Raw genomic sequence first — 56370 nt, 5'->3', positions numbered from 1 at the left:
ATGCGCCCACCGTCTACGCGGCATTCCAAGACCCCGCGATCCGGCAGTGGCATGTTCGGACGGCCGAGTCCATCGAGCAGGTTCGCCAATGGATTCACCAATGGCGCTCGGCTTGGTCCAGCGGCAACGGTCAATGGGCCGTCACCAGCAACGGAGAGGTCGCCGGACGCATCGGATTGCGGCAGTCGGACCTCACCGAGGGCGTCACCGAACTCGCCTACTGGACCCTGCCCGCCCGGCGCGGGCACCACATCGCGCCTCGCGCCGCAAACATGCTGACCCGTTGGGCTTTTCACGACGTCGGATTCGACCGGATCGAGCTCACCCACTCGGTCCACAATCTGCCATCGTGCCGGGTCGCAGCCAAATGCGGATTCCCCTTCGAGGGCACGCTGCGTGGCGCCGGCCGCCACAGTGACGGCCGCCACGACATGCACCTGCACGCCCGACTCCGCACCGACTGATACCCGGCCTGATCAGCGAGAACACGGGCGGGACAAGCTGATGTGCCTAGTCAGGATTGGGCGGCATCGTGAGGCAGAACGGATGTCCCGCCGGGTCGAGCAGAACGCGCCAGCGATCCGGTGCGGGCTGGAACTGTGCCTTTACCGCACCGCAGCCGATCGCCGCAGCCTCGGAGACATCGAGATCAGTCACGAACAGATCCAGGTGCATCTGCTTGGGCACCCGATTGCCGGGCCACTCCGGCGGTATGTGGTCCGCCACTCGTTCGATCGTCAGCGTCACCCCCGATCCGCGCAGCACCACCAAATCGTCGGACTCGTAACGGATTTCGAAATCCAGCAACGCCCGGTAGAACTGGGCGAGGTGTCGGGCGTCCCGGCTGTCGAGGGCGATCGCACCGAACCTGGCTATCGCGGTCATGGCTCTCCCTACCTGTGACCCCAGCCTGACGCGGGAGTCGACGTCCTGCCATCGATACCATCGTTTGCCGTTCATAGCTCTACGGTGCGGACGTTCGAAGAGAGGCGTCAGTCGCCGGGAGCGTCGGTCTCAGCTACTCAGTCGAGACAGAACTCGTTGCCCTCGACGTCCTGCATCACCAGACACGATTCATTGACGCCATCGGCACGCAGTAGTCGCAGGCGTACCGCGCCGAGCGGGATCAGCCGTGCGCATTCGGCTTCGAGTGCGGCGACGCGCTCCTCACCCACGAGCCCGGTGCCGACCCGCACGTCGATGTGAAGTCTGTTCTTCACGACCTTCCCCTCGGGCACGCGCTGGAAATACAGGCGCGGGCCCACACCTGAGGGATCGACGCATGCCGAGCCCCTGTGCTCGTATCCCAGCACCTCGGACCAGAAACGAGCAACACGCTCAGGCTCCGCGCAGTCGAAGGTGACCTGGATCTGTTTTACCGACACCATCGATCCACCATAGAGAGCAAGTCTCGAGTCGTCTCCACTTCGGATCGCCACGCACACAACACGGTTTGGGCTGACAACGCCGAGAAGTCGGGCCTGGCGGCCGGCGTGCGGCAATGTGCGTGAGACTCGGATACACCATTCGGAGGGCAACCAGCACAGAGTGCCTCCAGGACAGCCACCATGACAACTCACGTTGTCAGCCAGGGCGGACTGAACCTACCTCGCCGAAGCCGCGCCGAAGTGACAACTTTAGTTGTCAACGGCCGGGGCGGTCGGCCACCGTTTGCGGGCCGCCTGTCGACTGATCCCGACCAGCCGGCCCACATCACCGTAGGACGCGCCTGCGGCAAGCGCGATCCTGGCGCATTCGTCGACCCGTTCAGCAGCGGCCCGGCGCGCGGCATCCGCTTCGGCCAGCGCCGCCAATGCCGTGCACGGCTCTTTCGGCTCCGGCGGCACACCGTCCATCACCAATGGGCGCAGGCACGGTCCGACCAACTCGACCAACCGCTCCGCCGGTGCATCGGACACCCCGGGAATGTGCACCATGTAGCGCGCGACCAGCACGCCGAGCACCAGCGTGCCGATCAGCGCGGACCGCCGTTCAGCATCTGGGCCGACCAGCACGCGCGTCCACGGACTCGTCTCCGGATTCACGATCGCGCAGCGCACGGCGTGGGCCGCCTCCGGATGGGTGAGCATCGACCTCAGTACCGGCATCGTTCGGTCGTCCTTGCGGTCCACATCCGCCAAGGCGTGCCGAAGCAGGCGTTCACCGAGTTCCTCCGGCGGGCCTTCCAACGCGTCGTCGAGGGTGATCGGAATGCCCGAGACCGCATCGAACAGCGCGTTCTTGGCGCCGAAATGCTGCATCACCAGCGCCGGATCGACGTCGGCGCGCTGCGCGACGGCCCGAATCGTGGTCTCGAGGTAACCACGCTCGGCGAAGAGCTCGCGCGCGGCGTCCAGGATCACCTGCCGGGTCTGACTGCGCCGCTCGGCCCGGCTGACGGGTGCGGACGCCGCGTCGAGTTCCTGCCCTGTCATCGCAACCTCGCTCAACATCTGTAGACGAAATAGGCGGCCGTGCCTATGCTGATCTCAGCCTACAAGCGTAGAGCAGACGCGCAGTGCCGCGCAGCAGCTCGACCTCTCCCCCGAGTTCTTCGAACGGATGTCGATGACCAGCCGAGATACCCAGCCCGCCACCCGAGCTCACGACGAGACCACGCAGACCGCGGGCAGGCGCAACCGCCGCCTGTCGTTCGTGTTGGGCATTATCGTGACCTGCCAGCTCATGGTCGCGGTGGACAGCAATGTCGTCAATATCGCCCTGCCCGAAATCCGGTCCGGACTCGACATGTCCGGACCGGCACTCGCCTGGGTGTTCAGTGCTTACTCACTGGCCTACGGTGGCCTGCTGCTTCTGGGTGGCCGGGCCGGCGACCTTCTCGGCAGGCGCCGGATGTTCATCTGGGGACTCGGCCTTGTCGTCGCCGCCTCGATTCTCGGCGGCGTCGCACCCGACGAGAGCTTGCTGATCGCCGCGCGTGCGCTGCAAGGCGTCGGCTTCGCCTTCGCGAGCCCCGCCGCCCTGTCGATGATCGCCGCCACGTTCGCCGATGGGCCCGAGCGCACGCGTGCGCTCGGGGTGTTCTCCATGGTCACCGGATTCGGTATCACGCTAGGCCTGATCCTCGGCGGCATCCTCACCACCCTGAGTTGGCGTCTGGTGTTCTTCGTCAATGTGCCGATCGGCGTGCTCACCATCGTTCTCGCGCTGCGCTACCTGACCGAAACCGAGCGCCACACAGGCACATTCGATCTCCTCGGGGCGATCTTGTCCACGCTCGGCATGGTCGGCGTCGTCTACGGGCTGACTCGCGGGTCCGAGGGCTGGGCCGAGCCCGCCACCGTGATACCGACCGTTGTCGGCATCGTGCTCATCGCGGCGTTCGTCTGCGTCGAACGGCGCGCCGATCACCCGATCATGCCGTTGCGCCTGCTCGGCGATCCGGTTCGGGCCGGCGCCTACCTCACATTCGTCCTGCTGATGGCCGCCATGGCGGGCACCTACATCCTGCTCTCGCTCTACATTCAGGAAGCACTCGGTTTCAGCCCGCTGATCGCCGGAATCGCCTTCCTCCCCCTGGCTTCGGTCCAGTTCGCCATGGCGAAGTCGGCGCCGAGACTGATCGCCCGATTCGGCCGCAAACAGGTATTGCTCACCGGGGTGGTCCTGATGATGCTGGAAGCGATCTGGCTGACCACCACCCATGCGTCGACCAACTACTTCACCGGCGTTCTCGGCCCCTTCATCCTGCTCGGCGCCGGTCTGAGCCTGGCCTTCGTCACGTTGAACATGACCGTGCTCGGCGGACTCGAGCCTCGCGACATGGGCGCCGCGTCCGGACTACTCCAAGCGACCCAGCAGCTCGGACTTTCATTGGGCGTGGCCATTCTGACCACCATCTATCAGTCGTCCCGCGCCGAGCGGGCCCAGGAGAACACCGGAACCAAGGACATCCTCGCGCACGGCATGGCCAGCGCGGTGATCGCAGCCGTGATCTTCACGGCAGCGGCCCTGCTGATCAGCCTGTTCATCGTCAAGGTACCCAAGCCGGCGGGTGCGGTCTGACGTCGGTTCGGCCCCTGCTGGCATGGTTCGACAGCGACCGGACGAACTGCTTGCTCCCCGCGCCTGACCCGCGACCGCAATTGTTGCGAGTGAATGCCGATTGCCGCATCTCGTCGAGCCGCATCTTGTTAAGAGGAATCCGCTCCGGTAAACTCTGAGCAACCCACGGAATGCGGATACTGCACTCCCGCAGACAATTTCGCTGGGCATGCGATCCTCGATGATGCACCGCGACACCGAGCAGAACAGTCGCGCACCAATAGCCCCCTCACCGCGATGATAGCCACCACGCGTGGTCCACGGACAGACGATTCGAAAAGTAGAAGTTTCCGACAGGACCTGCTTCCATTCAACGGCGTCGGGTGGGCGGTCCTCAGTATCACCGAGGAGTCGATCATGACCGGCAACCCGTCACCGGTATACAACGTCCCAGAGGAAGAGCCCTTCCAGCGGGAGGCGGTCGCCGAGGGGATATCCATCGCCGCCGCGTTCATGCTTGTCATTTTGGCGGCGGTCTCCATTCTGCAGGGCATCTCCGCGATCGCGGACGACAAGTTGTATGTCGCCGGAATCGAATACGTCTACGAGTTCGACACCACGACGTGGGGCTGGATTCATGTCGTGCTGGGCGCCCTCGCTTTGATCTGTGGCGTCGGCCTCGCGATCGGATCGACGTGGGGCCGGTACGGCGCGATGGGAATCGCCGCACTGGTCATCGTCGCGAACTTCATGTCCCTGCCGTACTACCCGGCATGGTCCATCGTGATCATCGCGCTGAGCGTCGTGATCATCTGGGCTGTCTCCACCTGGCGACCCGAACGCTGAGTCCTCGTCGGATCTCTCCCCGATAGCTCGTCTACCGGTGGGCGCGACGCCGACCAGGAGGAACGATGGCGTCCCTGTCGATCGACCGACGCGATCGGTCACACCGCAACGATCTGCGCGCGTTCACCGTCGGCGTCGAGGAAGAGTTCGTGCTGATCGACCCCGCCACCGGGCGCCCTTGCCTGACCAACACCACCGTCGCGGCAGCCGGAACCGACAGCGCATTGCAGCTGGAACTCTCGCAGTGCCAGATCGAAACCTGCACCCCCGTCTGCGCGAGCATCGAGGCGGTGCACCGCGAGGTTCGACGAGCCAGAGTCACCATCGTTGACGCCGCGGCTCGCTCGGGCTCGCTTCCGCTGGCGGTGGGGGTACCGATCTGGGGGCCGCCCGCAGGTTCCATCACCGACACGCCGAGATACCAGCGCATAGCCGAACACTTCAAGGCACTGGCCGACCAGGTGACCTGCGGTTGCCATGTCCATGTCTGTGTCCCCGAGCGCGACCTCGCGGTGCAGGTCAGCAATCACCTGCGTCGTTGGCTGCCCGCACTGTTGGCGTTGACAGCGAATTCCCCGATCGCCGAGGGCATCGATACGGGGCACGCCAGTTGGCGCCACACGGTGTGGGCGCGGTGGCCCAGTTCGGGCCCACCACCATATTTCCGCTCGGCAGCGCACTACGACGACATCGTCGCGGGACTCGCCGAAGACGGACAGATTCTCGACCCGGCGATGGTCTATTGGGATGTGCGATTGTCGGCTCACCTGCCGACGATCGAGATCCGGATCAGCGACGTGCCCGCGACCGTCGTCGAAACGACACTGTTGGCGAGTCTGGTGCGGGCCCTGGTCATCACCTCGGTCGCCGCCATCGGCCGTGGGCACCTCGCCGATCCGATCACCCGGACGCACCTGCGCTCAGCATGCCGCTACGCCGCCCGCAACGGGATCTCCAGCACTCGATTCCCCACGACCATCGCGGGTCGGCGGGATAGCCGCCACGCCCTGGCCCAATTGCTCTGCCATGTCCGTTCCGCCCTGGAGGAATCCGGTGACTACGAATTCACCCGCGACGCGCTGGCGGCAGTGCTCACCAGCGGTAACGGCGCCGTCCGGCAACGCAGTGCGCTACGGGAAGGCGGCCCGGCGAACGTCTTCGCTGTGCTCGCACGACTGACCGTCGAAGGGTGCGAAATCGGCAATTCCCAGCGGAGCAGATGACAACGACCAGCGAGTTATGAGCGAGCAGGCGGGTGGATGATGCGCGACGACAATGAAGCTGTACAGATCGATCAGGTGATCGAACGCTTGATCGCCCGTTTTCCGGCAGAGCCACCGGCGGGGATAGAGCTCCTGGTTCGCCGTATTCACGAGCGCTTCGCCGATGCCCGTGTCCGCGATTTCGTTCCGCTGCTCGTCGAGAAGGCCGCTGCGCAAACTGTCGGCGCCTACCCGATCGAGGTCACCGGCGAGGACCCGCACAGCGCCGAGGCGATGGCTACGATCTAGCGAGGTTTCACGGATCTCGATCCGCCGACTCAGACCGGTGAAACGGGCTCGAACCCCAGGAGTTCATCCGCCCCGGCCCGCACGATTCCGGCACACGATTCGGGAACTTCGCTCCACGCGCCGGGAAGGTCGCGCAACGGTTCGGAAACCACGAAACGGGTGTGGTCGCCGAGGCGGTGCAGCACTTCCACCTCGGGGTACAGCGCGCGCAGCTGAGCGATCCTCGTCGAGAAGAACAGCGATCTCGACTGACGTTCACTGGAGTAGCGGAAAACCCACAGCGACTGTCCATCGGTCGTCGCTACCGTCATCTGGACCGGATTCTCCACCTGGTGCGCGCGGCCTACGTCTTCGACGAATCCGACCGCCCGGGCGACCGCGCCGAGTGGATCTTCGGTGAGACCGAAGGTCAACGCCAGATAGAACAGGGTTTCCGAATCCGTCGATCCTTCGAGGTCGGGAAACAATGCCGGATCGATCGCGGTGACCAGGTCGCGCCGGACCTCGCGAAAGCCACGCAGTGCTCCGTTGTGCATCCACAGCCACCGACCGTGCCGAAACGGATGGCAGTTACTGCGCTGTACCGGCGTCCCGGTCGATGCGCGGATATGCGCGAACAACAACGGCGTGCGGATCTGACCGGAGACCTCACGCAGATTTCGGTCGTTCCACGCCGGTTCGATGCTCTTGAACACCGCGGGTTCTGCACCCTCCCCATACCAGCCGATGCCGAAACCGTCACCATTGGTCGTCGTGGCTCCGAGTCGGGAATGCAAACTCTGGTCGATCAACGAGTGCCGCGGCGTGAACAACAATTCTTCCGCGAGAATCGGCTCCCCGGCGTACGCCATCCATCTGCACATATATCTATTCAAGCAGACTGGATCGCCGATGTTAAGGAGTCGACCATGCCAGCAGTTTCGATTTCACCGCAATGAATTTCGTTTCCGCCGGTGCCCCGATTGTGGCGGCCAGCGATACCTGAGCTATCGCTGACGTTCGAGGCTGGAGCTCGAAACAAGCGCGGCGGTGACGACACTCTTCTCTGCGGATCGGCGACTTCCGATCGCCGAACAGCGATTGGGCTCCGTCGCCGGGGGTAGGCGCACCCTATGGACCACGCCGTCAACGCGGACGGCTGACTGAGCATCATCGCCCGCGGCTGCCTGCCGGCGCCCCGAGCGACGACCACCACCGTGACAGGAGACCAGCGCCGATGATCGATATGCACCGTGTCGCCGAACTGCCGAACACCGTTGTCCGCACCACCTTTCAGACCGGGGCCCGGTTGCGGCATGCACGGGTGTTCCACCCGCGCGGCGTCCGCCTCGCGGGCCGATTCCGTGCCACCAGCGCCTACGAGCCCTGGTTCGGACCCGGCGACCGAGCGGTCATCGCCCGGCAGTCGAAAGGCATCGGCAGCCCCGGCGGCGTGCCCGACGTACTCGGGCTGGCTTTCCGGGTACTCGATCGCGACGAACGTCCCTGGGACTTCGCGCTGGCGACCACCGGGCGCAGTGCGATGGGCCGGTTCGTCATCACCCCCGCTCGTACCTGGGCATCGGCCCGTTTCGGCACGCTGCTGCCCTACCGATTCGCCGACGCCCCACCGGTCTGGCTTTTCGCCGAACCGCTCGACACCGACGACCTGCCGAATACCGCGTCCCTGCGTGCCCTCGACGATCACCTCGACGACCGGGTGATCCGGTTCTCGATCACCGCCGATGGCATCGGCCGCCCACCCGAAACCGTCGGCGAACTCGACCTACGGCGAGCCGAGCCGGGCGAATACCGCACCGACTTCTTCGATCCGATCCTCAACCATCCTGCCGACGTCACATTGATGCCTCGAGTGGTGAACTGGCTGCGCGAAAACGCCTACACCGGAAGCCGCCGCGGCCGCACCGACGACGGCGCCCAGCCCGCGATCTGATCGGCGAGTTGGTCAGAGCCCCGGTCACGTCAGCTCGGACGTGAATAGAAGTGGATTGTGGCGAACCGAGAGTCCCGAACGATCGTCACCTGGGGGTAGTCGGCTCTGATGTCGCCATAGGGCGAGCTGGCGAACAATTCGATCGCGTTCGCACAATCGAAGTTCCAGTCTGTGCGTTCGGTCGTCGGCTCGAATCCCAGCCGCTTGGTCAGCTCGGCGCAGGTAATCTTCTGCAGCGGTTGGGTATACGTCGAATCGGTGTACATCGCCCGGTAGTCAGGGAAGTGTTCCGCTGGTGCGACATAGCTGCCTGCGTAGCCGCACATACCCGCCAACGGCGGGCACCCGAATCGCCGCATGCTGACCAACTCGAACGAATCGGGTATCCAGACACTCCGCCGTTCCATGACCCGTCGCGCCTCTTCGGCGGACAGATCCTTGTCCAGTTTCGGCATGACAACGGAGGCGGCACACCCCCACAAGAGCGCTCCACACGTCACGAGCGTGAGGACGGACCAGAACCACCGCACATTCGGGCTTTTCGACACGACCTTCTCGCTTGTCAGTGGGCACGTAGCCGGTTCGAGGCGGAAAGTACTCGAAGGTGCCCTGGGCGCCGATCGCGACCAGCATACGTCGCTGCGGGGTCGGGTCGGCCGCTCGCAATGGCCTTGCCGGGGTGCGGTGGAGCGCGTTCGTCGATCCGTCCTCTACTCGGTCGCAAACCGGGGTCCGCCGGGTGAGCGGTCCGCGACCGACAGCCAAGGAGCCGACCACCCCGCGGGTCGCGATCCAAGCGCATGTTAGAACTGGACATATGCCGCATACGAGTCCCGTTGCCGCCTGGAAGACCCTCCGCGAGGGAAACGATCGCTTCGTCGAAGGACGACTGCAGCATCCCAACCAAGGCGCAGCGAACCGAACCGAACTCACCACCGGGCAGCATCCGTCCGCGATCCTGTTCGGGTGCGGCGACTCCCGAGTCGCCGCCGAGATCATCTTCGACCGCGGCCTCGGCGACATGTTCGTCGTGCGCACAGCCGGCCACGTCGTCGACGGCTCCGTGCTCGGATCGATCGAATACGGTGTCGCGGTCCTGGATGTGCCATTGATCGTCGTCCTGGGGCACGACAGCTGTGGTGCGGTCCGCGCCACGATCGACGCCCTCGATTCCGGCGCCGTGCCCGGCGGATTCATTCGAAGCGTCGTCGAACGGGTCACCCCGTCGATCCTGCTGGGCCGCCGCGAAGGACTGAGCTCCGTCGACGAACTCGAAGCACGGCACGTGGAGGAGACCGGCCTGTTGCTGACGCAACGGTCGAGCACGATCGCCGAGAAGATCCAGGCCGGAAAACTCGCCATCGCGTGTGTCACCTACAACCTGTCCGAGGGCAGGGTCCAACTGAACCGGGTGATCGGCAACATCGGCGAACTCGAGTAACCGCAGCGGTCCGCATCGGATCCGGTACGGCGGCAACGTCTCTCAGTCCAGATCAGCCGCCGCTCGCGACCGAGTCAGCCGATGAAGCGGGCCGAAGGCGATGCCCACGATCACGCTCGCGGTCCGAAGAACTCGGCTCGGGCGGCCGCGATACGTGCCTGAGCCTGGGCGGCGCCTTGGAAACTGACCACGGCCGATCCGCCGCCGGCGAGCCCCAAAGCGATGAGGCCACCGATCACCGAGAGAAGATTCGGCTCGGGGAGGATCCCCGTGCCGCTGGTGGGTCGGACCTCGTGGGCGGGCACCGCCGCACCGCCGCCGGGTGTGGGCACGGCGGGTGGATCCCCTGCTCCGGCGGGGGCGGGTGACCGGGGTGACTCTCCGGCGCCATTGGGAGCTGATCCGGTCGGCGGTGCGGCGCCGCCACCGCCCGGCGAGTCGCTGCCCGGTGCACCACCGGGTTCGGCGGTGTCGGGCTGGGCACTCTCGGACTCGGGGGTTGCACGGGGCGCCGGGGCTTCGGGAGCTGATTTCGGGACAAGCGCCTGCGGGTCGGGTGCATTGCCGGGGTTCGGGTTGCTGCCCTGGTTTCCGCCACCGTTTCCCTGATTGCCGTTACCGCTGCCGGGATTCTGATTCCCGTTGTTGCCCTGGTTACCGCCACCATTTCCCTGGTTACCGTTACCGCTGCCGGGATTCTGATTCCCGTTGTTGCCCTGGTTACCGCCACCATTTCCCTGGTTACCGTTACCGCTGCCCGGGTCCGAATTCCCATTGTTGCCGCCATTGCCGTGGTCTCCCGGACCCGCGACCAACCGAACAGCGTCGCCGTCGGCGAACCCATCACCGCCGGAAACCTCGGAGGAGCCCAGTCCCTCGGCGACGCTGATCTTGTCCCTGGAGACGACAGTCGGCTGAGCAGCCGCAAGCCCGCCGTAGCCGAGGAGCCCCAGAGCGCCCACGGCCCCTGCCACCACGGCTGTACGCCTCATCCGACCGACTGTCACGCGCCGCCGTCCTGTCCTCGATAGCCCTGCTCCCACCATTGCGGTCGCATCCGGCTCCCCCCGCGTTACGCATCACCGCGCCCGAGCACCGGCAACCTGCGGATCACACAGTTCGAGGTACCGCGCGAGTCGGGGAGCTTGTGGCCGCGGTGGACGGTTCTGTCGGCCGCGATGGCTCGATTCCCGGCGATCCGTCGATTCGTGGGATTCCGCGGGCCGGTGCCAGGCGTACGATCAGCGAACAACATGAGGCGGGGGCTTCCAGCGTGAGGTGATGTCGCATGTTCGATACCGATGTTCTGATCGTCGGCGCAGGTCCGGTGGGCTCGGCCGCCGCCGTCGAGGTGGTTCGGCGTGGCGTCCGGTGCCGGATCATCGACGCGCAATCCGATCCGCCGCAGTACGCGAAAGCGGTCGGCGTCCAGCCCCGCACGCTGGAACTGTTCGAGGCGATGGGCATCCTGCGCGAGGTCCTCGACGCCGCGATCCTGTTGCGGGGCCAGATCGTGTACATCAACGGCGCCGAGGCCGACCGCATGGATCTGGCGCTGCCCTCCGAGATTCCGTTCGGGTTCCTCGGACTCCCCCAGTACGAGACCGAGCGGATCCTGCGACAGCACCTGGAATCGCTGGGCACGCGAGTTGAGCGCGGAGTCCGGCTCGTCGGGTTCACCCAGGACGAGGACGGCGTCGCCGCCGTGCTCGCCGGACCCGAGGGCGAGCGCACGGTGCGGGCACGGTATCTGGTCGGCTGCGACGGTGCGCACAGCACCGTCCGCAAGACGCTGGGCCTGACGTTCGAGGGCGCGGCCTTCGCCGAGCAGTACATGCTCGGCGATGTCGAGCTGGATTGGGCACAACCGCACGGCTACACCGTGCGGTCGATGCACCAGACCAACGGTGTCACCGACGACGTGCTGGTGTGTGTCCCGCTGCCCGGCCACCACCGATACCGGGTGTCGATGCGGGTTCCCCCGGAACTGGCCTCCGACAACTCCGTCGGCGGCGACAGGGTCGAACACGGACTCGGCACCGGGCCCGGACCTGCGCTGGCCGATATTCAGGCGGTGCTCGACCGGCTCGCGCCCTCACCGACGACTGCCTCGCACTTGCGCTGGTCCTCGATGTTCCGGATCAGCCATCGCATCGTCGACTCCTACAGCCGGGGAAGAGTTTTCGTCGCGGGAGATGCCGCCCACATCCACCCGCCCACGGGCGCCCAGGGCATGAACACCGGCATCCAAGACGCCCATAACCTCGCCTGGAAGCTCGCGCTGGCTGTCGCAGAGCTAGCCGCGCCGACGCTGCTGGCCAGCTATGACGCCGAACGCAGACCGATCGGCGAGGAGGTGGTCGGTCGCACCGTCCGCGACGCCCGCGACGGGATCGGTGCCGGCGAATCGGACCCCGAACGCGTGCTGCTCCGCGAGGCACAACTCCTGATCGACTATCGCGACAGCCCTATCGTCACCGAATCCCCCAGCGGCGCACCGTTTCCCCTCGCGGGCAGCCGCGCTCCGGACGCGATCGGGCTGACCCGAGACGGCGTGACGTCGCCGTTCCGGCTCTTCACCCTGCTCACCGGCCCCGACCACACACTGCTCTGGTACGTCGGCGACACCTGCGACACAGCCACTCTCACCGAAATCGAACGCCATGTCGACCTGCTTCGCAAACTGGCCGACGGCCACCTCGACACCTATCTTGTCGCGAGCCCCAGCGCCGCCGTCGACCCGACGATCCTCCCGGTCATCCGTGACAGCGACGGCGACTTCGCGCGGCAGTATCACTGCACCGCCGGCGCGGCCTACGTTGTCCGCCCCGACGGCTACCTCGGCTGTGCCGCCACCCCTGCCGCCGCGGACGACCTCATTCGACATTTCGAGTCGACCTTCGCCCCGGCCCCCGAAAGTGTTCTGGGCACCGCCTGATTCACCAGCCCAGCAACAACATTCCCTCCCATCAGCAAGGACACACGACTCTTACAGGGGTCCAGACGAGGGCAAACCCCATGGTCCAGTCGATTACAACGCGAGAAGGGACGGTTCTCGAATGCGCGACGCATCAGCGTCTTCGGGAGCTATGCGGGCGAATCGGCCTGTGCCACTGAGGTTATCCAGAGCCCGATCATGTCGGCGGTCTGATCGATCACCGCATCGCGGTCCATGCCCTCTTCGTCCATCTTGACCGAGCGCAGCGCGGTGGAGAAGCCCGCGTTGAGCACGATATAGGCCATGGTGTCGACGTCGAGGCCGTGGGTCGGACCGAGCGACTGGATCAGGTAGAGCTTGATGAGCATTCGCAACCGCGGTTCGAATTCGGGGATCCCGCTGCCGTAGAACTGAAGGTCGGCCACCAAGGCGCGCACGAGGGGGCCGTTGGCTACGAGGATTTCGACGCCGACACGGATGATCTCGGCAACCGTGTCGCGCCGAGGTTTGTCGGCGACCGACTTGGTGAGCAGCCGAGCGTATTGTTCCTCGGCCTGCACGAACAGGCTGTCGGTGAGTTCCTTGACGATCTCTTCCCGGTCGGTGAAATACCGGTACAGAGTGCCGATGCTCATGCCGGCTTCGGCGGCGATCCGGTTCGTCGAGGTGTTGCCGATACCTCGATCACCGAACAGCTGAGCGGCCACCTCGAGAATCCGCGCTTTGGTCTCCTTCGCGCGATCCTGCTGAGGGCGTTTGCGCTGTTGATCGGCGTGGGTTGGCATCAGGTAGACCTCGAGAGCAGGCGGAACAAGAGAGAGCGAGAACGCACACCGTCATGATCACGAAAACACCGGAATCGGTCAATTGCCACCCGAAGTCCGAGTGCCGCACTCCTGTTTGCGCTTTCGGGCCTCGGGTAGGCCGCCACTGTACGAGTTGCAGCGCCTCGAAGGCGTGCAGCTGCGAACGAATCCAGTCTGTGGCGGCGACGCAGGCAGGCTGGGGAATGGAGTACTCGTGAGCACAGTAGCCGCAACTGTCGATGTAGACGTCCCGATCCGTACCGCCTACAACCAGTGGACGCAGTTCGAGACCTTTCCGCAGTTCATGGAAGGAGTCGAGCAGGTCAGTCAAGTCGGCGACCGGCACACTCACTGGCGCATCCATGTCGGACCGTCGACACGGGAATTCGACGCCACCATCACCGAACAGCACCCGGACGAACGAGTCGCGTGGAGGTCCGACGATGGGCCCAACCACGCCGGGGTGGTGACATTCCACCGTCTCGACGACACCCATACCCGGATCACCGCGCAAATGGATGTCGACCCGGAGGGTTTCGTCGAAACCGCCGCCGACAAGCTGGGCGTGCTCGAACACCGAGTGAACGGCGACATGAAACGCTTCAAGCAGTTCATCGAGACCGAGGGCCGCGCAACCGGAGCTTGGCGTGGCGATATCCCGCGCCCCGATGCCGGGATCTGAACCGTGACGTTTCGGGTGAGGCACTACAGGCCGCCGTGTTGGGCTGTAGTGCACTCCTCGGGGGTTCGACCGGTAGCCGTGAATATTGTCCGGCGGCCGACTTCTACGGTGTGATCGGCGACCGCTCGCAGTAGCGGCCCAGCAAGGTCACGTCGACATCCACCGCCTGAGTGCCGGGCGGCAAAGAAGGTCGAGTCCTCGGTTCCCGAGCCCGAGGTCAGGTGAGGGCTACCGCGATGCGCCACGGCGGCCGGCGACCAACAGGGATCAGAGCTGTTCGGTGCTCCGCAACGCTTCGGCTACCGCTTCGAGCCGCCACTGCGCCCGGCTGGATAATCCGGCGGCGCACGTACACAGCCTGCGCAGATCCAGGTCTTGGAGTTGGGCGACAAGCTGGTTGTCGTGCGTCACCATCGCCGCAAGGGTTTCGATATCACCATTTTCAGGAGTTCTGTCGAGTTGCTGAGCTGGACCAGAAATCGGCATAAGCGGTCTCCTCGTGTCCCGCACGGCAAGGCCACCGGCGCGGCGAAAGTTCTTCTGTTGGGGTGCAGACGGAATTCCCTTCTCCGACAACATCAAACAGCCAGAAATCGACCCGATATCGCAAACTTCGGGCTATTTCGGGGTGTCGTCATACCCCGTTGGGCACCGCCACCGCGGACTCGTCGCGCGAGCAGCGTCCGCCACCGCACCGGCGACGAACGCCACAGTCGCAACGACAGCGGCGACGCCGGGCCGGGCGGCGGAAATACGTGCCGGGTGCGAAGCGCCGAAGCAGTCAGCACGAAGACACGACGGCCAGCAAATACTTGACTGATTCCAGAAAACGCGGAAAACTGCGGATGTGCCCACGGACGCGGAGTTCCAGCAGATGCTGCGGGGAGTTTCTGTGCGGGTGACAGCGCCGCGCGTGGCGGTGCTGAGCGCCGTGCACGCACACCCGCACTCCGACACGGATTCGATCATCCGTGCCGTTCGGTCCCGTTTGTCGGCGGTCTCGCATCAGGCCGTCTACGACACCTTGCGCACGCTCACCACCGCCGGGCTGCTCCGATGCATCCAACCTCGCGGCCTGCTGGCCCGCTACGAGGCACGAGTAGGTGACAATCACCACCACCTGATCTGCCGAACGTGTGGCGCGATCGCCGACGTCGACTGCGCGGTCGGCGAAGCACCCTGCCTGACTGCCTCCGACGACCTCGGCTTCGTGATCGACGAGGCCGAGGTCATCTACTGGGGCCTGTGCCCCGAATGCGCGGACTCCGCGCTCAGCGAACGCAACTCCGCTCCCAGCCTGTAAGACCCGTCCAGGAAGGAATATCGTGACCTCCGATAGCCGCCCACCCGCTCCTGACGCCGAAACTCTCAGCAACAGCGAGAGCGAGAACCCGGCGATCCCCTCGCCCACCGCGGACACCGACCGTCGCCCCCACTCCAACAAGGACTGGTGGCCCGAACAGATCGACGTCTCGGTCCTGCACGCCCACTCGTCCAAGTCCAACCCACTGGGCGAGGACTTCGACTACGCCACGGCATTCGCCGAGCTCGACGTCGACGCCCTCAAAGCCGATATCGCCGCGGTACTGACCGACTCGCAGGACTGGTGGCCCGCCGACTACGGCAACTACGGTGGCCTGTTCATCCGGATGAGCTGGCACGCGGCCGGCACCTACCGCATCGCCGACGGACGCGGTGGCGGCGGTCAGGGCGCCCAGCGCTTCGCCCCGCTCAACAGCTGGCCCGACAACGCCAACCTCGACAAAGCTCGTCGGCTGCTGTGGCCGGTCAAGCAGAAGTACGGCGACAGCATCTCCTGGGCCGACCTGCTCGTGTTCACCGGCAACGTCGCCCTCGAGTCCATGGGTTTCCAGACGTTCGGCTTCGGCTTCGGCCGACCCGATATCTGGGAGCCCGAGGAAGTGTTCTGGGGCCCGGAGGACACCTGGCTCGGCGACGAACGCTACAGCGGCGACCGTAAACTGTCGGGCCCGCTGGGCGCGGTCCAGATGGGCCTGATCTATGTGAACCCGGAAGGGCCCAACGGCAGGCCTGATCCGGTGGCCGCGGCACGTGACATCCGCGAGACCTTCGCTCGCATGGCGATGAACGATGAGGAGACCGCCGCCCTGATCGTCGGTGGTCACAGCTTCGGCAAGACCCACGGTGCGGGCGATGCGAGTCTGGTCGGCGCCGAGCCCGAGGCCGCGCCGCTCGAGCAGCAGGGTCTGGGCTGGAAGAGCACGCACGGCACGGGCAAGGGCAAGGACGCCATCACCAGCGGCCTGGAGGTCGTGTGGACGGCCACCCCGACCCAGTGGAGCAACGGCTTCTTGCAGAACCTCTACGGGTTCGACTGGGAACTCACCAAGAGCCCGGCCGGTGCCTGGCAGTGGAAGCCTAAAGACGGTGCGGGCGAAGGCCTTATCCCTGATCCGTTCGGTGGGCCCGCGCGCACCCCGACAATGCTGACCACCGACCTGTCCCTGCGCGAAGACCCGATCTACGAGGCGATCACCCGACGCTGGCTCGAGCACCCCGAGGAGCTGGCCGAGGCGTTTGCAAAGGCCTGGTACAAACTCCTGCACCGCGATATGGGTCCGCTCAGCCGCTATCTCGGCCCGTGGGTGCCCGAGGCGCAGCTGTGGCAGGATCCGGTTCCCGCTGTCGACCACGCACTGATCGACGACCAGGACATCGCCGCGCTGAAGAACACGGTGCTCGCGTCCGGTCTGTCGGTCGCGCAACTGGTCAAGACGGCGTGGGCCTCGGCCGCGAGTTTCCGCAGCACCGACAAGCGCGGCGGCGCGAACGGCGCCCGGATCCGGCTCGAACCACAGCGCGACTGGGACGTCAACGAACCCGCCGAGCTGGCGAAGGTGTTGCCGGTTCTCGAGCAGATCCAGCGAGATTTCAACGCCGCTGCTCCCGATGGCAAGGCGGTGTCACTGGCCGACCTGATCATCCTGGGCGGTTCGGCGGCGATCGAGAAGGCAGCCGGCGATGCCGGTCATCAGATCACCGTGCCGTTCTCGCCCGGGCGCACCGACGCCACGCAGGAGAACACCGATGTCGACACCTTCGATGTGCTCGAGCCGCGGGCAGACGGGTTCCGCAACTACGTGCGTCCCGGCGAGAAGGCGCCGCTCGAGCGTCTGCTCCTGGACCGCGCCTACATGCTCGACGTGACAGCGCCGCAGCTGACGGTGCTGATCGGCGGCCTGCGTGCGCTCGGCGCCAACTACGGTGGCAGCGCACACGGTGTCTTCACCGACCGGCCGGGCGTGCTGTCGAACGACTTCTTCGTGAATCTGCTCGACCAGAGCACGGAGTGGAAGGCCTCGGAGTCGGCGGAGAACGTCTATGACGGTGTCGACCGGCGGACCGGCGAGAAGCGATGGACGGCCACCGCCAACGATCTCGTCTTCGGCTCGCACTCGGTGCTTCGCGCGGTGGCCGAGGTGTATGCGCAGAACACAGCGGGAGCGAAGTTCGTGAACGACTTCGTCGACGCCTGGGTCAAGGTGGTCGACAACGATCGGTTCGATCTGCGCTGACCTCTCGACCGCCGATGATTGCACGTCGGCGCCCACGATCGAGCCGACCGGGTGTCCCGGTCGGCTCGATTCGTTTCGAGCGCTTACTTGCCGAACTTCTGCTGCCCCTCGGCCGCGCGGGTCGTCGGTGAAGCGGCTCCGGAGAACGCACTTCGGCGAAAGGCCTTGTGCAGTCAGGAGTTACCGCCCGGCCGCCAAATCTGCCGCAGATTCCCTGGTCGGGGCACGTTATTAAATGTTTCTTGAGAGAGTGCACCGGCTGCGGCGACCACGTCTGCCGCCTGATAGCTTGACGGATACGAATATCGGATTCTGCAAAGACCCTCGCGGCGCCGGTGCGGGACCGTGCGCAGGATCGGAACCCTGCTTGTCCGCTGGGTCGACCCGTTCATGCGGATGTGCGCTTGATCAGGAGCTTGCTTTGTCCGGTGCCAGAAATCTGAATTCCGCAATTCCACAGCAGTGTCTACTCGGGGCAGGCCTGTCCGGTGAGCGCAGGTGAGCGCACCGGATTCGTGGTACCCGGTGCCGGCTCAGCACGGTCCGTTTCTTTCGCCGCAGGAATTGCTCGCCGCGATCAACGGGGGCGCCGATTGTGATCAGCCGCTCGCGCGCTGGGCTCGCACCCTCGGGTCGTTGTATCGGGACTGGCTGGCCGAACCGTCCGCCGTATGGGTCGGTCGTCAGATCGCGGAAGTCGCGCACACCATCGATGTGTGGATCACCGCGCAGCTTCCGCGGCCACGCCCCGGCGCTCCGCGAGGAATCGACACGGTGGGCGGGGTGATCGGCCGGGTCGCGGAAGCCGCCACCTATGCCCACTGGGCGCTCCACAACGCCGAGGACGCCCAGCGACATCGAGCCTGGCACCATCTGGCCGAGATGCGGGAGGGCTACGAGGACCTGGTGCGGTTGGTCCTGGACGGTTCGGTCAACCTGCCGAAGTCGTGGCCCACCATCAGCTGGCCGGCCGCGGCGACATAGAAATCTGCTGGGTCTCCCCGTTTCGAAGCGACACACCGGGGTATCGCCCGCTTGTAAACCAGAGACCGCCACCGGGGACAGGATGACCGAACTCCTGACCGGTCGGCGGGCGGTTGCCGGGACCAGCGCGTCCCGTTCGGACGCTGCCCCAGACGACGGCCCCGGCAACCGCCAACCACGGCCGGCGAGGCAGGATCCGAGGCCACCGTGTCGATGGGTGCTCACAGCAGCACCGGACCCCGCGACGACAAGAGCTGGTGCCTAGATCGCGGTTGGAGCACCCGTCGCGACTACGGTCGCCACCTCTGACGCGAATGCACCTCCGGCCGGCGACAACGGCCAATCCGTGGCGAGACGAAACCTTGCGCCGATCATCGACACCGCGTTCAGCACCGCGTCGACACCGTCCCACCCTCTCGCGATCGCGCAGGTTTCGCCGTCGACCCGAAACAGACACAGCATGCCGTCCCCGCCGCCGGCCTGTACAGGCCGGCAGATGGCAATCGTGTGCCGGTCGCCTGCGTGGATGATCGTCTGCGTCGCCACAACATCGGCGTCATCCACCGCCTCGGGTCGATCACCAGCGGGTGGTACCGGAAAGCCGAGGTTCGCCGGGACGACAAACCGCGCCGACGCGCCGCGATTCGCCTGCGCGAGCAAGTCGCCGATCTCGAGCAGAGCCCGGTAGAGCGCCGCCAGCGAATCGGGGCCTTCGGTGGTGCGCCGCGTGTCCGCCAGCCGATAGGCGCACTCCACCTTCCCGCCAACCGGTCGCGGCCGACTCACCTCGATGACCACGATCTGGCCGCCTTCGGTGACGCGCCGGGACAAGATCGGTACTTCGACGGACTTTCTCACAACGCCTCCCACTCATGGCATCCACGCGGGCTGCCGCGGATTTTCCTGGTGCAGTAGTACTGAGGCGGATATGACTCAGTCGCGCAGAGATCGGTGCTCGAACCGACGCCAGATCCGGGTGGTCTGCAGCCACCTGCGAAGTCCCCACGAACCCAACAGAGCCGAAAGGAACATGTGCAGGCAAAAGGCGATGACGACGAGCTCTGCCCCATAGTCGCGGGTCCACTCCCCCATTGCCGAGGACGCGATGCATCCCGCCGCCACGAGCACGAACGACACAATGACGGCCAGCGGCGCCAACGGCGCCAACTCGTCGCCGCGTTCCTCGGAGATGCCGCGCGGACCGTCGCCGTGTTCCTGTAGCGCGAACCGATTATCGAAGTGAGCTCTGATGTAGACCATGAATCCTCCCACCCGGCTACCCCAGCCGGACCATTTCTCTTACGCGCCCGTTCATTCCCCCTATAACGACGAGGAGCTCAGCCGAGATTTGCGGTCGCCGCAATCGGTGCCGCGATCTCGGTGACCCATACAGTGCCAGATGGTGGAAGTCGATGGAAGCAGAAACAGAAATTCCCTCACCTCCCGAAGGGCCGTTATTTGCCGGTGACAATTGGCAGGTTTCCCTGATACGAGGTCACACGCGGCAAGCAGGCACTTCACGCATCGGACAGGCAAGAATTTCACCGGCGTAGTTTATGCAATCGTGACGAATGTGGGCACGACATGACTTCGAGTAACCTGTCGCACCATTTGCTTCCCGCTGGAATCCCTGGCCCGAATCACACTCGGCACTTCCAGCATGAATTCTCATTCACTTGCGTTGCCACTTGCAGACCGGCGCACCTCGAACACAATCCACCGACCCGAGGTAGTGATAGCAGCCAGGCATCGACATCTGCGCTGACCCCGAGAGAACAGCACCGAACAAATGCGCGCGCGGACAGTCAGTTGCGCCCGGTCGGGGTTTCGACCTCGTCGACATCCTTGTCGAAACGTAGACCTCGCCAACTCGGATGCCGCAACCGGCCGTCGTCGGTCCATTCCGTGAACGCCACTTCCCCGACAAGTTTCGGCTGCACCCACGACACCCCGTCCGGGGTACGGTCGATGCCCGATACCGGCGGATCAGCACGGTGCAGCGGTGCGAGCTGTTCGGAGAGATCGGCGAGCATCGCGGCCGTGAACCCCGTGCCCACACTGCCGGCGTATTCCAGGCTGCCGCGATCATCGGGTACGGCGACCAGCAAGGATCCGATCTGCCCGGCACGGCGACCGGTGCCCTTCTTCCAACCGATCAGCACGACTTCTTGGTGGGTGACATTCTTGACCTTGGTCCAGGCGGGGCTGCGCTGCCCGGGCAGGTACCAGCTGTTACGACGCTTGCAGATGATGCCTTCCAGTCCGAGTTCCTGCGAGATCGCCAGGGCGTCTGCGGCGGGACCGGGGAGCAAGTGCGGGACGCGCCAATGCGGGCGGGTCAACCCGAGATGTTCGAGGAGCTCGCGTCGCTGGGCATAGGGCAATTCGATCAGCGGCCGGTCGCCGATGTGGAGAAGGTCGAAGATCATGTAGGTCGCCGGAGTCGATTGCGCGAGGGCGCGGATAGCGGCTGGGTTGCGCTGGTGCATTCGCGGCGCCAATGCCTGAAACGAGGATCGACCCGCGTGCTCGATCACGATCTCGCCGTCGACCACGAACCCGGGCTCGGCCGGAGCGAGCCCGGACAGCTCGGGCCAGGCGACGGTGATGTCGTTGCCATTGCGCGACTCGAGCCGCAGTTCGTCATCGATATAGGCAATGGCCCGGATTCCGTCGTACTTCACTTCGTATGCCCAGCGGTCACCGTCGGCAGGCAGATGACCCGCCGTGGCCAGCATCGCGGCATAGTGCGGCAATCGGGTCATACAGGCCTCACCATCACCTGATCGATCCCCTGGACACCGTCAGCAAACATTCAGCATAGCCCTGGTGCGTTACGCGCCGATGTCGCGACGACCAACTCGGCCACCGTGCGGCCGTCCCCGGATCCACTGCGCCCCAAGCAGGGCACCGCGCACCGTCTGTCAGCTCAATCGTTCAGTCAGCTCGACGGTGACTTCGTCGCCATCGGTCTTTCCGATGCGGCGGCGGATCTCGGCGGCGACGGGAAGCTTGTGGGTGCCGTCGCCGAGTGCCATGAACGACGATGTGAACGCGACACCGTCCACCGTTCCCTTCACCTTGACCAGGCCCCGGGTGCCGAAGATCCGCGCGGAGTCGGGCAGTTGCACGCATGTCCATGTGTCACCCGCCCTTACTTTTCCGAGGACAGCGGTGAACGTGATGTCGATCGGTCCCGGTGCGGTGTTCATGAGAGCTCCTGTCAGGGTTCGGGATTCAGACGAACATGCCGAGCACGACACCGCTGACGACCAACTTGAGGACCCAGTCGGTCATATGCACCAGAGCGGTCGGTATCGGCACGTTCTCGTGGACGATGGCGCCGGCGAGGATGGTCACCGGTAGTACCGCCACGATCGCACCTACCGCCGCCCCGGCGGCGATGCCATGCCGATCGCCGGCGACGAGCAGCGCCGCCAGCACCCCCGCGGCCAGCAGCCCACGCAGCACCACGAACAGCATCTGGACCGGCATGCTGATTCCGGGACGCGGGGTACTCGTCCTCGACACCAGCGCGGCGATCGGCGGTGTCGCGTACAGCACCGCGCTGATGACGAACGAGACGACCGCGGCAACGACGACACCTGTAACTATCATGGCCAGCTCCTTGAGTACGATCCAGTACTTAATCTAGGAGGATGAATAAGTACTGTCAAGTACTAATATGGGGAGCATGACCTCTTCTGCTCGACGCCGTGGCCGACCACCCGGGAAGTCCGGCGCCGAACTACTCACCGTCGCCCGCGAGGTGTTTCTCGAGCGCGGGTTCGCGGGATCGACGATGGACGAGATCGCCGCACGCGCCGGGATCTCCAAGACATCGCTGTATCGCGAACATCCGTCGAAAGAGGGCTTGTTCGCCGCGGTCGTGGAGCACTGGACCGCCGCCGGGCGTGATGCGATGCGACCCGCCCTCACCGAACTCGAGGCCGCCGAGGATGTCCGCGAGGGCTTACTCGTCTGGGCACGAACGCTGCTGGCCGGCGTCCTCTCGCCGACCGTGGTGGAAATGCGCAGGCTGGTCACCGCCGAGGCGGCCCGCCTGCCCGAGGTCGGGGCGACATATCTGCACCAGAGCTGGGTCCGCAATATCGGCGCTCTCGCCACCACGCTGCAGGCACTCGTCGCACGCGACGTGCTCGCGATCCCCGACCCCCGGGCCGCAGCCGAACAGCTCACCTGGCTGGTCGTGGGCGCACCGCTGAACGCCCGAATGCTCGATGCCACAGCAATATCGGCGAACCCCCCCGGCGCAGCGATAGATCTCTTCCTGGCCGCTTACCGACCTGCCCTGACCGCATCCGAGCTCGGCGGTCCGTGATGCGGCCACGCCCTCAGGCGAGCGCCTCGTCCGCGAGCGCTCGCGCCGCCTCGTCGGGCGCGTAGCTCGCCAGCGCGAGGACAAGGCTTCGGATCCCGGTCCGCGCGGATGGCGGCAAGTGCGCGTGGCGTGCGACATCGAGCTCGTTGGCGATCGTCAGCACCGCGAAATCATGCAGTTCAGCACCCCCGACCAGCGTGGAAGTGCCGGTGAAGCGGTCGATCACCGACAGCGGCTCTCGCCCGAGGCCGCGGTATGTCCGTTCGCGGTCGCACCCGCCGTAGAGATAGACCAGGCCCTCGGCGTCGTGCCCGATCACGGTCGCCAGCCGCGGCCGATCGGTTGTCGGCAGGAGCTCGACAGCGAATCCGTCCGTGCCATAGGACGCGTGGCAGATCGCGGCCAGACGGGTTCGCGGCGTGGCGTTCCATTCGACCACGAGGGCGTGGACCCGGCGCAGGTGAGCGTGCAGAGTTCCGCCGGGATGTTCGATCTCTTCGGCGCCGAGAACCCGCTGCAGGTCGAATGCGCTCTGAACAGCGTGGGCGGTAGCGAGCCAGGTGCCTGCGTGCTCCGAGACGATGCGTGCGAGCTCTTCGGGAGCCTCCCGGGCGACGAGATGTCCGGCTTCCGGCACACCGGTAACCGTTACACGACGATCGGCGAGGAACCGATCCACTTCGGCGTCGGTGAGCGGCGACCGTCCGCCGCGCACGAGCAGCATCGGCACTTCCGAACCGACAGCCGTCGCATGCAGCGCAGGCCCCGCCGCGAGGCTGTCTTCCACCAGTTCGGTGCGTTGATCGCGAAGCCCGCTGTCACTGAGCCAGGCGCGTACCCGATCCGGATCGGAATTCGGCACCACATCGACAAGGATCAGACCGGCCACACGACCGGCAATATCCGGTTCGCCGAGCGCGGCGATGGCAGCGAGCCCGCCGACGGAAGCGCCCACCACCACGAGCGGGGCCGGCTCACGCCGCACCATGTCGGCCACGTCGTCGGCAACCGCCCGAAGGACGGTCGCCTCCCCCGTACTGTCGCCGTGTCCACGCAAATCGAAGGCCACCGCCCGGAATCCGGCCGCAGCGATCTGCGACGCGACCGGTGCCCACACGCCGCGATCCTCGCCTCCCGCATGGAGCAACAGCACCGTCGGGCCCGCGCCGGTCACGGTGCCCCGCAGGGTGACATCACCCAGGGCGATGCTCATGTCGGTCATGAGTGAACCGATCGCCGGCAATCGAGGCCACCGCCGTCCGCGAGCACACCGTTCGGTCGCGGATTGTCCTTGCGCGCAGCAGGTTCGGTCGCATTCATGATGCTCCTCGGCGAACTTCGGGAATGACGCTGTGTGGTTTCGTCGCAGACTTCGGAATTCGGGTCGACACCCGCCCCGCGTCCTGCGTCCCGAACGGGGACGTGTCGATAACGCGGGGCGGGTTGCCGCCCTAAGTCCACGACCATCATCAGCGACAAACCACCAGCGGGTCAATCCTCGGTTTCCCTTGGCCGACCCCGAGATTCAGCCCACCGGCAGTCAGATCTCAGCCCGCGACGACCTCGCTGCGGTCACCGCTCCACAGAGTGTGGAACTTGCCGTCGGCGTCGATGCGCTCGTAGGTATGTGCGCCGAAGAAGTCACGCTGGCCCTGGGTCAGCGCGGCGGGCAGGCGCTCTGCGCGCAGTGCGTCGTAGTACGACAGCGAGGACGCGAACGCCGGGACCGGGATTCCGAGCAGGGTGGCGGTAGATACCACGCGCCGCCAGCTGTCGATCGCGGTCTCGATGGCCTCGCGGAAGTACGGCGCGAGGATCAAGCTCGGCAGGGCGGGGTCCTGCTCATACGCTTCCTTGATCCGGTTCAGGAACCGAGCCCGGATGATGCAGCCGCCGCGCCAGATCGTCGCCAGATCGCCGGGGTGCAGATCCCAGCTGTACTCGGCGCTGCCCGCGGCGATCTGGTCGAAGCCCTGTGCGTAGGCGACGACCTTGGACGCGTACAGCGCCTGCCGGATGTCCTCGGTGAACTGCTCGACATCGGTGGGCTTGTCGGCGAGTGTGCCAGAGGCGAGACCCACCGCGGCTTTGCGCTGGGCACGCGAACCCGACAGCGCCCTGGCGAAGACCGCCTCCGCGATGCCGGTCACCGGCACACCGAGATCGAGCGCGGACTTGACCGTCCAGCGGCCGGTGCCCTTCTGCTCGGCGGCGTCGACGATGACGTCGACCAGCGGCTTGCCGGTCTTCGCGTCGACCTGCGCGAGCACCTGCGCGGTGATCTCGACCAGATAGCTCTCCAGGTCCCCGGAGTTCCACTGTGTGAACACGTCCGCGATCTGCCCGGCGTCGAAACCGAGCGCGTCACGGAACAGGTGGTACGCCTCACCGATCAGCTGCATATCGGCGTATTCGATGCCGTTGTGCACCATCTTGACGAAGTGTCCGGAACCGTCGGGGCCGATGTGGGTGCAGCACGGCGTGCCGTCGACCTGCGCCGCGATCGACTCGAGCAGCGGGCCGAGCGATTCGTAGGATTCCTTGGGCCCGCCCGGCATGATCGCGGGACCGTTGAGCGCGCCTTCCTCACCACCCGAGATGCCTGCCCCGACGAAATTGAGGCCACGTTCGGCCATGGCGGCCTCGCGGCGAATCGTGTCGGTGTAGAGGGCGTTGCCACCGTCGATGATGATGTCGCCCGGCTCCATCACGGCAGCCAGCTCCTCGATGACGGTGTCGGTCGCCTCGCCCGCCTTGACCATGATCAGCACCCGTCGCGGCTTCTCCAGCGCCGCGACGAACTCCTCCACGGTCTCGGTGCGGACGAAATCGCCGTCACCGCCGTGCTCGGCGAGCAGTGCGTCGGTCTTGGCCACGGAACGGTTGTGCAGCGCGACGGTGTAGCCGTGCTTGGCGAAGTTGCGGGCGATGTTGCTGCCCATCACTGCCAGGCCGGTGACACCGATGTGTGCACGCGCGGTAGAGGTCGACATTGATCAGCTCTCTTCGTTCGGCGATTCGATGGGTGCAGAAGACGAACTCCTTGGCAGGCAAGTTACTGGGTGCCGGTTCGCCGCCGAACACCTACCACCGTGACCGGGGCTACACGGCGAACCGGGCCCGGCCCGCGTGTCGGCGGTCGCTGCTAGTGTCGGTCGAGTTCTGACACGGGGTGTCTCGCGACCGCGAGGCTGAGAACAGACCCGCTGAACCTGTTCAGGTAATGCTGACGAAGGGATGTCACGGTGTTGCACGCCCACACCACAGATACCGGCCTGTTCACCGATCACCTCTGGGACCGCACCAAGGTCCTGCGGAGCGCGATCGATGAACTGGAATTCCTGCGGCACCTCGGCGAGGGCACCTTGCCGCTCGAGGTGTTCCGGACCTACATCGAGCAGGATTCGCTGTATCTGACCGGGTATTCGAAGGCGCTGGCGATTCTCGCCGCCAAGTCACCGGACCCGCAGACCGCGGCCTTCTGGGCCACCTCGTCCGCGAACGCCGCGGCTGTCGAGTCGGCCATGCACGACCAGATGCTCAGCGGCGGAGCGCTGCCCCCGCGGCAGGGCGAGCCGGAGCATTCCCAGACCTGCCTGGCCTACGTCTCCTACCTGATCGCCGCCGCGGCGACCGAGTCCTACGCGGTCGCGGCGGCGGCCGCGCTGCCCTGCTTCTGGATCTACGCCGACGTGGGACGAGGCCTGGCCGAGAGTGCCGCGAAGGTGATCGCCGCCGACGCCGCCCACCCGTATGCCCAGTGGGTCACCACCTACGGCGCGGAAGAGTTCCAGCAGGCCGCGGCCACGGCGCGATCGCTGGTCGACGCCGCCGCCGAGTCGGCGAGCGAGCGTGAGCGGGCGGCGATGGAGAAGGCATTCATCCTCGCCGTGCGCTACGAGCTGATGTTCTGGGACACCGCCCTGCACCCGCAGCCCTGGCCTGCCGGATGAGCGGGCGGCTGCGCCGCGCACTCGCGGTCATGGCAACCACCGTCGCGACCCTGTCGATGGTCACCGCCTGCGGTTCGGGCGGCGGCTCCGACCAGACCATCCGCTTCGCGCTGGACTGGACGCCCAACACCAACCACTCCGGACTGTATGTCGCCTTGCAGCGCGGCTACTTCGCCGACGCCGGTCTGGATGTGCAGGTGCTGCCCTACAACAACACCTCGGTCGACACGGTGGTCGATGCGGGGAACGCGGAATTCGGGATCAGTACCCACAATTCGTCGACGTTCGCCCGCGCCTCGGGTGCGCGCATCCAGTCGGTGCTCGCACCCCTGCAGCACTGGGCGACCGGGATCGGCGTGCGCGCCGATCGTGCCGACCTCGCAAGCCCGAAGAATCTGGACGGCAAGACCTACGCCGGTTTCGGTGACCCGGGTGAGAAGGAGTCACTCGCACAGGTCATCCGCAACGACGGCGGCACCGGCGAATTCACCTCCGTCATGCTGGGATCGTCGGCGTACGAGGCCGTCTACTCCGGGAAAGCGGACTTCACCGTCTCGTATCTGGCGTGGGAGGGCATCGAGGCCGAACACCACGGCACCCCGATGAAGTACTTCCGCTACACCGATTTCGGATTCCCCGACTCCTACGCCATCGTGATCGACGCCAACGAAGGCTGGCTCGCCGAGAACCCCGACCGCGCGAAGAAGTTCGTCCAGGCCCTGCAACGCGGCTACCAGTTCGCCGCGGACAACCCGGACGCGGCCGCCCAGGACCTCATCGACGCCAACCCGGGCGCGTTCAACGACGAGAAGCTGGTCTTCGACAGTCAGCGCATGCTGGCCGACCAGTTCATGAAGGACCCGAACGGGCGAGTCGGCACTCAGACCGTGGAGCAGTGGTCGGCGAATTCGCGATTCCTGTACCGCAGTGGCCTGCTCAACGGGCCCGACGGTAAACCACTGACCACCGAGCCCGACTGGTCGACATATTTCACCGATGACTACCTTGCCAACCCGTGACGGGTCCGTAGACGCGCAAGTCCTGTCCGGCGACCGTCCCGGTCGCTGGGCCGGGATCCGGTGGGCGGTGCCTTCGATCGTCACGGTGGCGGTCCTCGTGGCCGTGTGGCAGATCTATGTCATCACCAGCGGTGTGCGTCCGCAGGTGCTGCCCTCGCCGGTGCGGGTGGTCGAGCAGGGCTGGGCGCATCGCGACGAGATCGCCACTCACGCGGCCGCCACCTTGCAGGTGACGCTGATCGGTTTCGCGGTCTCGCTGAGCGCGGCATGGGTACTGGCGGTGATCGTCGACTTCTCACCCTGGCTGCGACGCGCGTTGGTGCCGTTGTTCGTGGCGTCGCAGACCGTGCCGATCGTCGCGATCGCACCGTTGATGATCATCTGGTTCGGGTTCGGCCTCCTGCCGAAGATCCTGGTGGTCGCGCTGGTCACCTTCTTCCCGATGGCCATCGGCCTGATCGAAGGGTTCGCCGCGGCCGACCGTGACGCGGGCGCGCTGCTGCGCAGTATGGGCGCCTCCCGCGTGCAGGAGTTCCTGTATGTGCGGCTGCCCTCCGCGCTGCCGCGGTTCTTCACCTCGTTGCGGATCGCGATCACCTACGCGGTCGTCGGTGCGGTGTTCGCCGAATATGTCGGCGCCAGTGTCGGTCTCGGCATCTATATGAGCCTGCAGAAGAATTCGTTCCGCACCGATCTGGTGCTGGCGGCGGTCTTGGTGACCGCGCTGCTGAGTATCGCGCTCTACCTGACGACGTTCGCGGTCGAGCGCCTCGTCGCGCCGTGGGCGCGCGCGGAGAACAGGAGCCGGCGTGACTGACACCGAAGGCGACCGGATCGTCGTCGACCGACTCACCAAGTCGTTCCCCCAGCCCGGTCGTGGCAGCCCTGGCCTCGAGGTGTTGGGCGGGGTGTCGTTCGCGGTCCGATCGGGCGAGTTCGTCACGGTCATCGGCCCCAGCGGCTGCGGCAAGAGCACGGTGTTCAACATGCTGGCCGGACTCGAATCCCCCGACTCCGGCAGCGTCGGCTTCCACACGGCCGACGGCGAAGACACCGCGTCGCACTGCGCCTACATGCCGCAGAAGGACCTGCTGTTCCCGTGGCGAACCGTCCTCGACAACACCATTCTCGGTTTGCGTGTGCAGGGTGTCCCGAAAACAGAGGCCAGGCGCCGCGCGCGCGAACTGTTTCCGATATTCGGCCTGTCCGGTTTCGAGGACGCCCGCCCGTCTCAGCTGTCGGGCGGGATGCGACAGCGGGCGGCACTGCTGCGCACCGTCGTCCAGGAGCGCGAGTTGCTGTTGCTCGACGAGCCTTTCGGCGCGCTCGACTCCCTGACTCGCACCGAGATGCAGTCGTGGTTGCAGGAGGTCTGGCAGCGCTACCGGTGGATGGTCCTGATGATCACCCACGATGTCCGTGAGGCGGTCTACCTGTCGGACCGTGTGATCGTGCTGTCGGCGCGGCCGGCCACCGTGCGCCGCGAACTGCGCATCGACCTGCCGCGCCCGCGCGGGTTGTCCATGATCACCGCCCCCGAATTCGTCGCGCTGGAGGAAGAACTGCTCGCGATCCTGCACGAGGAGTCGCGTCGCTCACTCGAGCAGTCGCTGAGTCGAGCGACGAAACGCCCAGACGACGACCACTAGCGCCAGCGCCAGCAGCGGTGTTCCCATGACGATCTTGGCGGTGGCCAGCCACCCGGCTGCGTCGATGTCGTAGAGCCAGCCCTGGACGAAGTAGCGTGCCGCGAACACCGCGGCGAGGGCGAGGGTGGCGATATCGTGCCCGCGCAGGGACGGGCGGTCCTGCCGCCAGGCGAACTCGTTGCCGTGCAGCATGTTCCACAGCACGCCGGTCAGTGGTCGGCGTGCCAGCAGCGAGACGAGTGCGACAACGGCGCCGGCCAGACTGGCCCAGATGCCGACCAGGAAGAATCCGCCCGCCGAGCCGGTCCACGCGGCGACGCCACCGGCGACTATGACTCCGATGAGCCCGCCGCTCGCCTGGACGACCGGCTCACCGCGAACGATCCGAAATCCCATGATCGCCACCGCGACGGCGACGGCGGACCCGATGGCAATAGGTAGTGCCACCAGCGCATTCGCCACGACGAACGCAATGACCGGTATCGCCGTGTAGATCATTCCCGTGGTGCCGCCGAGTTGGTCGACCAGCCGCTGTGCAGGGTCGGCCGTCGGTACACGCGAGGCGGCGGACTCGTCGACGTCGCGGTGGGATTCGGGCTGAATCATCGTGCTCTCCAAGCGGTTGCGCGAAAAGGTGTTGTGCGAGGAACAGCTCCAACGTTCGTCGCCGCGAAGGTCGGAAACCAGTGCGCGCCAACACCTTTTCCGATGACACCCTCATGGATGCGACATGACATCTGTCACGACAACCGGCTCGGGATGACCTGCGGTGCTCAGCGCATGGGTTCCATCAGACTCAGCAACCCGAGATCTTCGGCGAGCGCGCCGTCCTGGCCGAGCGCCGCGAAGTCGGCCTCCACCTCCGACAGGGCGAGCTTGCCCGCGCGCACCGCGCGGTAGCGCACATACGACCAGAGGAAGACGTCGAGGTTGTCGAAGCGGGTCCCGCCCTCGAGAACCTCTTCCTCGTGAAACCACACCGCGACCTGACCGGTGGTGAGCACGACGTAGAGGTTGCCGCCGCCGTCGGCCCCGAGGGAGAACACGTCCTCGTCGGTCAGTTCGGTCGTGTAGTCCGCATCGAGAATTTCGCAGCCGTTGCCGGCGAAGTCGAAAGCGTAGGACCAGTCGAAGATGTCGAGGAACTGCGGCAGCCGACCGGAACGGACCCGGCGGTCGAAGGCCGCGAGTGCGGCGGCGCCGACCGCGGGCATTCGTTCGAGAAACGGTTCCACCGAACGAGTTCCGGCGGAGACGACGACAGGTTCGCCGTCACCGAACCAGCGGGCGAGATCGGCGTCGAGGCCACGATCGGTATAGCCGACGAGGTCGGCGAGGGTGAGCGTCACGCCGAAATTGTAGAAACGACCACCGACATGCGCGCGTCTTCCTTCGATCAGGAGAACTCAGCGCCGCTGCGGTCCGAACAAGCGGACCTTGACCACCGCTCAGCCGACTTCTCATGGGCACGAACCATCGATTCGCGACTAGCGGCTGGTCGATCGCATGTCGCGGTCGGGATGTCGGATCACTCAGTGTATTTTCGGGACTCGAGCAAGTGGCCCGCCGACTCGTTGTCGACGTCGTGCTGCTCTATCCGAGTGCGATCCGGTTCGGTCTCACCGGGCCGGTGAGGAACACGATGGACGCCCGCGATGCCGCCAGGTTCATCCGGGTGAGGCACCCGCGTCTCACGGTGCCGGTGAACTACGAAGCCTGGACCCGTTCGATCGAAAGTAAGGGTGAACTGATCATGTCCTCGTCGACCAACGTTGCGAATCCGCGCCGGCGCCGGATGCTGAGCGTCGTGGCAGCGGCGATTGTCGCGCTCGGCCCCTTCGTCCCCGCACTCGCGACCGCCGACCCGGGCGAACCCACCGTAGTTCTGGTGCACGGCGCCTTCGCTGACGCCACCAGCTGGGATGGCGTCGCCGCCGAGCTACGCGGACGCGGCTATCGTGTTGTCGCAGTGGACAACCCGCTGCGCGGGCCGCGCAACGACGCGCAGGCGCTGCAGGGCGTGCTCGACTCCATCGACGGCCCGGTTGTGCTTGTCGGGCACTCCTACGGCGGGTCGGTCATCACCAACACCCACGACCCCAAGGTCAAGGCCAACGTCTACATCGCGGCATTCGCCCCGGCGCAGGGTGAGTTCGTGCTGGGACTGATCGACCCCATCCGTTTCCCCGGCAGCCAACTGCTCCCACCCGCACTGCAGGTACGGGTCGTGGACGACCCCACCGGGATCGCGGGCAAGAATGTCGACGGCTACATCGAGGAACCGTATTTTCGCGACATCTTCGCCCAAGACGTCAGCGCCGAGACCGCCGCGAACATGTATGCCCATCAGCACTCGGCGGCACTGAACGCCAATTTGGAGCCCTCCGGCTCACCCTCGTGGGCGAGCACACCCAACTGGTACCTGATCTCGGGTGAGGACCGCGTCATCCCCGCAGCCGCGCAACGGTTCATGGCTGGACGTGCCGCGGCCACCACCCGCGAGATCAGCTCCTCGCATGCCTCGTTGGTCTCCCAGCCGATCGCCGTCGCCGACACCATCGCGGAGGCCGCGGACACGGTTCGATAGCCGAGCCGACCGCGGCACCGGCGACCGGCCGAGCATTCATTTGCGGGCGCGACGGGTGGTAAGAACTCCGGCGATCCAGCCGACGACGAACATCGCCAACAGGATCAGCCACATCGGGGAACTGACCGTGATCAACAGGATCTCGACAGTGACCTTTCCTCTGTTCTCCAACACGAACACGACGGCGAAGATGCTCAACCCGATGGCGACCCATTGGGTTGGTGACACGCGACTCAGCAGGGACCGCTTTCCGGCGGCGTCGTTCATCAGAGTCCTCCTTTCGACGGGGTGGCGTTCACTCGGCGCCACGCAGGATCTCTCGTAAACGCTCGGTGTCGGCGACGGTCCAGTCGGCCGGTGACAGGATCGCGGCCCAGGCATCGGCGATGTCGGCTTGGAAGGTGTGGCCGTGCCCGTCCGGCACATCGACCGCGACTGCCATGTCCGCCGACACCTGCAGAAACGTCACCACCGGGATCCAGCGGGTGCTCGGCAGGACATCGCGACCGCGTTCCTCGCTGAGCCAGTCAGGTTTCTGGAACAGCATTCGCGGTGTCCACCAGGTGATCGGGTCCGAGGCGTGCTGGAGATAGACCACCTTGGGTGCGATCCACACGGCGCCGGGACGGGCGAGATCCGGCGTGTCAGCGACGAATCGCACCGTGTGGCCGTCCCGGTAGATCGGCAGCCACTGCGGGGAACCCGGGTCTCGTCGTGCGGTGGCATCGCGCCACACCGGGTTGGTGGCGGTAGGACCGACGAACAGGACGCCATCGGTACGGGCCGCCATGTCCTGGATACCGGAGAACGCCGCCTCGCCGCCGAAAGATCCGAGGCTCTCCCCGAAAACCACCAGCTTCGGCCGGCGATCGACCGGCAAGAGGTCCCACTCGGCGTGCACCGCCTCGAACAGCGCTTGTCCGGCCTGTCGAGCTCGTTCCTGGTCGACGACGAAGGACAGCCAACTCGGTAGGTAGGAGTACTGCATACTCACCAACGCACTGTCACCGTTGGCCAGATACTCCAACGCCGAGGCAGTCGACTCGTTGATCCACCCGGTTCCGGTGGTGGTCGCGACACCGAGGACCGCTCGTTCGAATCCACCGGCCCGACGCAACTCGGCAACCGCGAGATCTGCTTCGGCTCTGATGCTCTCCGCGGAATCGAGGCCGGTGTAGACGCGAATCGGCTCGCGCGCGGGCTTTGCGCTGAACGCGGTCAGTTCACTCGCGGTGGGACCGTTGGACACGAAGATCCGACCCTGCCTGCCCAGCGAGTCCCAGCTCACCAGCGAGCCGGGACCACCGGACCGCTCCGCGAGAACGGGCTCCTCGGTATCGGGCGAGCTCTCGTCGTTCACGGCCTTGAATGTCTCGTTGAGCATCGACATCGCCACGTCCGCGACCACCCCGTTGACCGCGGCGACAGCCAGTGCGACCACCACCACACCGCCGAGCACCGCCGCGACGCGCGGCGGCATCACCCGCGCCAACAGCCCACCGACCCCTCGCGACAGCGCCCAGCACAACCGCGCTATCGCGATCAATACCGCGAACACGACGGCGGCGATCACCACGATGATCGGATAGGCGTGCCAGGCAAGTCCGCTCACGCCCATGAGCGAACGCAGATCACTTTGCCAATCGGCGTACCAGACCAGCACCGCGACCGATCCGAGGCAGGCCACGATGCCCAACGCCCACCACGCCACCGACGGCGCGGGCCCACGCTGTCGTTGCAGCATCCACCGGATCAGGGCCGCGACCGCGATGCCGAGTCCGTAGCCGAAGGCAGCGGCGGCACCGGTGACGATTCCTTGGAACAGCGGTCCTCTGGGCAGCAGTGACGGCGTCAGCGACAACCACACCAATACCAACGCCCCCACGGCCCCACCGAAATGGAATCTCCGACCGGTCGGCATCGCGGCATCGGATCTGCTGCTCATCAGCCGACCCGACGTCGGTGGTATCTTCGCGTGGAATTCATTTGTTCCCCTGTGATCGGCCAACGACCCACCGGCGCACGGAATTCACTACCGAACCCGGTGCAGCTCTGTCGCGCAATCAAGCCGACACGAGGCCTGGTCCGGGATTCTTTCAGTGGTGTGAACTATACGACCCGGTGATGCCACGACGCGGAATTCGGGCAATCGACACCGATATGTGAGCTGAACGCGGGTCAAACGTGGTAGCCCCATCCAGTACAACCACTGGACAGAACAAAATCCTGAGAAGGCGCCGCACGTCGAGGTCGACGACCGGAGCATCGGGCCTCGACTGTGGTCGGCAAAGATCGGTCCGCTACACGTTCGATACCCTCGCCATCGGAAGGTCGCGGCGAATCCCGACAAAGGCGCGCAACCAGCCCGGATAATCCACGACATCGACGTCGAACACCTGAACGAAGAGACTGACCGGTCGTGGCGCCCCTGATTCGCGGAGTCGGATCGGCGGCAGCTCCGAGGTGAACGTCACTTCGCCGGCATTCCATATCGAGCAGAACTCCGGGTAGGCACCGAGCTCGTCGAGAAGCTGCTCTGGCCAGTCGGCGTGACCGAAAGTGCCGATTCGGCCACGTAATCCGCTCACCGTCGCCTGTGCGACGGTGTCCCAGTCCACGAAGACCTGCCGGGCAATCTCGTTCCCGAACAACCAGTGCAGCCCATTTTCCCCGACGCGCAGCCCGGGCAACATCGACTGTGCGGCGCTGTTGAGCGCCAGGATATTGCCGCGGGCGTCGAAATATCCCGCCACTCCGCCGCGCTGCGCTTCGAGTATACGAAGCGCGTCGTCGCTGATTCGGGCGCGCAATTGCTCAACCGTGGGAGTCGACGTGATCGGCAGCCCTGCCAGGTCGAACAGGTGCCGTCGCTCGGTCATCGTCAAAGCACGGGCTCGACCCAGGCAGTCGACCAAGGATTCGACGACCGCACGCGCTGGATGATCCCGGTCACCCCATTCCAGGTGGGTGACATAGCTGGCGCTGACTCCTGCCGACACGGCCAGTCGCTCGCGTGACATTCGCCGATCGTCACGCAACCACCGCAGGAAGCTGCCGAATGTCGGCAGCGTCAGCAGTTCCGGATCGTGCGACCTGGTCATTTGGTTCACGGCACTCACTCCCGTTCGAGCCTTGCCTACGCCCTGCACGATAGCGACCACAGCACGTTACCGGCCCGGAACACGCAGGTTCGGACCGGTGACAAGGGTGCTTTCCTGTGCGGCGCTACCGCGCGACCTGCCGATCGCGCAGGAGCAGTCGGATCCAGGCATCGGCCAGCCAGTCACGGAAACGCTCTGCCGTCCAATGGCGTTCGCCTACGAGCAGTACCCAGTACTCGGTGGCGTTCATGCTCCAGATGATGTCGGCGACCTCGTCGTCGGACAGATCCTCGCGCAACTGCCCTGTACTGCGCAGGTCTGCAGCGAATTCACGCATGTTCGCTGCGCGGCGCTCGCTGATCTCGGCCCATACGCGCGCGCACGACGCGTCGGTCGTCGCCGCCTCGCGCAGCGCCAGGAAGATCGGCGCGAGGCGTTGCTGGATGATGACCAGCGCGTCGGCGTAGATCGCGATCTTGTCCTCGGCCCCGTTCGCCTCTCGGATTGCCCGCACGTACTCGCGCTGCCGAGCCGGAATCGCACGATCGGTCCCGGACAGAGCAGTCTCGACCAACTCTCGGAGCAATACCGGCTTGCGTCCGATCGATGCGTAGACCGTGTCCACGGAGACACCTGCGTGCGTGGCGATCTCAGCCACCGTGGTGGCGGCATAGCCCCGCTCCACGAACAGCGCTCGCGCCGCCGCGAGGATCGCGTGACGCGTATCCGCGGCCTGCGCGGCGCGCCGAGGGGCGTTGTATCGACGCTTGTCTGCCTTGACGTTCTCGCTCATCGGCGCCTATTCTACCAATATTCATCCGATACCTATTCGGGTGAATTCAGAAGGGATCCGGCCATGGTCTACGCCTACATTCAAGATGTCCCTATCGGCGAGGAGCTCTACAACCGGATCATCGAAGGACTGGGCCCGGAACCACTCGACGGCTCGCTACTGCACCTGTGCGTGCGTCGCGACGACGGCGGACTGCGCTATATCGACGTGTGGGAGTCCGAGGCGCATTGCGCTCGCGCCTTCGACGAACGCATCCACCCCGCCGTCGATGCCGCCTTCGCGGGCGCCCGTCCCGGCGAGCCGACGATTCAACACCTCACTGTCGTCCACGCCACCGGCTCGCTCCTGATCGCGAAGGACACCTGACCGTCGACGCTGCGCTTCGCGCCCTTCTGCTGCCTGTGCGCTGGCACTAGGCGCACTCGACCCACATTCGCTACTACGATCCGGGGACACCTCCGCACCCGAATGAGAAGGATTCCCATGGCGCGCAAAATCATTGTCAGCCTTATCGACGACTTCGACGGCACATCCGAAGCCGACGAGACCGTCACATTCGGAATCGACGGAGTCGCCTACGAAATCGACCTGTCCGAGACCAACGCCACCAAACTGCGCGAAACGTTCGACCAGTGGCTTCCCTACGCCCGCCGAATCGGCCGCACCAAGACTTCCACCGGTCGACTCTCCGCGAAAACCGCGGCGAGCACACCGATTCGACGCAATGATCTCACCGCCATTCGTGCGTGGGCCGGCAACAACGGCCACCCGGTGTCGACTCGCGGACGGATCTCCGCAGACGTTATCGCCGCATACGACGCAGCGTCTGCATAAAGCACGACCGTTGTCGTGCTGAACGTTCGCCGGTTGCGACGGGTGACCCGGACACAGTCAAACGTCCGGGTCCAGCACCGCTCCCCGTTCAGATCTCGGCGAGGACCGCAGCATCCACATACCGCGGATCACGGGCGATCGCGGCAAAACTCGACTCACTTTCGGCACCGACCGATTCCTGCACCTCTGCCAACCGGACGAGTAGATCGAAATAGCTCGCCTCAGCCGGACGCAACTCCGCGATCGTCGCCGTGAGATCGAAATCGGCGGCGAACCGCGCCCGGTCGAGACCCACCAACAGCGTCGCCAGCCACCCACCCGAATCCGCCGCGAACATCGACCCGCTGGTTTCGGCCCAGAACAACACCGCGCTCGGTGCCATGTCAGAGCTCAACCGCCCCGCTGCGGCGAGCATCACCAGCGCGGTATAGATGTTCGACTCGCAAAAACCGAAGTGCATCAAATACGCCTCGAGCGCTCCGTCCCGATACCTCAGTACATAGGTCAGCCCGCCGGTGTCCTCCCCGAAGCAGTCGGCGAAGTACTCCCGAGGCGTGATCCCCTCCTCGGCCTGCCGCCAATCCGGCGCCTTGCCGTCCCAGAACCACCCGTCATACATCGCGCCGTGATTCTCGATGGTCTCCGGCCCCGGCGCCGGTGTCGCCAACCACTGCTCGAATGCCTGTCGCTCCATGGGAATTCGAGCAGCAACGACAAACGTGTCCGACACAACCGGCTCCTCATCTCGACGGCACCCACCATCGCGGGCCCACGCGCCATCCTAAGATCTCGCACCCACTACTTCGGCGGCCTGATCACACCGACGGCGCCCGCGCGGCCCGCTCGGCGCGACGGGACAGCGCCGCGAAGGCATCGCGTAGCGCTGGGGGGCCGATGACCTCGATGTCGGTGTCGAAACGCGCCAGTGCCGCGGCGAGCGCCGCCCAGGACCACGAACCCATCGACAGCCTGGTGCGCCCCTCGCCCAGCGCCTCCACGACTGCTTCACCGGCGAACGGAGCGACCCGGGTGGCGGGAAGATCGAGGATTACCTCACCGTTGCACGGCCAGACATCAGCCCTCTCAGAGCCTTTGAACCGCGCGGAGAGAAACGTGACGACGTCTCCACCTGGTAACTCCCGAGCTGCGAAGCGCGGGCCGTGGGGGATGCGCAAACTCATCCGATCGACGCGAAAGCTCCGCCAGCCCGCGCGCTCGGGATCCCAGCCGATCAGGTACCAACGCCCGTTCCGAACCACGAGATGATGGGGTTGGACGCGGCGCGGCGCGCGCAACTCGGTTGTGTGTGCAGACCCCTGATAGTCGAAGCGCACCTCCGCCGCGGATCGAATCGCGGTGCTCAGTTCCACCAGAATTCGGGTGTCGACTTGGATATCGGCACCGCTCGCGGCGAGCTCGAGCGCGTCGACTCGCGCCCGCAACCTCGCCGGTAGGACCTGTCGCACGGTGGCGAGGGCTCGCGCGGCGCCTTCTTCGATGCCCGCCCCGGTCCCGACCGCGATGCGCAACGCCACCGCGAGCGCGACGGCTTGCTCGTCGTCGAACAACAGCGGCGGTAGTTCACTGCCTGCCTCCAGCCGGTAGCCGCCCTCGGGGCCCTTGATCGCCTGGATGGGATAGCCGAGCTCGCGCAGACGGTCGACGTCGCGGCGCACCGTGCGTGCGCTGACGTCGAGCCGCTCGGCCAATAGAGCTCCTGGCCAGTCCCTGCGGACCTGCAGCAAAGACAGCAGTGAGAGCAGGCGGCGCGAAGTCGCCGTCGAAGTCGATGTCGGCATGGTTCCAGATTGCCAGGAGTAGCGGACATTCCCTGTCCGCTACCGGTGACAGTGTGGAATTCGTCGCCCCCCGGCGGCGCACACCACTCGAAGGGACACTGATCAGACATGACGGTCAATACTGTTGCCCACCTGAATTTCCACGGCCAGGCCCGTGCGGCCCTGGAGTTCTACCAGTCGGTATTCGGTGGCCGGCTGACCCTCGCCACCTACGCCGACTTCGGCATGCCGACCGAACTGCCCGACGCCGCCAAGGTGGTGTTCGGTCAGGTCATTGCCGACAACGGATTCCGGGTCATGGCCTACGACGTGCCCGGCCACGACTCCCCTGCCGCTGCGGCCGCGCCCACCACCCGCCGCGACAACGGCACCACCATCACCGAGGAGCGGTTCTTCCTTTCGGTGCGCGGCGAGACCGTCGAGGAGGTCGGCGCGCTGTGGGAACGCCTCGCCGAGGGCGCGACGGTGATCGAGGCATTCGGCCCAGCTCAGTGGGCGCCCGCCTTCGGGATGCTGAGCGATCGCTTCGACGTCACCTGGATTCTCGACGTGGCAGCCGAGTACGTCCCGGCTTGAGCCGTGGTTCGGGGTGCACAGTGATCGGTCAGCGAGGGTCCGCGGTGGGATGGGCGGCGAGCAGTGACTCCAGGTGCGTGCGCGACCAGCCACACAGTTCGTGCACGGTCGTGAGCAGGTCGATCCCGGCCGCGGTGAGCGAATAGTCGACGCGGGGGTTGGCGGAGTGGTGGTCGTAGCGGGCAACGACTCCGTCGGCTTCCAACCCACGTAGCGTCTGGGTGAGCATCTTGTAGCTGATGCCGTCGACCGACCGATGCAACTAGCGCTTGCTCGAGGTAGGCGACAAAGAGTCGGGCGTAGGCCTTGTCATCGCCGGGCCGCAAGACGCGGTCAGCGCATACCGCGACACCATCGGACCGGTGATCGTGGACGACCTCGACGCGGCGAGGCAGTTCGTCACCGACATCGGCGGCGAAATCACCGGCGGACCGATTGTCTCGGCGACAGGTCGGGTGGTGTACGCGCGCCACCCGGACGGCACGAACGTCGAATACGTGCAGTGGGCAGCCGGCATCCGCTCGCACGTGCTCGACTGACAGCGGCGGGCCGCTCGAATCCAACTCAGAATCCTGTCGCTACGACAAGTTCTCCGGCGGAAATTCTCCGGAGGATGCAGTGACAGGGGCCGTTCGCCGCATCGATACTTGCTTCGACCCGGGTCGCGGGATGGCACCGGCGCCGCCCCCTCCATGCCCGGGGTCGCGGCGGTAGTGATGGCCGTCGCGATGAAGACGGCGCCGGAGTGCACGTGCGGGGCCCGCGATGAGATGAGGGACGGTGCGAGTACTCGCGCGGACAGCTGTTGGTCGACCGAAGACCGTGATCGCGGTGATCACGCTGTTACTCGTTCTCGCGGGTGCGGGTGGCGCCTCGCTGCAGCAGCGATTGTCCGGCGGCGGGTTCTGGAACGCGGACGCCGAATCCGCGCGCGCCGCGCGGATCTTGGCGGACGAGTACACCACAGGAACACCGAATGTCATTGTGCTGGTCGATGTTCCGGCCGCAGGAGGAACCGTCGATACACCCGCGGTCGCCGCCACCGGTCTACGGCTGACCACCGAGCTGGCCGCGGTATCCGGTGTGCGTTCGGTGAGCTCGTACTGGTCCACCGGATCGCCAGAGTTCCTTCGCACTACCGATCGCGGCAAGGCGCTGGTCGCCGTGGATGTTCCCGGCGACGAGATCGTGGTGGACACCGTGGTGTCCCGGCTGATCGACAGCTACCGGGATCGGGACTACGGCGAGCTCCACCTGCGGCTGGGTGGCGCCGCGGTGAGCTATCACGATGTCACCGAACAACTGTCGCATGACATGAAAGTCAGTGAGGCAGTGACGATTCCGATCCTGCTGGTGCTGTTGGTGCTGATCTTCGGCAGTCTGATCGCCGCGGGGCTGCCGCTGGTACTCGGCGTGGTGTCGATCATCGGCACCTTCGGAATCCTGCGTCTGCTCACCGAGATCACCCAGGTTTCCAGCTATGCGCTGAACCTGACCACGGTGCTCGGACTCGGTCTCGGCATCGACTACAGCCTGTTCCTGGTCAGCCGATTCAGAGAAGAGCGCCACGGTGGTCGCGACGTACCGACCGCGGTGCGGGTGACCGTGCTGACCGCCGGGCGCACGGTGCTGTTCTCGGCCGCCACGATCGTCATCGCGATGCTGGCGATGCTGCTGTTCCCGATGCCGTTCCTGCGTTCACTGGCCGCGGCCTGCCTGTCGGTGACGCTCTTGGCCGCGCTCGCGACCGTGACATTGCTGCCTGCCCTGCTCATGTTGTTCGGGCACCGCATCGACTCACTCGACCTGCGTCGAGGCCTCCGGCGGCTACGCGGGCGAGCCGACCCAGCACCGATGCGGCCCGAGAACGGTTTCTGGTATCGCACCGCACGGCGAGTCACCGCGCGCCCCTGGGTATTCGGTGGTGCCGCGCTGCTGGTGGTGGTCTTGCTCGGTGTCCCGTTCGCCGGGTTGCGATTGGGACTGACCGACGACCGAGCATTGCCGGTGACGGTGGAGAGCCGTCAGGTCGGTGACGTGCTGCGCGCCGAATTCCCGGCGACCTCGGCGGGCCGATTCGATGTGGTCGTCGACGGGCCGATCAGCGCGGACGAACTGGCCCAGCTGACACAACGCATACAGCACCTCTCGCATGTGCGGCTGGTCCGTGGCCAGTCCGGGCCCGAGGGCGCACATCTGACGGTGATCCCCGGCGTCGACCCGTATTCGCCGGCAGCCGAAACCTTGCTCGATGACATCCGGCGGACCGATTCGCCCGCGCCTCTGCTGGTCGGCGGCGCCACGGCCGAGAACACCGATACCAAATCCGGATTGGCAGGGCGCCTGCCGCTGGTGGTCGCACTCATCGTGGTCGCGATGCTGGTGTTGCTGTTCGCGTTCACCGGCAGCGTGGTGATCCCGTTGAAGGCGGTGCTGCTCAACACGTTGAGCTTGTCGGCGACCTTCGGCGCGATGGTCTACATCTTCCAGGACGGGCATCTGAAATGGCTGGTCGGCGATTTCACCGAGATCGGCTATCTGGCCGCGCCCGTACCGGTGCTCGTCTTCTGCTTGGCCTTCGGATTGTCGATGGACTACGAAGTGTTCCTGCTGTCACGGATCGCCGAGGAGTACCGGACGCGCGGTGTGACAGCCGACGCGGTCGCGTACGGACTGGAGCGCACCGGCCGCATCGTCACCGCGGCCGCCGCGCTGATGGCGATTGTCTGTGTGGGGCTGGCCTTTTCACAGGTCGCGTTCACCAAGCTGATGGGCGTGGGCTTGACGCTGGCGGTGCTGATGGACGCGACCGTCGTCCGGGGCGTGTTGGTACCTGCCTTCATGCGCCTGCTGGGCGCCGCGAACTGGTGGGCACCGCCGTTCCTGCGACGAGTCCATCGTCACATCGCCGTGCGTGAGAACTGACCGATCGCCTGCGCGGCGGTTTGGCTCCCGGTGCAATTCTTCGGCTCCGTATTCGTCTCACAGGACCAAATATCCGGACAATCCGCCGTTCCGCCGGTCCATTTCCGCGATAAGTGACTTCCGTTACCGCACAACAACATTGGCTATCGACCAACCCGAATGACACAGTGAAACGAGCGCCGTTTGGGCGCACGGACCACTCGTGAATCGCCCGATCAGCCGGGCGAAGACCGCCACCGGACGGAATTCGGATCGCTGCAGCGCCGCGCGATCGAGCACATTTCAGCTCTTCACCTCAGGGGTATATCCATGTCCGTTTCCATGCGCCATCCACTGACTGCCTATCAGCGCGACATCTGGACGATCGTGGAACATTTTCCCGGTCTGCCCAGCTACCTCTCCAACGTGGTCGGCCGCTTCTCCCTCGCCGTCGACGTCGACGTGATGGTCGCCGCGATCGAGCGGACCTGGGCGCGCAACGACGGTCTGCGGCTGCGGTACCGCGTCCTCGACGGTGTTCCCTACCAGGAGCTCTCGTCCGACCCGATGCCGGAGGTCCAGGTCATCGACGTCGGTGCTGCCCCCGATCCACATGCCGAGGCGCAGCGCCGGATCGAGGTGCTCACCGGTTCGGCGATCGACCTCACCGGGGCGGTGCCCTTCCGGGCGCACATCATCCGCGTCGGCGCGGAGGCCACCTACCTGGTCTTGACCACCCACCACGTCGCCGCCGACGCGACCGGGCTGTTCCATATCGGCGCTCAGATCCTCACCGACTACGCCACGACGATGACCGGGAATCCGATCGAGCTACCAGGGTCCTCGTTTCTGGGATGCCTGCCGTTCGAACGTGATTATCGGGCAAGCGATCAGTACCTGCTCGACCGCGACGCTCTGGTCGCCGCGCTGACCACCAGCACCCCCGCACTGTTCGACCGGCCCCGCGCCACCGAGGGGCTGGCACCGGTCACGGCGTACGAGTTCACGCTGGATCGCTTGCTGGTCAACCGGATTCGCGAATCAGGGCTGTCGCTGTACCCGTATTTCTGTGCGATGCTCGGCCTCTACCTGTCGCGTGTCCTGCGCACCGACGAGGTCGCCATCGGCATCCCGTTCGGTAATCGCGCCAACCCCACCGAGCAGGCCACCATCGGTCACTTCGCCAACACGCTGCCACTGTCCATCCGGACAGCGGGCCCTCGCACCGTGCGCGAATTGGTGTCCACGGTGAAAGCCGATGTGCGCCGCATGAAGCAGCACGAGCGTTATCCGCTCGGCGATCTCATGGGTGAGCTGCGCCGCCTCGGCAACCCGGCGAGACAGCTGTTCGACGTGACGGTCGCCTACCCGCGCCTGCCCTCGGCCGCGGGCCTGATCGACGGACTCGAGGAAGTACAGCAACCCTCCCAGGGGTACAGCCCGCTGGCGATGGCCTGGACGATCTCGGAGATCGATGACAACGGGCCGCTGCTGATCCGCCTCGATCACGCCGCCGACATCTTCGATGCCGACTACCCGATCGAGTCCGTCGCCGAGCACCTGATCGCGTTGCTGCACGCCGGGATCGACGCTGTCGACACCGACCCGGCGCTGCTGCCGATGTTGTCGGCGGCCGAGCACGACCTGCTGGTCGACCGTGCTCGCGCGACGGCGCGCCCCTACGAGGACCAGACCACCGTCATCGCCCGCATCATGGCTCACGCCGAGCGCACGCCGGACGCGGTGGCGGTCCACACCGCGACCGACGCCTCGATCACCTACCGCGAGCTCGCCGACCGTGCCGCCGCCCTGTCCGGTGTGCTCCGCGATTCCGGGGTCGAGGCCGGCGATCTGGTCGCGGTGCTGCTCGAACGCGGGCCGGACATGCTCGTCGCGATCCTGGGCGCTGTGCACGCCGGAGCCGCCTATGTCCCGATCGACCCCGGCTATCCTGCCGACCGCATCGCCTACCTGCTGGCCGACAGTGCCGCCAAGGTGGTGCTGACCGACACCGAGATGTCCGGCGGGCTCGTGCTGTCGCCAGAGAACTGGTCGACGGACACCCCGGCGCGGACTCCGGCCCCGACCGGCACCGACCCGGCCTACGTGATCTACACATCCGGCTCCACCGGTCGTCCCAAAGGTGTGGTGGTCGAGCATCATTCGGTGCTCAACCGGATCGGCTGGATGCAGCGGCAGTATCCGCTGGGCCCCACCGATGTGATCCTGCAGAAGACGCCGTCCTCGTTCGACGTGTCGGTGTGGGAGCTGTTCTGGTGGGCGCTCGAGGGTGCCCAGGTGGCGCTGCTGCGGCCGGGCGGTGAGAAGGATCCCCGTGAACTGCTCGCCGCCGTCGCCGACTTCGGTGTCACGGTCATGCATTTCGTGCCGTCGATGCTGACGCCCTTCCTGGATCTGCTCGAGTCCGACCCGACCGCGGTGGACGAGGCCGCCGGTCTGAGGACGGTGTTCTGCAGTGGTGAGGCGCTGCTCCCCCATCAGGTCAACCGGTGGAATCAGACTTTCGCCGGGCTCGGTGCCCGCGCGCCACGCCTGGTCAACCTGTACGGCCCGACCGAGGCCACCGTGGACGTGTCCTATTACGACTGCCCGGTCGACCCGGCCCGAACGGTGACCCGGGTACCGATCGGCCGACCGATCGACAACACCCGCCTGTACGTGCTCGGCCCGTCCGACCAGCCTCAACCGGTCGGCGTCGCGGGCGAATTGTGCATTGCCGGAGCCGGTCTGGCGCGGGGCTACCGCGATCGCCCGGAATTGACGGCGGAGAAATTCGTCGCCGACCCGTTCCACCCGGGCGAGCGGATGTATCGCACCGGCGATCTGGCTCGCCGCCTCGCCGACGGTGAACTGGAGTACCTGGGACGCATCGACCGGCAGGTGAAGATCCGGGGCAACCGGGTCGAGCTGGGCGAGGTCGAGAACGCACTGGCCGCACTGCCCGGCATCACCGCCGCCACGGTCATCGACCGGGCTGCCCCCGACCGCGCCACCTATCTGGCCGCCTACTGCGTGGCGGCATCCGCACCGGAGCCCGCAGCACTGCGTGCTGCCTTGTCGAAGACATTGCCGGAGTTCATGATTCCGTCGCTGTTCGTTCGCGTCGACGCGATCCCGCTGACCCCGAGCGGCAAGGCCGACCGCGCCGCGCTCGCGGCGATCACCGCCGAGAACTCGACCGTCGAGCACACCGCACCCCGCACACCGGTCGAGGAACAGTTGGCGCTCATCTGGCGCGAGGTGCTCGACCGCGAGTCGGTATCGGTGTTCGACAATTTCTACGACCTCGGTGGCGACTCGATTCTGCTGCTGCGTGTGCGAGCCAGGGCCGAGGCCAGGGGGCTGGTGATCAGCGCTCGTGACATCGCCGAATGCCCCACCATCGCCGAACTGGCCGAGCGGGCGGGCACCGGTGCTGTCGCCGCGACCGCCCTCGCCCCGTTCGAACTGGTGGCCGGGATCGACCGAGCCCGCCTACGGCATGTGGTGGACGCGTACCCGTTGACCAGGTTGCAGCTGGGCATGCTGTTCCACAGCCGCGAACGTGCCGAATCTTCGCTCTACCACGATGTCTTCCGGTATTCGCTGCGGATGCCGTGGGACGAGGCAGCACTGCGTGCCGCGACGTCGCGATCGGTCGCCCGGCATCCGATGCTGCGCACCTCCTTCGAGCTCGCCGGCTACTCCGAGCCGCTGCAACTCGTGCACGCCCACCTCGATCCCCCGTTGACGATCGTCGACCTGCGCGCGACCGAAGCCGACCAGGCCGAGGCATTGATTCGTGACCATATCGAGCAACGACGCCTGCGCCGGTACGACTTCGACCAGCCGGGCCTGTTCGATCTCACGGTGTACCGGCTCGCCGACCGGATCGAGCTGGTGCTGGCGTTCCACCACGCCATCCTCGACGGCTGGAGTGTGGCGACGCTGATCTCGGAGCTGCTGGCGGACTATCGGGGCGCGGGCGAGTTCCCCGCCGAGCTTCCGTCCTTCGCCGAATATGTTCGTGCCGAGCGTGATTCGCTCGACGATCCGGCCGATCGGGAGTACTGGGCACGGGAGTTGGACGGTGCGGAGACGATCGGTGTCCCCGGACTGCGCCCCCATGTCCCCGTGGATGCGACACCGACCGCGGGCCCGGCGCAGGCCCGTGTTTCGGTACCGGTTGCGGTCGGCGCCGACTTGCTGGCACGCGCCGACGAAGTGGCCGCCGCCGCGCATATCCCGGTCAAGGCAGTCCTGCTGGCCGCACACCTGTGCACCGTCGGCCTGTTGTCCGGTCGCACGGATGTGACCACCGGCGTCGTCACCCATGGGCGGCCCGAGCGCATCGATGCCGAGCGCATGGCCGGACTGTTCCTGAACACGATGCCACTGCGGTTGAACTTCAGCGGCCGCAGTGGGCGTGAGGTGCTCACCGGTGTCTTCGAGCGCGAGCGCAACAGCGCACAGCACAAGCGGTTCCCGCTCACCGACATCCAGCGCGAAGTAGGCGTGGTCGTCGACACCGCGTTCAACTATGTCCACTTCCATGCCGCGGGCGCGGCCATGGACGCGCTGGACGTGACCTTGCTCGGCATCGACATTCGCGAGGACACCAACTTCGCGCTGCTGGTGAACGTGATCCGCAACCCGCTCGACGGAACGCTGGCACTGCGCGTCGACGGCGACCCCGCGACCTACACCCGCGACCAGCTGGTCGGCATCGGTGAAACCTACCTGCGCGTCCTCGACCTGCTCACCGGCGATCCCTCGGCCACAGTGGACTTCGGCTCGCTGGCTCCCTCCCCGGAGACGCTGGTCGCCGCACCTGCCTCTGGCACGGTGATCGACCTCTTCGATGCCCGCGCGGCCCGCACACCCGATGCGATTGCCGTCGAAGTCGGCAGTCGGGCAATGACATACGCGGAGTTGCTCACCCTATCCAATCGGGTGGCGGCAACACTGGTGGCGCGCGGGGCACGCCAGGGCGACCGCATCGCGGTGGCCGTGGACCGATCACCCGAGCAGATCGCGACAGTTCTGGGAATCGCCAAGGCGGGCGCGGCCTGCGTGCCGCTCGATGTCAGCTATCCGACCTCGCGCCTGCACGCGATGCTGGACCAGGCACAGCCGTTCGCGGTGATCACCGGCGCCGGCCACGAGACTCTGGTACCAACCCGGTATTCGCGACTCACCCTCGACGAACTGCTCGCACCCGGAATCACCGCCGAACTGCCGGCGAGCGATCCCGAGGCCACCGCGTACGTGTTGTTCACTTCCGGCTCCACCGGGACGCCGAAGGGTGTGGCCATGCCGCATCGCGCGCTCGCCAACCTGATCCGCTGGCAGCTCTCGGCCACCAGCGGAGTTCTCCCCGGTGCCGAACGGGCCCCGGCGACCACGCAATTCGCCCCCTTGTCGTTCGATGTGTCATTCCAGGAGATCTATTCGACGCTGTGCGGTGGGGGTCGCCTCATCGTGCTGAGCGAGGAGCAGCGCCGCGATCTACCTGCCCTGGCCCGCGTACTCACCAGCACCGGCACCGAACGGATCTTCCTGCCCTATGTGGCCTTGCAGCAACTGGCCGAGGCCGCGATCCGGCTCGGCACGGCACCGACCGGGCTGCGGGTGATCATCTCCTCCGGCGAGCAACTCCGCGTCACCGACGAGATCCGGGCGCTGTGCGCGGCAGGGACCGAAGTGCTGCTGGAGAACCAGTACGGCCCCACCGAAACCCATGTCGCCACCCGATACACGATGACCGGCGACCCGGCGCTGTTCCCGGTGCTGCCACCGATCGGCACCGCCATCGACAGCGTGGAGATCCTCGTCCTCGACGACCGGCTGCGCCCGGTTCCCGACCACGTGCCCGGCGAGATCTACCTCGGCGGCGCCGCCCTCGCCGACGGCTACGAGCACCGGCCCGATCTCACCGAGGCCGCCTTCGTTCCGCACCCGTTCGCACCGCCGCGCCGGCTGTACCGGACCGGCGATATCGGTCGCCGGCTGCCCGGCGGCGAGGTGATCAGTGACGGTCGCCGTGGTGGACAGGTCAAGATCCGCGGTCACCGGGTGGAACCGATGGAAGTCGAGCTGGCGCTGCACCGCGTCACCGCGGAGCTGCCCGGCGTCAGCGAAGTCGCCGTGGTGGCGCACACCACCGTCGCAGGGGCCTCCAGCGCCCACACCGTACTGGTGGCGTTCCTGGTCGGCTCCCGTGCCGGTGCCGACGAGGCGGAGATCGCCGCCGCACTGCGGGAATGGTTGCCGGACTACATGATTCCCAGTCGGCTGGTCTGGCTCGACGCGATGCCACTGACTCCGAGCGGCAAGCGGGCCGACGCGGTCCTGGCCGCAACGGCACTGCCCGCCGCCACCTCGGCGGGCCGGGTTCGCCCGCGCACGCCCGCGGAATCAGGGCTGGCGGCGCTGATGGCCGAAGCACTCGGCCTGCCCGAAATCGGCGTGCACGACGACTTCTTCGCTCTCGGCGGTACTTCCCTGACCGCGATGCGCCTGATCGTGTCCATCGAACAGCGCTACGGGGTGTCGCTGCCGGTCTCCACCCTGGCTACCGGCCCCACAGTCGCCGCCCTGGCCGCGCAGCTCGACGAACGTGCCGAGGCGGGTGTCGATCCGCTGGTGCTCCTGCGACCGGGTACCGGGACACCGCTGTTCCTCGTGCACCCGATCGGCGGAAATGTGCTCTGCTACATCGAATTGAGCAAACACCTACCCGATGGGCTGCCGCTGTACGGCCTGCAGGCCGCGGGTCTCGAGACGGGCAGCACCCCGGCCGAATCCATCGCGGAGATGGCGAGCAATTACATCGCGGCACTGCGCCGTGTCCAACCGGCGGGGCCTTATCATCTGGGCGGCTGGTCACTGGGCGGGATGGTCGCCTTCGAAATGGCGCGCCAACTGTCCGAGGCCGGTCACGAGGTGGGCACCCTGGCGCTGATCGACACCATGACGGTGCGCCACGGCGACGGCATGCCGGTGCCCGAACACGCGCTCTACGAGTTCTTCCTGTGGGAACTGCTGTGGCTGGCGCGCGGCGCCGACACCGCGGTGATCGAGATCCCGCAGGAGCTCGACACCGACGACTCCGTCTTCGACTTCATCCTCGCCACCGCCGTCGAAGCGGGCGTGCTGCCGCCGACCGGATCCCGTGCGCTGGTCCGGCGGTTGTTCGAGGTGTTCGTGGCGGGGTGGCGCGCGATCGACGCCTACCGGCCGCAGGCTTATGACGGCGACATCACCCTGTTGCGCGCCGCGCTGCCGCTGCCGCAGGTGCTTCGTCCCGCCCATGATCGGGCGGGCACACTGCACCGAGACCCGACCAACGGCTGGGATGCCTACGCGGCAGGACATCTCGAGGTCGTCGAGGTACCGGGTGATCATCTGACGTTGATCCAGTCCCCGCACGTCGCCGAGGTGGCCGCCCGACTGGCTCGATTGCTCGAACAAGCGGCAGCGACCGCATCATGACTCTGACGAATCCCGCGACACAGCAAGGAAATCCAGTGAACTCACCCGTGAAGTCGGCACTAGTGGTCGGCGCAGGCATCGGCGGTCTCACCGCCGCCGCGGCCCTGCGCCGGGCCGGAATCGATGTCGTGCTGTGCGAGCGCGGCCCGGAACTGCGCGCGGCCGGATTCGGTCTGTCGGTGCAGTCGAACGCGATGAACGCCCTGCGCACCCTCGATCTCGGCATCGACGAGGAACTGCTCCGAGCGGGCGCACAGGCGCGATCGTTCACCTTTCGCCGGCCCGGCGGTTCGGACATGCGACGCATCGACGTGTCCGGCATCGACGCCGAATTGGGCGCTCCCGCGGTCGCACTCGCCCGCAAAGACCTCCACGACGTGCTGCTGGCAGCCTGCGGCGACGACCTGCGGGTAGAGCTCGGCGCCGAGGCGGTCGCGTTCACCGAGACCGCCGACGCGGTGCAGGTCGAGTTCACCGACGGCCGCACCCTGAGCGCCGATGTGCTGATCGGCGCGGACGGAATCAACTCCGCGATCCGCGCCCAGCTGCACGGCGCCGAGGCTCCGCGGCCGGGCAAGTTCGTGTGCTGGCTGGCGCTGGTGCCGTTCGCGCACCCAGCGATCGAGCCCGGCGCCTCGATCCACTACTGGGGCAGGGGCATGCGCTTCGGCATCCACGACATCGGACACGGCAATGTCTACTGGTGGGCCACCCTGACCACCACCGCCGAGCAGGCCGCGGACTGGCCGCACGGCAAAGACGATCTGCTCGCCAGATTCACGGGTTGGGCGCCCGAGATCACCGAGATCATCACCGCCACACCGGAATCGGACATTCTCGCACTGCCCGCTCAGGACCGCCCGCCGCTGACCGCGTGGGGCAGCGGCCGGGTGACCCTGCTCGGCGACGCCGCCCACCCGATGCTGCCCAGTCTGGGGCAGGGCGCGAACTCGGCGATCGAGGACGCGGTGGTGCTCGCGCACGCGCTGGCCACCCACGACGACGCTGCGGCCGGACTGCGGGTCTACGAACAGCGGCGGATTCCGCGCACCACGATGCTCGTCGACGGATCCCGCAAGCTGGGCCGCCTCGAACAGACCCGCAATCGTGCGCTGATCGTCGTTCGCGACGGCTTCATCGTCAAGAGCGTCGAAGCGAAACTGCAGGCCAGTCTCGCCGAACCGATGACGTGGCCCGGGCTGGGCGACCTCGAGTCGGTCGCCGCGCTGCCGCGGCCGTTGTCCACGCTGGAACGCTGGCACTGGACCGTGGATCAGGTGGCGCCGCTGCACATCGTCTCGCGAGTGCGCGTCACCGGCGACCTCGACGCCGATACGGTCCGTGCCGGTCTGGCCGCGCTGACTCGGCGGCATCCGATGCTGCATGCCGAAGTGCGCAGCGATGACGGCCGCAATCCACGCTTCGTCCCGGTCGCGATTGCCCCGATTCCGTTGCGCGAGGTGATATCCGAGGACTGGGTCGCCGAGGTCGACGCCGAGTTGCGGACACGATTCGAAGCAGAGGCACCGCTGCTGCGCGCCACCTTGATCACCGTCGCACCGGACGTCCACGACCTCGTGCTGACCTCCACCTACACCATCGCCGACGCGGTAACCGTGCTGTCGTTCGCCCGGCAGGTGCTCGAGCTCGCCGCCGAAACCGGCGGCTGGGTTGCCGAAGTGCCCGCGCCACCCGCGCCGGAAGCGTTGTTCCCCCGGCCTTTCCAAGGCTGGCGAGGCAAGCGCAAGGCCATCGCCCGGCTGGCGGCCGACGGGGTGCGCGATCTGCGGGTCAAGCCGGTGCGAGTCAGCGCGGGCACCGAAGTTGCACCTGCGCAGCGTTTCACCAAGCTGACGCGGCGAGTGGTGGACGGGACCCAGTACCAGGCACTCCTCGACGCCTGCGCCACACGCGACGTACCACTGTCGGGTCTGGTCGCCGCCGCACTCGCGCGCGCCGCCGGAAACGACGCCGATGCACCGCGAGCCCACTTCCCGGTCGGTGTCTCGGTGCTGTTCCGCGAGCAGCTCGAGCGACCGCTCGACGCCACCCACACCGGCGCTTACCAGGCGATGATCGCCCTTCCCACACCGGCGGGACAACCGCTGTGGCAGACGGCCACCGACTTCGCCACCGACTTCGCGAGTCGTATCGAACAGCGCCAGCACCTGGCCAACCTGGGTGGAATCGGATTCATGCTGCCCAAGACACCGGCGCAACCGGACAAGGTGGTCGGCCTGCTGGACGCCCGCGGGCCGGGCAATCTGTGCCTGACCTTCGTCGACACTCGTGACTTCCCTGCCCGTATCGGCAACTGGGAGGTCTCCGGCGCCGAAGTCGTCTCCGGCATGTCGATCAGTGGTCTGATGATGCTGACCGTCGGTCACGGCACCGACGCGTTGTCGCTGAATCTCGGCTACATCGACGGACTCCTGTCGCCCGAACGCGCCGACGCGTTGATCGACACCGTCGTCGACGCTCTGCTCAGCGTGGTTCCCGCACCGGAAGTCGCTGCTGCGCACTGAGTTCCGCCCCCGACCGACCACGACGGCACTTCGGTATCGATCTCGACATCGAAGTGCCGTGGTCGTTCGGATCGACGCGCCGGCACCTAGATCGCCGGAACGCGGTCCCGCGAGATCCACGCGATGAGTTCGTTCTCCACCTCGTCGCGATTGATCTCGTTGAGGATTTCGTGGCGGGCGTTCGGGTACACGCGGTAGGTGATGTCGCTGAGCCCCGCGTCGCGGTAACGCCGCACCTGCAGATCACTGAGTCGCGCACCGTCATTGAGCGGGTCACTGCCGCCGACCATGACATACAGCGGCAGGTCGGTCCGGATGCCGCGGGGCCGGGCGAGCCGTTCGTTGCCCAGCTTCGCCAGCGATGCCATATTCACCGCGTCGATCTCGAACCCGCACCACGGGTGGGCCAGGTAGGCATCGACCTGGGCCTCGTCGCGGCTGAGCCAGTCGGCGGGCGTGCGGGTCGGCTGGAACTCCCGGTTGAACAGGGCGAGCAGATCGCCGTCGGCGGCGGCGATCTCGACGAACAGTTCATCCACCGCGGTGGTACCGCACAGGACCGCGGCATCGACCAGCGCGTCGTGATCGAGCAGGTACTGCTGGACCGCGAACGAGCCGAGGCTGTGCCCGAACAACACCACGCGCCGATCGGGATGGATCTCGCGCAGGATCGTGGTGAGCGCCGCCATGTCCTCGACGAGCAGATTCCAGCCGTTGTCGCCGAGGTCACCGGGTGTACCGGCCATGCTGTGTCCGTGTCCGCGATGGTCGGCTGCGTAGACGGCGTAGCCGAGCGCCACGAGACGTTCGGCGAGATGGCTGTAGCGCGCGGCATGTTCTCCCATGCCGTGCGCGATCTGGACCACGCCGGTGACGTCGTCGCCGGCGGGCAGCCAGGACCGGACGTGGATGGTGGTGCCGTCACTGCTGGGGTAGCTGAACATGGATCACTCCTGTGTGATGTGCGGACAGTGTTGTGCGACAGCGGCTTTCACGGACCGGTGATGGCGCGTTTGAGGATCTTGCCGGTCGGCCCGGTCGGCAGGGCGTCGAGTAGCCACACCTGCCGCGGGTATTTGTAGGCCGCGACCCGATCCCGGACGAATTCCTGGATCTGCTCGCCGGTCGTGCTCGCGCCGACGCGCAGGGCGACGGCGGCCACGATCTCCTCGCCCAGATGCGCGTCGGCGATCCCGATGACCGCGGCCTGGGTGATCTCGGGATGCTCGTAGAGCACCTCTTCGATCTCGCGCGGATACACGTTGTAGCCGCCGCGGATGATCATGTCCTTCTTGCGGTCGACGATGTAGAGGTAGCCGTCTTCGTCGCGACGGGCGAGGTCACCGGTGCGAAACCAGCCGTCGGGGATCGCCGTGGCGGTGTCGGCGGGTCGGCGCCAGTACCCCAGCATCACGTTGGGGCCGCGCACCACGATCTCGCCGATTCCGTCGATGCTGTCGACGAGTTCGACCTCGACGTCGCGGATCGGCGTACCGATCGAGCCTGGTTTGCGTGGCTGTCCCGCATGGTTGAACGCGACCACCGGACTGGTCTCCGACAACCCGTATCCTTCGAGAATCACACAGCTGAAACGCTGTTCGAAGCCGTGCAACAGCTCCACCGGCAGCGAGGCGCCACCGGAGACGCAGCGGCGCAAGGTCGAGACATCGGCCTCGGCGGCGCCGGAGTCGTGCAGCAGCGCCGAATACATCGTCGGCACACCGGCGAACACCGTCACACCGTCGCGCGCGATCGCCTCGAAGACCGCCGCGGGTTCGAAGCGCGGCACCAGGGTCAGGCAGGCGCCGCTGCGGATCGCCGCGTTCATCGCGCAGGTCTGGCCGAAGGTGTGGAACAGCGGCAGGCAGCCGAGGATCACATCCTCGGTGCCGATATCGAGCACGGTCGTGGAATAGACGTCGGCGTTGTGGACCAACCCGGAATGCGACAGCGCGGCGCCTTTGGGCGTGCCGGTGGTGCCGGAGGTATAGAGGATCACGGCCGGTTCCTCGGCGGTGATCGAGCGATCGTCGCGGCGGGGGTCGTGCCCGGCGAGCAGTTCGGCCAGGAGGTCGGCGTCGATGGTGAGCGCCGTGGACCCGGCTTCCTGCGCGCCATGCGGACCTTCACCCGGCCCGTCGACCCAGTCGAACAACAGCGCCGCCATTGAATCCCGCAGGTAATAGGCAACTTCGCGCGATTTGAGCAACGGGTTCATCGGCACGACCACCGCGCCGGATCGCAGGATGCCGTAGTACAGCACGACGAATTCCGGCACGTTCGGCAGCATCAGCGCCACCCGATCCCCTGGCTCGATCCCACGCTCGCGCAGAAAGGCGGCGACCCGAGCAGTGCGCTCCTCGAGTTCCGCGTAGGTCAGCACGGTCGTACCCGAGCGCAGCGCAGGCCGGTTCGGGTGGCGCAGGGCGGAGTGGAGCAGGTTCTCGCTCAGAGCGGGCATCGGCAGATCCTCGGGGACGAAAGCGGTCGACAACGCGAAAATCGTCGCACCGCTGTGACCGCGATCCCATGGATCGCCGGACAACATCGCCGCGAAAGCATTGTCCGCGGGAACAACCGCACCCCCGGTAAGCTGCGGAAATGGTCCGAACATCGCCACCGAGCCCGATCGTCGACGTCGCGGCGGCGCTGCTCGCGCGCATCGACGATCTCGGACTGCAGCTGGCCCGGCGATTCGTCGACGAACTCGAGACCTACCGCAACGAGAACCAGGTTCCGTTCGACACGATCCGCACCTCCTGCACCCGCAATCTGACGCTGATGGTGCAGCACTTCACCACCGCCGAACCGGTGGATCCCGAGCCGCCGAAGGAAACCGGCAGGCTGCGCGCCCAGCAGGGTGTGCCGCTGGCCGAGACCCTGCACGCCTTCCGGATCGGCTTCGAATTCCTGTGGTCGGAACTGGTCGCCGAAGCCAGACGGCATCCGGCGGTCACCGACGCCGTCCTCGTCGATCTGGCGGCCGAGGTGTGGGCGCTGGCAGGCGAGTACTCCGTCGCCGTCGCGGCCGCCTACCGGGAGATGAGCTCAGAACTCGTGCTGCAGCGCGAGCACGAGCGGTCGGTGCTGGTCGAGGCGTTGTTCACCGGCGTCATCGCCGACCCGGCCACCCTCGGCGAGGCCACGCGCGTTCTCGGGCTGCCGCCGCGGGGACGCTACGTGGTGGTCGCCGCGGAGGTCAGCGCCGCGGGCCGGGAGGCGCTGCCCGGCATCGAAACCGAGTTGCGCCGTGCGCAGATCATCTCCGCTTGGCGACTCCGCCCGGATCAGCAGATCGGCGTTCTCGCGCTCCCGGCGAATCAGGAGTCCACCACGCTGGCCACGCTGCGCAAATTCCGAGCGCGCGTCGGCATGAGCCCACCGTACGAGTCACTCACCGACACCCCGCAGGCGCTGCATTTCGCCCGGCTCGCGGTGGTCGGCCTCGGCGATCACACCTCCGGCGTCGCCCGATTCGACGACAATCCGCTGGGCATGGTGGTCGCCGCCGCGCCACTGGAGGCTGCGCGCATGGTCGACCTGCGCCTACACGAGGTGCTCGCCCTCCCCCACGACGACCACCATCGCCTCCTGGAAACCCTCGAAACCTGGTTCACCGCAGGTGGTTCCGCGGCCACCACCGGCGAACGCCTCTACCTGCACGCGAACACAGTGCGCTACCGCCTCCGCCACATCGAGAAACTCACCGGCCGCTCCCTCACCGACCCCGCCGCAGTACGCGATCTCGGTGCGGCACTACAGGCTTGGAAGGTGCTGGCCACAGTGCGCGCGGGTCGAGGCCTGTGATCTGAGGAGACCCTCCATCCTGCCTACCGTTCTGCAGAGCATCCAACCTCATCGAACTCGGACTCGTCGGGACTGTTAGCCGAGTGATGCGTGAGGTAGGCACCCGCGTTCTTTCCGTGGCCCCACCGGCCCCCTCGCCTGTGTCCCGTCCTGCGTTTGTTCGGATCCGCCGTTGCTTGTCGGGCCCTGTCGCTAATGTCACGCGGATGGACGCGGTACAGGTACAGAAGAAGCTCGAGCTCTCTCCCGATGAGGACTTCATCCTCACCGCGTGGCAGTACCAG

Annotated in this window: 52 protein-coding genes, 2 pseudogenes and 1 riboswitch (1 of these 55 only partly in view); of the genes and pseudogenes, 26 read left to right on the top strand and 28 right to left on the bottom strand. The window is 66.4% G+C overall.

The features are described 5' to 3' along the window. Positions 1-464, top strand: the 3' portion of a protein-coding gene (locus ACWGCN_RS18005) for a GNAT family N-acetyltransferase (protein WP_452448939.1). Its footprint begins 106 nt before the window's first position; 464 of the gene's 570 nt are visible here — the last part of the coding sequence; its start codon lies off the left edge, out of view; its stop codon occupies positions 462-464. A 46-nt stretch (positions 465-510) separates the two neighbouring features. Here the strand turns inward: ACWGCN_RS18005 and ACWGCN_RS18000 are convergent, their stop codons facing one another. From ACWGCN_RS18000 to ACWGCN_RS17990, 3 genes are all read right to left on the bottom strand, one after another. Then, positions 511-885, bottom strand: a complete 375-nt coding sequence (locus tag ACWGCN_RS18000; protein ID WP_387448282.1) for a VOC family protein — start codon at positions 883-885, stop codon at positions 511-513. A gap of 137 nt (positions 886-1022) precedes the next feature. Next, positions 1023-1388 (bottom strand): VOC family protein, encoded by a 366-nt coding sequence (locus ACWGCN_RS17995; protein WP_378990351.1) that lies wholly within the window; start codon positions 1386-1388, stop codon positions 1023-1025. A gap of 249 nt (positions 1389-1637) precedes the next feature. Further along, positions 1638-2453 carry a TetR/AcrR family transcriptional regulator gene (locus tag ACWGCN_RS17990; protein WP_452458368.1) on the bottom strand — a complete coding sequence of 272 codons (816 nt, stop codon included), beginning with the start codon at positions 2451-2453 and terminating at the stop codon, positions 1638-1640. Between the two features lie 115 nt (positions 2454-2568). Here ACWGCN_RS17990 and ACWGCN_RS17985 point away from each other — a divergent pair, with 115 nt between their 5' ends. The 4 genes from ACWGCN_RS17985 (at position 2569) to ACWGCN_RS17970 (ending at position 6362) form a co-directional block, all read left to right on the top strand. Next, on the top strand, positions 2569-4026 hold the full coding sequence (locus tag ACWGCN_RS17985; RefSeq protein ID WP_452458367.1) for an MFS transporter: 1458 nt from the start codon (positions 2569-2571) through the stop codon (positions 4024-4026). Between the two features lie 396 nt (positions 4027-4422). Continuing rightward, positions 4423-4851, top strand: coding sequence for a DUF7144 family membrane protein (locus ACWGCN_RS17980; protein ID WP_378990354.1), 429 nt, complete (start codon positions 4423-4425; stop codon positions 4849-4851). A gap of 65 nt (positions 4852-4916) precedes the next feature. Then, positions 4917-6074: a carboxylate-amine ligase gene (locus ACWGCN_RS17975; RefSeq protein WP_452448943.1), complete on the top strand. Its 1158-nt coding sequence runs from the start codon at positions 4917-4919 to the stop codon at positions 6072-6074. A 36-nt stretch (positions 6075-6110) separates the two neighbouring features. Next, a complete protein-coding gene (locus tag ACWGCN_RS17970) occupies positions 6111-6362 on the top strand; it encodes a three-helix bundle dimerization domain-containing protein (RefSeq protein WP_387448294.1) in 252 nt (83 codons plus the stop codon). Positions 6363-6391: 29 nt separating this feature from the next. Here ACWGCN_RS17970 and ACWGCN_RS17965 read toward each other — a convergent pair whose 3' ends face one another. Beyond that, positions 6392-7213: a class II glutamine amidotransferase gene (locus ACWGCN_RS17965; protein ID WP_378990429.1), complete on the bottom strand. Its 822-nt coding sequence runs from the start codon at positions 7211-7213 to the stop codon at positions 6392-6394. Between the two features lie 365 nt (positions 7214-7578). On the opposite strand from ACWGCN_RS17965, the gene ACWGCN_RS17960 reads away from it, so the two are divergent. Next, positions 7579-8295: a phosphodiesterase gene (locus tag ACWGCN_RS17960; protein WP_378990358.1), complete on the top strand. Its 717-nt coding sequence runs from the start codon at positions 7579-7581 to the stop codon at positions 8293-8295. 29 nt (positions 8296-8324) lie between these two features. On the opposite strand, the gene ACWGCN_RS17955 is transcribed toward ACWGCN_RS17960, so the two are convergent. Continuing rightward, positions 8325-8621 carry a hypothetical protein gene (locus tag ACWGCN_RS17955; protein ID WP_387448300.1) on the bottom strand — a complete coding sequence of 99 codons (297 nt, stop codon included), beginning with the start codon at positions 8619-8621 and terminating at the stop codon, positions 8325-8327. 491 nt (positions 8622-9112) lie between these two features. Here ACWGCN_RS17955 and ACWGCN_RS17950 point away from each other — a divergent pair, with 491 nt between their 5' ends. Further along, positions 9113-9736: a carbonic anhydrase gene (locus ACWGCN_RS17950; protein WP_378990360.1), complete on the top strand. Its 624-nt coding sequence runs from the start codon at positions 9113-9115 to the stop codon at positions 9734-9736. A gap of 110 nt (positions 9737-9846) precedes the next feature. On the opposite strand, the gene ACWGCN_RS17945 is transcribed toward ACWGCN_RS17950, so the two are convergent. Beyond that, entirely contained in the window at positions 9847-10728 is an 882-nt protein-coding gene (locus ACWGCN_RS17945) for a hypothetical protein (protein ID WP_452458366.1), read from the bottom strand. A gap of 296 nt (positions 10729-11024) precedes the next feature. On the opposite strand from ACWGCN_RS17945, the gene ACWGCN_RS17940 reads away from it, so the two are divergent. After that, the gene (locus tag ACWGCN_RS17940) at positions 11025-12674 is read left to right on the top strand and encodes an FAD-dependent monooxygenase (RefSeq protein WP_452458365.1); all 1650 of its coding nucleotides are present in this window, start codon (positions 11025-11027) and stop codon (positions 12672-12674) included. Positions 12675-12823: 149 nt separating this feature from the next. Here the strand turns inward: ACWGCN_RS17940 and ACWGCN_RS17935 are convergent, their stop codons facing one another. Beyond that, on the bottom strand, positions 12824-13459 hold the full coding sequence (locus ACWGCN_RS17935; protein WP_378628561.1) for a TetR/AcrR family transcriptional regulator: 636 nt from the start codon (positions 13457-13459) through the stop codon (positions 12824-12826). A gap of 235 nt (positions 13460-13694) precedes the next feature. Between ACWGCN_RS17935 and ACWGCN_RS17930 the strand changes: the two genes are divergently transcribed. Then, positions 13695-14162, top strand: a complete 468-nt coding sequence (locus ACWGCN_RS17930) for an SRPBCC family protein (protein WP_449961479.1) — start codon at positions 13695-13697, stop codon at positions 14160-14162. Between the two features lie 23 nt (positions 14163-14185). On the opposite strand, the pseudogene ACWGCN_RS17925 reads toward ACWGCN_RS17930, so the two are convergent. Then, positions 14186-14328: pseudogene (locus ACWGCN_RS17925) on the bottom strand (phosphate transport system regulatory protein PhoU); the annotation flags it as partial. A gap of 101 nt (positions 14329-14429) precedes the next feature. After that, complete coding sequence (locus tag ACWGCN_RS17920) at positions 14430-14648, bottom strand: hypothetical protein (protein WP_449961476.1); 219 nt, start codon at positions 14646-14648, stop codon at positions 14430-14432. 388 nt (positions 14649-15036) lie between these two features. Between ACWGCN_RS17920 and ACWGCN_RS17915 the strand changes: the two genes are divergently transcribed. The 3 genes from ACWGCN_RS17915 (at position 15037) to ACWGCN_RS17905 (ending at position 18703) form a co-directional block, all read left to right on the top strand. Continuing rightward, positions 15037-15465, top strand: coding sequence for a Fur family transcriptional regulator (locus ACWGCN_RS17915; RefSeq protein ID WP_452449149.1), 429 nt, complete (start codon positions 15037-15039; stop codon positions 15463-15465). A 22-nt stretch (positions 15466-15487) separates the two neighbouring features. Beyond that, complete coding sequence (katG, locus tag ACWGCN_RS17910; protein ID WP_387448311.1) at positions 15488-17719, top strand: catalase/peroxidase HPI; 2232 nt, start codon at positions 15488-15490, stop codon at positions 17717-17719. Positions 17720-18217: 498 nt separating this feature from the next. Then, positions 18218-18703: a hypothetical protein gene (locus ACWGCN_RS17905; protein ID WP_452458364.1), complete on the top strand. Its 486-nt coding sequence runs from the start codon at positions 18218-18220 to the stop codon at positions 18701-18703. A 261-nt stretch (positions 18704-18964) separates the two neighbouring features. Here the strand turns inward: ACWGCN_RS17905 and ACWGCN_RS17900 are convergent, their stop codons facing one another. From ACWGCN_RS17900 to ACWGCN_RS17880, 5 genes are all read right to left on the bottom strand, one after another. After that, entirely contained in the window at positions 18965-19561 is a 597-nt protein-coding gene (locus ACWGCN_RS17900) for a hypothetical protein (RefSeq protein ID WP_449961468.1), read from the bottom strand. Positions 19562-19636: 75 nt separating this feature from the next. Next, positions 19637-19963: a hypothetical protein gene (locus tag ACWGCN_RS17895; RefSeq protein ID WP_378990368.1), complete on the bottom strand. Its 327-nt coding sequence runs from the start codon at positions 19961-19963 to the stop codon at positions 19637-19639. Positions 19964-20508: 545 nt separating this feature from the next. Next, positions 20509-21468, bottom strand: coding sequence for a non-homologous end-joining DNA ligase (gene ligD / locus ACWGCN_RS17890; RefSeq protein WP_452458363.1), 960 nt, complete (start codon positions 21466-21468; stop codon positions 20509-20511). A gap of 159 nt (positions 21469-21627) precedes the next feature. Further along, positions 21628-21915, bottom strand: a complete 288-nt coding sequence (locus ACWGCN_RS17885; RefSeq protein WP_379315572.1) for a DUF1905 domain-containing protein — start codon at positions 21913-21915, stop codon at positions 21628-21630. Positions 21916-21940: 25 nt separating this feature from the next. Then, positions 21941-22321: a DUF1761 family protein gene (locus ACWGCN_RS17880; RefSeq protein WP_452448953.1), complete on the bottom strand. Its 381-nt coding sequence runs from the start codon at positions 22319-22321 to the stop codon at positions 21941-21943. 76 nt (positions 22322-22397) lie between these two features. Here ACWGCN_RS17880 and ACWGCN_RS17875 point away from each other — a divergent pair, with 76 nt between their 5' ends. Next, on the top strand, positions 22398-23045 hold the full coding sequence (locus ACWGCN_RS17875) for a TetR/AcrR family transcriptional regulator (RefSeq protein WP_452458362.1): 648 nt from the start codon (positions 22398-22400) through the stop codon (positions 23043-23045). A gap of 13 nt (positions 23046-23058) precedes the next feature. On the opposite strand, the gene ACWGCN_RS17870 is transcribed toward ACWGCN_RS17875, so the two are convergent. Together ACWGCN_RS17870 and gndA are read right to left on the bottom strand one after the other, a co-directional pair. Further along, on the bottom strand, positions 23059-24267 hold the full coding sequence (locus ACWGCN_RS17870; RefSeq protein WP_452458361.1) for an alpha/beta fold hydrolase: 1209 nt from the start codon (positions 24265-24267) through the stop codon (positions 23059-23061). A gap of 325 nt (positions 24268-24592) precedes the next feature. After that, entirely contained in the window at positions 24593-26038 is a 1446-nt protein-coding gene (gndA, locus tag ACWGCN_RS17865; protein WP_449961451.1) for an NADP-dependent phosphogluconate dehydrogenase, read from the bottom strand. Positions 26039-26203: 165 nt separating this feature from the next. Next, positions 26204-26300, top strand: a riboswitch (TPP riboswitch). Here gndA and ACWGCN_RS17860 point away from each other — a divergent pair. From ACWGCN_RS17860 to ACWGCN_RS17845, 4 genes are all read left to right on the top strand, one after another. Beyond that, positions 26291-26998 carry a TenA family protein gene (locus ACWGCN_RS17860; protein WP_387448334.1) on the top strand — a complete coding sequence of 236 codons (708 nt, stop codon included), beginning with the start codon at positions 26291-26293 and terminating at the stop codon, positions 26996-26998. It overlaps the preceding riboswitch by 10 nt. Next, entirely contained in the window at positions 26995-28017 is a 1023-nt protein-coding gene (locus ACWGCN_RS17855; protein WP_452458360.1) for an ABC transporter substrate-binding protein, read from the top strand. Before ACWGCN_RS17860 ends, ACWGCN_RS17855 begins: the two co-directional genes overlap by 4 nt. Next, a complete protein-coding gene (locus ACWGCN_RS17850) occupies positions 27995-28834 on the top strand; it encodes an ABC transporter permease (protein WP_452458359.1) in 840 nt (279 codons plus the stop codon). Before ACWGCN_RS17855 ends, ACWGCN_RS17850 begins: the two co-directional genes overlap by 23 nt. Then, on the top strand, positions 28827-29666 hold the full coding sequence (locus tag ACWGCN_RS17845) for an ABC transporter ATP-binding protein (protein WP_452458358.1): 840 nt from the start codon (positions 28827-28829) through the stop codon (positions 29664-29666). The genes ACWGCN_RS17850 and ACWGCN_RS17845 overlap by 8 nt, the downstream gene beginning before the upstream one ends. Here the strand turns inward: ACWGCN_RS17845 and ACWGCN_RS17840 are convergent. Further along, positions 29613-30272, bottom strand: a complete 660-nt coding sequence (locus ACWGCN_RS17840) for a DUF3159 domain-containing protein (protein WP_452458357.1) — start codon at positions 30270-30272, stop codon at positions 29613-29615. The genes ACWGCN_RS17845 and ACWGCN_RS17840 overlap by 54 nt on opposite strands. A 167-nt stretch (positions 30273-30439) precedes the next feature. Continuing rightward, positions 30440-31015 carry a hypothetical protein gene (locus ACWGCN_RS17835; protein WP_452458356.1) on the bottom strand — a complete coding sequence of 192 codons (576 nt, stop codon included), beginning with the start codon at positions 31013-31015 and terminating at the stop codon, positions 30440-30442. A 404-nt stretch (positions 31016-31419) separates the two neighbouring features. Here ACWGCN_RS17835 and ACWGCN_RS17830 point away from each other — a divergent pair, with 404 nt between their 5' ends. Continuing rightward, positions 31420-32253 carry an alpha/beta fold hydrolase gene (locus ACWGCN_RS17830; protein WP_378990431.1) on the top strand — a complete coding sequence of 278 codons (834 nt, stop codon included), beginning with the start codon at positions 31420-31422 and terminating at the stop codon, positions 32251-32253. A 36-nt stretch (positions 32254-32289) separates the two neighbouring features. Here ACWGCN_RS17830 and ACWGCN_RS17825 read toward each other — a convergent pair whose 3' ends face one another. The 5 genes and pseudogenes from ACWGCN_RS17825 to ACWGCN_RS17805 all read right to left on the bottom strand — a co-directional run bounded on the left by ACWGCN_RS17825 (position 32290) and on the right by ACWGCN_RS17805 (position 36147). Continuing rightward, on the bottom strand, positions 32290-32520 hold the full coding sequence (locus ACWGCN_RS17825) for a LapA family protein (RefSeq protein WP_378990384.1): 231 nt from the start codon (positions 32518-32520) through the stop codon (positions 32290-32292). A gap of 28 nt (positions 32521-32548) precedes the next feature. Next, positions 32549-34198 carry an alpha/beta hydrolase gene (locus tag ACWGCN_RS17820; protein ID WP_452458355.1) on the bottom strand — a complete coding sequence of 550 codons (1650 nt, stop codon included), beginning with the start codon at positions 34196-34198 and terminating at the stop codon, positions 32549-32551. Positions 34199-34553: 355 nt separating this feature from the next. After that, positions 34554-35132: an MmyB family transcriptional regulator gene (locus tag ACWGCN_RS17815; protein WP_378990432.1), complete on the bottom strand. Its 579-nt coding sequence runs from the start codon at positions 35130-35132 to the stop codon at positions 34554-34556. Between the two features lie 15 nt (positions 35133-35147). Next, positions 35148-35354: pseudogene (locus ACWGCN_RS17810) on the bottom strand (helix-turn-helix domain-containing protein); the annotation flags it as partial. Between the two features lie 124 nt (positions 35355-35478). Next, on the bottom strand, positions 35479-36147 hold the full coding sequence (locus ACWGCN_RS17805; protein WP_387448348.1) for a TetR/AcrR family transcriptional regulator: 669 nt from the start codon (positions 36145-36147) through the stop codon (positions 35479-35481). 63 nt (positions 36148-36210) lie between these two features. Between ACWGCN_RS17805 and ACWGCN_RS17800 the strand changes: the two genes are divergently transcribed. Together ACWGCN_RS17800 and ACWGCN_RS17795 are read left to right on the top strand one after the other, a co-directional pair. Continuing rightward, the gene (locus tag ACWGCN_RS17800) at positions 36211-36513 is read left to right on the top strand and encodes a hypothetical protein (protein ID WP_378990388.1); all 303 of its coding nucleotides are present in this window, start codon (positions 36211-36213) and stop codon (positions 36511-36513) included. Between the two features lie 117 nt (positions 36514-36630). After that, positions 36631-36981, top strand: coding sequence for a histone-like nucleoid-structuring protein Lsr2 (locus tag ACWGCN_RS17795; protein WP_378990390.1), 351 nt, complete (start codon positions 36631-36633; stop codon positions 36979-36981). 88 nt (positions 36982-37069) lie between these two features. Here the strand turns inward: ACWGCN_RS17795 and ACWGCN_RS17790 are convergent, their stop codons facing one another. Together ACWGCN_RS17790 and ACWGCN_RS17785 are read right to left on the bottom strand one after the other, a co-directional pair. Next, positions 37070-37711 (bottom strand): hypothetical protein, encoded by a 642-nt coding sequence (locus ACWGCN_RS17790; RefSeq protein WP_452458354.1) that lies wholly within the window; start codon positions 37709-37711, stop codon positions 37070-37072. A gap of 85 nt (positions 37712-37796) precedes the next feature. After that, on the bottom strand, positions 37797-38780 hold the full coding sequence (locus ACWGCN_RS17785) for a helix-turn-helix transcriptional regulator (protein ID WP_452458353.1): 984 nt from the start codon (positions 38778-38780) through the stop codon (positions 37797-37799). A gap of 108 nt (positions 38781-38888) precedes the next feature. Between ACWGCN_RS17785 and ACWGCN_RS17780 the strand changes: the two genes are divergently transcribed. Beyond that, positions 38889-39356 (top strand): VOC family protein, encoded by a 468-nt coding sequence (locus tag ACWGCN_RS17780; RefSeq protein WP_378990393.1) that lies wholly within the window; start codon positions 38889-38891, stop codon positions 39354-39356. Between the two features lie 28 nt (positions 39357-39384). Here the strand turns inward: ACWGCN_RS17780 and ACWGCN_RS17775 are convergent, their stop codons facing one another. Beyond that, a complete protein-coding gene (locus tag ACWGCN_RS17775) occupies positions 39385-39618 on the bottom strand; it encodes a winged helix-turn-helix transcriptional regulator (protein WP_387448362.1) in 234 nt (77 codons plus the stop codon). A gap of 106 nt (positions 39619-39724) precedes the next feature. On the opposite strand from ACWGCN_RS17775, the gene ACWGCN_RS17770 reads away from it, so the two are divergent. The 4 genes from ACWGCN_RS17770 (at position 39725) to ACWGCN_RS17755 (ending at position 52279) form a co-directional block, all read left to right on the top strand. Further along, the gene (locus tag ACWGCN_RS17770) at positions 39725-39895 is read left to right on the top strand and encodes a VOC family protein (RefSeq protein WP_379318691.1); all 171 of its coding nucleotides are present in this window, start codon (positions 39725-39727) and stop codon (positions 39893-39895) included. Positions 39896-40187: 292 nt separating this feature from the next. Further along, the gene (locus ACWGCN_RS17765) at positions 40188-42281 is read left to right on the top strand and encodes an MMPL family transporter (protein ID WP_452458352.1); all 2094 of its coding nucleotides are present in this window, start codon (positions 40188-40190) and stop codon (positions 42279-42281) included. 309 nt (positions 42282-42590) lie between these two features. Beyond that, positions 42591-49754, top strand: coding sequence for an amino acid adenylation domain-containing protein (locus tag ACWGCN_RS17760; RefSeq protein WP_452458351.1), 7164 nt, complete (start codon positions 42591-42593; stop codon positions 49752-49754). 35 nt (positions 49755-49789) lie between these two features. Beyond that, the gene (locus ACWGCN_RS17755) at positions 49790-52279 is read left to right on the top strand and encodes an FAD-dependent monooxygenase (protein ID WP_452458350.1); all 2490 of its coding nucleotides are present in this window, start codon (positions 49790-49792) and stop codon (positions 52277-52279) included. A gap of 86 nt (positions 52280-52365) precedes the next feature. Here the strand turns inward: ACWGCN_RS17755 and ACWGCN_RS17750 are convergent, their stop codons facing one another. Then, on the bottom strand, positions 52366-53223 hold the full coding sequence (locus tag ACWGCN_RS17750) for an alpha/beta fold hydrolase (RefSeq protein WP_452458349.1): 858 nt from the start codon (positions 53221-53223) through the stop codon (positions 52366-52368). A gap of 47 nt (positions 53224-53270) precedes the next feature. Then, positions 53271-54740 carry a long-chain-fatty-acid--CoA ligase gene (locus ACWGCN_RS17745; RefSeq protein ID WP_452458348.1) on the bottom strand — a complete coding sequence of 490 codons (1470 nt, stop codon included), beginning with the start codon at positions 54738-54740 and terminating at the stop codon, positions 53271-53273. A 140-nt stretch (positions 54741-54880) separates the two neighbouring features. On the opposite strand from ACWGCN_RS17745, the gene ACWGCN_RS17740 reads away from it, so the two are divergent. Further along, positions 54881-56086 carry a PucR family transcriptional regulator gene (locus ACWGCN_RS17740; protein WP_452458347.1) on the top strand — a complete coding sequence of 402 codons (1206 nt, stop codon included), beginning with the start codon at positions 54881-54883 and terminating at the stop codon, positions 56084-56086. Positions 56087-56370: the final 284 nt, after the last annotated feature.

The organism is Nocardia sp. NPDC055050, assembly GCF_053608345.1.
The sequence above is the reverse complement of the archived record's forward strand: the minus strand, read 5'-3'. Positions and strand labels throughout refer to the sequence as shown.

Coding starts and splice junctions, on each gene's coding strand:
- ligD (WP_452458363.1), bottom strand. CDS start 21,468: ATGACCCGATTGCCGCACTATGCCGCGATGCTGGCCACGGCGGGTCAT.
- ACWGCN_RS17760 (WP_452458351.1), top strand. CDS start 42,591: ATGTCCGTTTCCATGCGCCATCCACTGACTGCCTATCAGCGCGACATC.
- ACWGCN_RS17935 (WP_378628561.1), bottom strand. CDS start 13,459: ATGCCAACCCACGCCGATCAACAGCGCAAACGCCCTCAGCAGGATCGC.
- ACWGCN_RS17840 (WP_452458357.1), bottom strand. CDS start 30,272: ATGATTCAGCCCGAATCCCACCGCGACGTCGACGAGTCCGCCGCCTCG.
- ACWGCN_RS17940 (WP_452458365.1), top strand. CDS start 11,025: ATGTTCGATACCGATGTTCTGATCGTCGGCGCAGGTCCGGTGGGCTCG.
- ACWGCN_RS17740 (WP_452458347.1), top strand. CDS start 54,881: ATGGTCCGAACATCGCCACCGAGCCCGATCGTCGACGTCGCGGCGGCG.
- ACWGCN_RS17850 (WP_452458359.1), top strand. CDS start 27,995: ATGACTACCTTGCCAACCCGTGACGGGTCCGTAGACGCGCAAGTCCTG.
- ACWGCN_RS17885 (WP_379315572.1), bottom strand. CDS start 21,915: ATGAACACCGCACCGGGACCGATCGACATCACGTTCACCGCTGTCCTC.
- ACWGCN_RS17990 (WP_452458368.1), bottom strand. CDS start 2,453: ATGTTGAGCGAGGTTGCGATGACAGGGCAGGAACTCGACGCGGCGTCC.
- ACWGCN_RS17965 (WP_378990429.1), bottom strand. CDS start 7,213: ATGGCGTACGCCGGGGAGCCGATTCTCGCGGAAGAATTGTTGTTCACG.
- ACWGCN_RS17820 (WP_452458355.1), bottom strand. CDS start 34,198: ATGAGCAGCAGATCCGATGCCGCGATGCCGACCGGTCGGAGATTCCAT.
- ACWGCN_RS17875 (WP_452458362.1), top strand. CDS start 22,398: ATGACCTCTTCTGCTCGACGCCGTGGCCGACCACCCGGGAAGTCCGGC.
- ACWGCN_RS17795 (WP_378990390.1), top strand. CDS start 36,631: ATGGCGCGCAAAATCATTGTCAGCCTTATCGACGACTTCGACGGCACA.
- ACWGCN_RS17780 (WP_378990393.1), top strand. CDS start 38,889: ATGACGGTCAATACTGTTGCCCACCTGAATTTCCACGGCCAGGCCCGT.
- ACWGCN_RS17955 (WP_387448300.1), bottom strand. CDS start 8,621: ATGTGCGGCTACGCAGGCAGCTATGTCGCACCAGCGGAACACTTCCCT.
- ACWGCN_RS17830 (WP_378990431.1), top strand. CDS start 31,420: ATGTCCTCGTCGACCAACGTTGCGAATCCGCGCCGGCGCCGGATGCTG.
- ACWGCN_RS17800 (WP_378990388.1), top strand. CDS start 36,211: ATGGTCTACGCCTACATTCAAGATGTCCCTATCGGCGAGGAGCTCTAC.
- ACWGCN_RS17920 (WP_449961476.1), bottom strand. CDS start 14,648: ATGCCGATTTCTGGTCCAGCTCAGCAACTCGACAGAACTCCTGAAAAT.
- ACWGCN_RS17825 (WP_378990384.1), bottom strand. CDS start 32,520: ATGAACGACGCCGCCGGAAAGCGGTCCCTGCTGAGTCGCGTGTCACCA.
- ACWGCN_RS17745 (WP_452458348.1), bottom strand. CDS start 54,740: ATGCCCGCTCTGAGCGAGAACCTGCTCCACTCCGCCCTGCGCCACCCG.
- ACWGCN_RS17870 (WP_452458361.1), bottom strand. CDS start 24,267: ATGACCGACATGAGCATCGCCCTGGGTGATGTCACCCTGCGGGGCACC.
- ACWGCN_RS18000 (WP_387448282.1), bottom strand. CDS start 885: ATGACCGCGATAGCCAGGTTCGGTGCGATCGCCCTCGACAGCCGGGAC.
- ACWGCN_RS17995 (WP_378990351.1), bottom strand. CDS start 1,388: ATGGTGTCGGTAAAACAGATCCAGGTCACCTTCGACTGCGCGGAGCCT.
- ACWGCN_RS17880 (WP_452448953.1), bottom strand. CDS start 22,321: ATGATAGTTACAGGTGTCGTCGTTGCCGCGGTCGTCTCGTTCGTCATC.
- ACWGCN_RS17815 (WP_378990432.1), bottom strand. CDS start 35,132: ATGACCGAGCGACGGCACCTGTTCGACCTGGCAGGGCTGCCGATCACG.
- ACWGCN_RS17945 (WP_452458366.1), bottom strand. CDS start 10,728: ATGAGGCGTACAGCCGTGGTGGCAGGGGCCGTGGGCGCTCTGGGGCTC.
- ACWGCN_RS17805 (WP_387448348.1), bottom strand. CDS start 36,147: ATGAGCGAGAACGTCAAGGCAGACAAGCGTCGATACAACGCCCCTCGG.
- ACWGCN_RS17970 (WP_387448294.1), top strand. CDS start 6,111: ATGATGCGCGACGACAATGAAGCTGTACAGATCGATCAGGTGATCGAA.
- ACWGCN_RS17985 (WP_452458367.1), top strand. CDS start 2,569: ATGACCAGCCGAGATACCCAGCCCGCCACCCGAGCTCACGACGAGACC.
- ACWGCN_RS17785 (WP_452458353.1), bottom strand. CDS start 38,780: ATGCCGACATCGACTTCGACGGCGACTTCGCGCCGCCTGCTCTCACTG.
- ACWGCN_RS17750 (WP_452458349.1), bottom strand. CDS start 53,223: ATGTTCAGCTACCCCAGCAGTGACGGCACCACCATCCACGTCCGGTCC.
- ACWGCN_RS17915 (WP_452449149.1), top strand. CDS start 15,037: ATGCTGCGGGGAGTTTCTGTGCGGGTGACAGCGCCGCGCGTGGCGGTG.
- gndA (WP_449961451.1), bottom strand. CDS start 26,038: ATGTCGACCTCTACCGCGCGTGCACACATCGGTGTCACCGGCCTGGCA.
- ACWGCN_RS17950 (WP_378990360.1), top strand. CDS start 9,113: ATGCCGCATACGAGTCCCGTTGCCGCCTGGAAGACCCTCCGCGAGGGA.
- ACWGCN_RS17960 (WP_378990358.1), top strand. CDS start 7,579: ATGATCGATATGCACCGTGTCGCCGAACTGCCGAACACCGTTGTCCGC.
- ACWGCN_RS17855 (WP_452458360.1), top strand. CDS start 26,995: ATGAGCGGGCGGCTGCGCCGCGCACTCGCGGTCATGGCAACCACCGTC.
- ACWGCN_RS17975 (WP_452448943.1), top strand. CDS start 4,917: ATGGCGTCCCTGTCGATCGACCGACGCGATCGGTCACACCGCAACGAT.
- ACWGCN_RS17980 (WP_378990354.1), top strand. CDS start 4,423: ATGACCGGCAACCCGTCACCGGTATACAACGTCCCAGAGGAAGAGCCC.
- ACWGCN_RS17895 (WP_378990368.1), bottom strand. CDS start 19,963: ATGGTCTACATCAGAGCTCACTTCGATAATCGGTTCGCGCTACAGGAA.